The sequence below is a fragment of the Lichenibacterium dinghuense genome, from assembly GCF_021730615.1.
Taxonomy (GTDB): Bacteria; Pseudomonadota; Alphaproteobacteria; order Rhizobiales; family Beijerinckiaceae; genus Lichenihabitans; species Lichenihabitans dinghuensis.
In genome coordinates this window covers 671,554-728,025 of sequence record NZ_JAJLMN010000001.1, presented here as the reverse complement: position 1 = coordinate 728,025, position 56,472 = coordinate 671,554, and the positions used below count along the sequence as shown (strand labels likewise).

At 72.1% G+C, this 56,472-nt stretch carries 51 protein-coding genes (2 of these 51 cut by a window edge); 26 read left to right on the top strand and 25 right to left on the bottom strand.

Annotated elements, in window-relative coordinates; translation table 11 throughout:
- Together L7N97_RS03430 and L7N97_RS03425 are read right to left on the bottom strand one after the other, a co-directional pair.
- Positions 1–756, bottom strand: partial view of a glycosyltransferase gene (locus L7N97_RS03430; protein ID WP_237482023.1) — the 5' portion only. It extends 2,943 nt beyond the left edge of the window; 756 of the gene's 3,699 nt are visible here — the first part of the coding sequence; the start codon lies at positions 754–756; its stop codon lies beyond the left edge, outside the window.
- 177 nt (positions 757–933) lie between these two features.
- The gene (locus L7N97_RS03425; protein WP_237476969.1) at positions 934–1,455 is read right to left on the bottom strand and encodes a GNAT family N-acetyltransferase; all 522 of its coding nucleotides are present in this window, start codon (positions 1,453–1,455) and stop codon (positions 934–936) included.
- Positions 1,456–1,510: 55 nt separating this feature from the next.
- On the opposite strand from L7N97_RS03425, the gene L7N97_RS03420 reads away from it, so the two are divergent.
- Positions 1,511–1,813 carry a DUF6916 family protein gene (locus tag L7N97_RS03420; RefSeq protein WP_237476968.1) on the top strand — a complete coding sequence of 101 codons (303 nt, stop codon included), beginning with the start codon at positions 1,511–1,513 and terminating at the stop codon, positions 1,811–1,813.
- A 19-nt stretch (positions 1,814–1,832) separates the two neighbouring features.
- Here the strand turns inward: L7N97_RS03420 and L7N97_RS03415 are convergent, their stop codons facing one another.
- Entirely contained in the window at positions 1,833–2,387 is a 555-nt protein-coding gene (locus tag L7N97_RS03415; RefSeq protein WP_237476967.1) for a phage tail protein, read from the bottom strand.
- 357 nt (positions 2,388–2,744) lie between these two features.
- Between L7N97_RS03415 and L7N97_RS03410 the strand changes: the two genes are divergently transcribed.
- The 7 genes from L7N97_RS03410 to lon all read left to right on the top strand — a co-directional run bounded on the left by L7N97_RS03410 (position 2,745) and on the right by lon (position 11,416).
- The gene (locus L7N97_RS03410; RefSeq protein ID WP_237476966.1) at positions 2,745–4,310 is read left to right on the top strand and encodes a collagen-like triple helix repeat-containing protein; all 1,566 of its coding nucleotides are present in this window, start codon (positions 2,745–2,747) and stop codon (positions 4,308–4,310) included.
- A 180-nt stretch (positions 4,311–4,490) separates the two neighbouring features.
- On the top strand, positions 4,491–5,183 hold the full coding sequence (locus L7N97_RS03405; protein ID WP_237476965.1) for a glutathione S-transferase family protein: 693 nt from the start codon (positions 4,491–4,493) through the stop codon (positions 5,181–5,183).
- A 189-nt stretch (positions 5,184–5,372) separates the two neighbouring features.
- A complete protein-coding gene (queG, locus tag L7N97_RS03400) occupies positions 5,373–6,491 on the top strand; it encodes a tRNA epoxyqueuosine(34) reductase QueG (RefSeq protein ID WP_237476964.1) in 1,119 nt (372 codons plus the stop codon).
- On the top strand, positions 6,488–7,354 hold the full coding sequence (locus L7N97_RS03395; RefSeq protein ID WP_237476963.1) for an SDR family oxidoreductase: 867 nt from the start codon (positions 6,488–6,490) through the stop codon (positions 7,352–7,354). Before queG ends, L7N97_RS03395 begins: the two co-directional genes overlap by 4 nt.
- 168 nt (positions 7,355–7,522) lie before the next feature.
- On the top strand, positions 7,523–8,446 hold the full coding sequence (locus tag L7N97_RS03390; protein ID WP_237476962.1) for a Tim44 domain-containing protein: 924 nt from the start codon (positions 7,523–7,525) through the stop codon (positions 8,444–8,446).
- Between the two features lie 85 nt (positions 8,447–8,531).
- Positions 8,532–8,948 (top strand): Hsp20/alpha crystallin family protein, encoded by a 417-nt coding sequence (locus L7N97_RS03385; protein ID WP_237476961.1) that lies wholly within the window; start codon positions 8,532–8,534, stop codon positions 8,946–8,948.
- Between the two features lie 5 nt (positions 8,949–8,953).
- Positions 8,954–11,416: an endopeptidase La gene (gene lon / locus L7N97_RS03380; protein WP_237476960.1), complete on the top strand. Its 2,463-nt coding sequence runs from the start codon at positions 8,954–8,956 to the stop codon at positions 11,414–11,416.
- A gap of 76 nt (positions 11,417–11,492) precedes the next feature.
- On the opposite strand, the gene L7N97_RS30480 is transcribed toward lon, so the two are convergent.
- From L7N97_RS30480 to L7N97_RS03365, 4 genes are all read right to left on the bottom strand, one after another.
- A complete protein-coding gene (locus L7N97_RS30480) occupies positions 11,493–11,843 on the bottom strand; it encodes a type II toxin-antitoxin system RelE/ParE family toxin (RefSeq protein ID WP_428981044.1) in 351 nt (116 codons plus the stop codon).
- A complete protein-coding gene (locus L7N97_RS03375; protein WP_237476959.1) occupies positions 11,840–12,115 on the bottom strand; it encodes a ribbon-helix-helix domain-containing protein in 276 nt (91 codons plus the stop codon). Before L7N97_RS03375 ends, L7N97_RS30480 begins: the two co-directional genes overlap by 4 nt.
- Positions 12,116–12,306: 191 nt before the next feature.
- A complete protein-coding gene (locus L7N97_RS03370; RefSeq protein WP_237476958.1) occupies positions 12,307–12,831 on the bottom strand; it encodes a hypothetical protein in 525 nt (174 codons plus the stop codon).
- Positions 12,832–12,920: 89 nt separating this feature from the next.
- The gene (locus L7N97_RS03365; RefSeq protein ID WP_237476957.1) at positions 12,921–13,478 is read right to left on the bottom strand and encodes a TetR/AcrR family transcriptional regulator; all 558 of its coding nucleotides are present in this window, start codon (positions 13,476–13,478) and stop codon (positions 12,921–12,923) included.
- A gap of 81 nt (positions 13,479–13,559) precedes the next feature.
- Here L7N97_RS03365 and L7N97_RS03360 point away from each other — a divergent pair, with 81 nt between their 5' ends.
- The 3 genes from L7N97_RS03360 to L7N97_RS03350 all read left to right on the top strand — a co-directional run bounded on the left by L7N97_RS03360 (position 13,560) and on the right by L7N97_RS03350 (position 19,053).
- The gene (locus tag L7N97_RS03360; protein ID WP_237476956.1) at positions 13,560–14,642 is read left to right on the top strand and encodes an efflux RND transporter periplasmic adaptor subunit; all 1,083 of its coding nucleotides are present in this window, start codon (positions 13,560–13,562) and stop codon (positions 14,640–14,642) included.
- Between the two features lie 209 nt (positions 14,643–14,851).
- Positions 14,852–15,892 carry an efflux RND transporter periplasmic adaptor subunit gene (locus tag L7N97_RS03355; RefSeq protein ID WP_237476955.1) on the top strand — a complete coding sequence of 347 codons (1,041 nt, stop codon included), beginning with the start codon at positions 14,852–14,854 and terminating at the stop codon, positions 15,890–15,892.
- Positions 15,893–15,903: 11 nt separating this feature from the next.
- Positions 15,904–19,053, top strand: a complete 3,150-nt coding sequence (locus tag L7N97_RS03350; protein WP_237476954.1) for an efflux RND transporter permease subunit — start codon at positions 15,904–15,906, stop codon at positions 19,051–19,053.
- Between the two features lie 177 nt (positions 19,054–19,230).
- Here L7N97_RS03350 and L7N97_RS03345 read toward each other — a convergent pair whose 3' ends face one another.
- The 3 genes from L7N97_RS03345 to L7N97_RS03335 form a co-directional block, all read right to left on the bottom strand.
- On the bottom strand, positions 19,231–19,566 hold the full coding sequence (locus L7N97_RS03345; protein WP_237476953.1) for a DMT family transporter: 336 nt from the start codon (positions 19,564–19,566) through the stop codon (positions 19,231–19,233).
- Positions 19,563–20,576 (bottom strand): glycosyltransferase family 4 protein, encoded by a 1,014-nt coding sequence (locus L7N97_RS03340; RefSeq protein WP_237476952.1) that lies wholly within the window; start codon positions 20,574–20,576, stop codon positions 19,563–19,565. The genes L7N97_RS03345 and L7N97_RS03340 overlap by 4 nt, the downstream gene beginning before the upstream one ends.
- 89 nt (positions 20,577–20,665) lie before the next feature.
- Positions 20,666–21,490 carry a UDP-2,3-diacylglucosamine diphosphatase gene (locus tag L7N97_RS03335; RefSeq protein ID WP_237476951.1) on the bottom strand — a complete coding sequence of 275 codons (825 nt, stop codon included), beginning with the start codon at positions 21,488–21,490 and terminating at the stop codon, positions 20,666–20,668.
- A 308-nt stretch (positions 21,491–21,798) separates the two neighbouring features.
- Here L7N97_RS03335 and L7N97_RS03330 point away from each other — a divergent pair, with 308 nt between their 5' ends.
- On the top strand, positions 21,799–22,416 hold the full coding sequence (locus L7N97_RS03330) for a helix-turn-helix domain-containing protein (RefSeq protein ID WP_237476950.1): 618 nt from the start codon (positions 21,799–21,801) through the stop codon (positions 22,414–22,416).
- Positions 22,417–22,457: 41 nt separating this feature from the next.
- Here the strand turns inward: L7N97_RS03330 and L7N97_RS03325 are convergent, their stop codons facing one another.
- The 3 genes from L7N97_RS03325 to L7N97_RS03315 all read right to left on the bottom strand — a co-directional run bounded on the left by L7N97_RS03325 (position 22,458) and on the right by L7N97_RS03315 (position 25,725).
- Positions 22,458–23,669 (bottom strand): patatin-like phospholipase family protein, encoded by a 1,212-nt coding sequence (locus L7N97_RS03325; protein ID WP_237476949.1) that lies wholly within the window; start codon positions 23,667–23,669, stop codon positions 22,458–22,460.
- Positions 23,670–23,820: 151 nt separating this feature from the next.
- Positions 23,821–25,140 (bottom strand): M23 family metallopeptidase, encoded by a 1,320-nt coding sequence (locus tag L7N97_RS03320; protein WP_237476948.1) that lies wholly within the window; start codon positions 25,138–25,140, stop codon positions 23,821–23,823.
- Between the two features lie 111 nt (positions 25,141–25,251).
- Entirely contained in the window at positions 25,252–25,725 is a 474-nt protein-coding gene (locus tag L7N97_RS03315) for a peroxiredoxin (RefSeq protein ID WP_237476947.1), read from the bottom strand.
- A 119-nt stretch (positions 25,726–25,844) separates the two neighbouring features.
- Here L7N97_RS03315 and L7N97_RS03310 point away from each other — a divergent pair, with 119 nt between their 5' ends.
- Positions 25,845–29,480: a DUF3971 domain-containing protein gene (locus L7N97_RS03310; RefSeq protein ID WP_237476946.1), complete on the top strand. Its 3,636-nt coding sequence runs from the start codon at positions 25,845–25,847 to the stop codon at positions 29,478–29,480.
- Between the two features lie 94 nt (positions 29,481–29,574).
- Here the strand turns inward: L7N97_RS03310 and tyrS are convergent, their stop codons facing one another.
- On the bottom strand, positions 29,575–30,846 hold the full coding sequence (gene tyrS / locus L7N97_RS03305; RefSeq protein WP_237476945.1) for a tyrosine--tRNA ligase: 1,272 nt from the start codon (positions 30,844–30,846) through the stop codon (positions 29,575–29,577).
- A gap of 155 nt (positions 30,847–31,001) precedes the next feature.
- On the opposite strand from tyrS, the gene L7N97_RS03300 reads away from it, so the two are divergent.
- Positions 31,002–32,102, top strand: coding sequence for an anhydro-N-acetylmuramic acid kinase (locus L7N97_RS03300; protein ID WP_237476944.1), 1,101 nt, complete (start codon positions 31,002–31,004; stop codon positions 32,100–32,102).
- Here L7N97_RS03300 and L7N97_RS03295 read toward each other — a convergent pair.
- Positions 32,086–32,574 (bottom strand): hypothetical protein, encoded by a 489-nt coding sequence (locus L7N97_RS03295; protein ID WP_237476943.1) that lies wholly within the window; start codon positions 32,572–32,574, stop codon positions 32,086–32,088. The genes L7N97_RS03300 and L7N97_RS03295 overlap by 17 nt on opposite strands.
- 29 nt (positions 32,575–32,603) lie before the next feature.
- Positions 32,604–33,284: an alpha/beta hydrolase gene (locus tag L7N97_RS03290; protein ID WP_237476942.1), complete on the bottom strand. Its 681-nt coding sequence runs from the start codon at positions 33,282–33,284 to the stop codon at positions 32,604–32,606.
- A gap of 231 nt (positions 33,285–33,515) precedes the next feature.
- On the opposite strand from L7N97_RS03290, the gene L7N97_RS03285 reads away from it, so the two are divergent.
- The 7 genes from L7N97_RS03285 to L7N97_RS03255 all read left to right on the top strand — a co-directional run bounded on the left by L7N97_RS03285 (position 33,516) and on the right by L7N97_RS03255 (position 40,902).
- Positions 33,516–34,742: a cysteine desulfurase family protein gene (locus tag L7N97_RS03285; protein WP_237476941.1), complete on the top strand. Its 1,227-nt coding sequence runs from the start codon at positions 33,516–33,518 to the stop codon at positions 34,740–34,742.
- Positions 34,743–34,819: 77 nt separating this feature from the next.
- Positions 34,820–36,292 (top strand): Fe-S cluster assembly protein SufB, encoded by a 1,473-nt coding sequence (sufB, locus tag L7N97_RS03280; RefSeq protein WP_237476940.1) that lies wholly within the window; start codon positions 34,820–34,822, stop codon positions 36,290–36,292.
- Positions 36,293–36,483: 191 nt separating this feature from the next.
- Positions 36,484–37,242 carry a Fe-S cluster assembly ATPase SufC gene (sufC, locus tag L7N97_RS03275; RefSeq protein WP_237476939.1) on the top strand — a complete coding sequence of 253 codons (759 nt, stop codon included), beginning with the start codon at positions 36,484–36,486 and terminating at the stop codon, positions 37,240–37,242.
- A gap of 10 nt (positions 37,243–37,252) precedes the next feature.
- Positions 37,253–38,572: a Fe-S cluster assembly protein SufD gene (gene sufD / locus L7N97_RS03270; RefSeq protein WP_237476938.1), complete on the top strand. Its 1,320-nt coding sequence runs from the start codon at positions 37,253–37,255 to the stop codon at positions 38,570–38,572.
- 4 nt (positions 38,573–38,576) lie between these two features.
- A complete protein-coding gene (locus L7N97_RS03265) occupies positions 38,577–39,839 on the top strand; it encodes a cysteine desulfurase (RefSeq protein ID WP_237476937.1) in 1,263 nt (420 codons plus the stop codon).
- Positions 39,840–39,850: 11 nt separating this feature from the next.
- Positions 39,851–40,228 (top strand): SUF system Fe-S cluster assembly protein, encoded by a 378-nt coding sequence (locus L7N97_RS03260; RefSeq protein ID WP_237476936.1) that lies wholly within the window; start codon positions 39,851–39,853, stop codon positions 40,226–40,228.
- 74 nt (positions 40,229–40,302) lie between these two features.
- Positions 40,303–40,902 carry a hypothetical protein gene (locus L7N97_RS03255; protein ID WP_237476935.1) on the top strand — a complete coding sequence of 200 codons (600 nt, stop codon included), beginning with the start codon at positions 40,303–40,305 and terminating at the stop codon, positions 40,900–40,902.
- An 18-nt stretch (positions 40,903–40,920) separates the two neighbouring features.
- Here the strand turns inward: L7N97_RS03255 and trmFO are convergent, their stop codons facing one another.
- The 5 genes from trmFO to uvrA form a co-directional block, all read right to left on the bottom strand.
- Positions 40,921–42,348 carry a methylenetetrahydrofolate--tRNA-(uracil(54)-C(5))-methyltransferase (FADH(2)-oxidizing) TrmFO gene (gene trmFO, locus L7N97_RS03250; RefSeq protein ID WP_237476934.1) on the bottom strand — a complete coding sequence of 476 codons (1,428 nt, stop codon included), beginning with the start codon at positions 42,346–42,348 and terminating at the stop codon, positions 40,921–40,923.
- A 151-nt stretch (positions 42,349–42,499) separates the two neighbouring features.
- Positions 42,500–42,655 carry a DUF1127 domain-containing protein gene (locus L7N97_RS03245; protein WP_237476933.1) on the bottom strand — a complete coding sequence of 52 codons (156 nt, stop codon included), beginning with the start codon at positions 42,653–42,655 and terminating at the stop codon, positions 42,500–42,502.
- Between the two features lie 136 nt (positions 42,656–42,791).
- Entirely contained in the window at positions 42,792–43,031 is a 240-nt protein-coding gene (locus tag L7N97_RS30130; protein WP_309242755.1) for a DUF1127 domain-containing protein, read from the bottom strand.
- 146 nt (positions 43,032–43,177) lie between these two features.
- Positions 43,178–43,414 carry a DUF1127 domain-containing protein gene (locus tag L7N97_RS30125; protein WP_309242754.1) on the bottom strand — a complete coding sequence of 79 codons (237 nt, stop codon included), beginning with the start codon at positions 43,412–43,414 and terminating at the stop codon, positions 43,178–43,180.
- 515 nt (positions 43,415–43,929) lie between these two features.
- Positions 43,930–47,007 (bottom strand): excinuclease ABC subunit UvrA, encoded by a 3,078-nt coding sequence (uvrA, locus tag L7N97_RS03230; RefSeq protein WP_237476932.1) that lies wholly within the window; start codon positions 47,005–47,007, stop codon positions 43,930–43,932.
- 242 nt (positions 47,008–47,249) lie between these two features.
- Here uvrA and ssb point away from each other — a divergent pair, with 242 nt between their 5' ends.
- The 4 genes from ssb to coaD all read left to right on the top strand — a co-directional run bounded on the left by ssb (position 47,250) and on the right by coaD (position 52,485).
- Positions 47,250–47,783 carry a single-stranded DNA-binding protein gene (ssb, locus tag L7N97_RS03225; RefSeq protein WP_237476931.1) on the top strand — a complete coding sequence of 178 codons (534 nt, stop codon included), beginning with the start codon at positions 47,250–47,252 and terminating at the stop codon, positions 47,781–47,783.
- 68 nt (positions 47,784–47,851) lie between these two features.
- The gene (locus tag L7N97_RS03220; protein WP_237476930.1) at positions 47,852–49,120 is read left to right on the top strand and encodes an aspartate aminotransferase type Ic; all 1,269 of its coding nucleotides are present in this window, start codon (positions 47,852–47,854) and stop codon (positions 49,118–49,120) included.
- A 117-nt stretch (positions 49,121–49,237) separates the two neighbouring features.
- Positions 49,238–51,985, top strand: a complete 2,748-nt coding sequence (gene gyrA / locus L7N97_RS03215) for a DNA gyrase subunit A (RefSeq protein ID WP_237476929.1) — start codon at positions 49,238–49,240, stop codon at positions 51,983–51,985.
- 2 nt (positions 51,986–51,987) lie between these two features.
- Entirely contained in the window at positions 51,988–52,485 is a 498-nt protein-coding gene (gene coaD / locus L7N97_RS03210) for a pantetheine-phosphate adenylyltransferase (protein WP_237482021.1), read from the top strand.
- Between the two features lie 51 nt (positions 52,486–52,536).
- On the opposite strand, the gene L7N97_RS03205 is transcribed toward coaD, so the two are convergent.
- Both L7N97_RS03205 and L7N97_RS03200 read right to left on the bottom strand, forming a co-directional pair.
- Positions 52,537–53,655, bottom strand: a complete 1,119-nt coding sequence (locus L7N97_RS03205; RefSeq protein ID WP_237476928.1) for a family 43 glycosylhydrolase — start codon at positions 53,653–53,655, stop codon at positions 52,537–52,539.
- A gap of 427 nt (positions 53,656–54,082) precedes the next feature.
- Complete coding sequence (locus L7N97_RS03200; protein WP_237476927.1) at positions 54,083–55,204, bottom strand: DUF2336 domain-containing protein; 1,122 nt, start codon at positions 55,202–55,204, stop codon at positions 54,083–54,085.
- Positions 55,205–55,458: 254 nt separating this feature from the next.
- Here L7N97_RS03200 and L7N97_RS03195 point away from each other — a divergent pair, with 254 nt between their 5' ends.
- Entirely contained in the window at positions 55,459–55,662 is a 204-nt protein-coding gene (locus L7N97_RS03195) for a hypothetical protein (protein ID WP_237476926.1), read from the top strand.
- Here the strand turns inward: L7N97_RS03195 and L7N97_RS03190 are convergent.
- Both L7N97_RS03190 and L7N97_RS30120 read right to left on the bottom strand, forming a co-directional pair.
- On the bottom strand, positions 55,627–56,193 hold the full coding sequence (locus L7N97_RS03190) for a DUF1254 domain-containing protein (protein WP_237476925.1): 567 nt from the start codon (positions 56,191–56,193) through the stop codon (positions 55,627–55,629). The genes L7N97_RS03195 and L7N97_RS03190 overlap by 36 nt on opposite strands.
- Positions 56,190–56,472, bottom strand: the final stretch of a protein-coding gene (locus tag L7N97_RS30120; protein WP_237476924.1) for a DUF1214 domain-containing protein. 392 nt of this gene lie beyond the right edge of the window; 283 of the gene's 675 nt are visible here — the last part of the coding sequence; the start codon falls outside the window, past its right edge; it ends in the stop codon at positions 56,190–56,192. The genes L7N97_RS03190 and L7N97_RS30120 overlap by 4 nt, the downstream gene beginning before the upstream one ends.

Sequence of the window (56,472 nt, the reverse complement as noted above, 5' to 3'; positions counted from 1 at the left end):
CACGGCGTCGGTCGTCTCGCCCTCCTCGGCCATCATCTTGCCGGCGTTGAGGAGGCTCTCGAACACCTCCTGCTCCCAGTGGCCGAGCTCGGCGCGCCGCAGATAGGCCGCGATCGCGGGGCGCCGCTGCCCGGAGTCGCGGTAGCTCTGCGCGAGGTAGAAGGTGTAGCGGGCGCGCAGGAACGGGTCCGTCTCCGGTTCCAGCGCGCGCTCCAGCACGGCGGCGTCCTTGCGGTACTTGTCGGGGTCGCGCGAGCGCCCGCCGTCCGCGCCGTAGACGATGTGGAAGCCCGCGGCGGGGACGCGGCGGAGGTCGCCGGGCGGCCCTTCGAGGTATTCGTGGAGCACGGACCTGTAGCGGTAGCCGTCGGCGTTGCGGAACAGCTGCGGCCGGCGGTACACGGTCCCGCCGTGGTGGATCGCGACGTCGTACATGTCGGCGTCGAGGCCGGCCTTGAACCGCGCCGCGTCGAAGCCGGGTTCGAAGGCGAGGCTGTCGTCGGCGTCCATCACGAGCGCGTAGTCCAGCCCGGCGCGCCGCCGCAACGCGTCCAGGGCCGCGCTTCTGTTGTGGGCGAAGTCGCGCCAGGGCTGCTCGATCACGTCGCCGTCGATGCTGTGGCGTGCGAAGTAGTCGCGCACGATCGCCTGCGTGCCGTCGGTCGATCCCGTGTCGACGATCACGGCGCCGTCGATGAGGGGCCGCAGGCTGTCGAGGCAGCGCGCGATCACGTGCGCCTCGTCCTTCACGATCATGCTCAGTCCGATCGTCGGCAAGGGTTTCCTCCGTCGATCCTTCGCGTCGGCCGAGACGATTCGGGGCCGACGCCGGGCGTATCATGGCGTGAGGCGCCGTGCGGCGTCGAGTGCAGCAGCCTCACTCTCTGCTTCCGCCCTTGCGGGGTCTGCGGTCCGCATCCGCCGGGATGCCGCTCACGGCGTCCAGGTCATGGTCACCTGTGCGGCTCCGTCTTCGGCCTTCCCCGTGAAGCCCAGCCCGGCGAAGAGCGCCAGGGACGGGACGTTGTTCACGAAGACGTTGGCCCACCCGCCGCGGCCGGCCCCAGACCAGCGCGCCATGGCGTCCCGTAGCACCGCGGCCGCGATGCCGCTGCGGCGCCACGCAGGGGCGACCGCGATGTCGACCACGAGGGTGAATCCGTCCCCGTCCGCCTCGACCAGCCGCCCGACCGGCACGCCCTCCCGCTCGATCACGCTGAAGCGCGCCTCGGGATAACGCTCGCGGTAGGCGGCGTCGCGCGACCGGAGTTGCAGGGAGAGAAGGGAGGCGATGGCCTCCCCGGTCAGGCCCGTGCTGCGGAGAAGCTCGCCCGCGTCGGCCGCGAAGAGGTCGCGCAGGAAACCGGCGTCGGCCGGGGCCGCGGGCCTCAGCGTCGCCGTCGTGGCCGGGTCGGCCCCCGGCCGACCCCCTTTCGGACCTGTTGCATTCCGCACCGAGTTCGGGCTTCTGTGCACCTGAAGGTCACCAGGGAGCGATCCTTTGTACGGCATGCCCACGTTCGACAACCTCCTCACGATCGAGGATTTCGCGCCCTATCTCGGCAGCGCCTTCCAGGTCGACGCGACACCCAAGGCGGTGGACGTCCGGCTCGACCAGATCGAGCGCTACCCGCACAACCCCCTCAATCTGCGGGAGCCGTTCACCTTGTTCTTCTCGACGCCCTTCTCGGCCCTGCTCGTCGCCGGAACCTACCGCATGCGCGCGAGGGATGGGCGGGTGATCGAGATCGACCTGAACCCGACCCAGACCATGCCCGGCCCTCGCCGCACCTATCACGCCGTGTTCACCTGACGTCTGCGCGCCTTCGTGTTCACGAGCGGGTGGGGAAGAGGCCCTGGAGCGCGATGCAGGTGTTGATGACCTGGAACGGAGGCAGGATCCCGAACTTGGTGCCACTTCCGGTCTGGCCGATCGATGACGGATCGAGCGGCGTCGTGCTTCCGGCCGGACCATAGACCTGAACCGAAACCGGCTGACCCTGGCCGTCCGCGCCGTTGGCGGTTGCCAGGACGCTCCCGCCCGGGGCCGCTTGGCTGGCCTGCGCGGAGCTGCCGTTCAGCGCGTGAGTGTGGGGCGGCAGGTTCGTGGTCTGCAACGTCGCCGTCTCGGCGCCCCCGGTCTGGCCCATGACGTAGCTGCTGCCGCCCGGCTGCTGGCCTTGGCCCATCATGGTGCGGCCGCGCAGGTCGGGCAGGCCGAAGGTGGACGAGCCGTTTCCGCCATAGGCGAAGTTGAGCAGGGCGAAGAGGGCCTGGTTCTGTGAGACGTTGAGGATCTGACCCTGGCATTGCGCCCACCCAGACGGCGCGAAGCCGAAGGCGAAAGGCTGAATAGTTCCAATGAAGACTTCCATGTCGATCACCATTCCTTTGGGGCGCTGAAACAGGGAGCGCATACTACCCATATATCAACTTTGCATTGATAGATCGGCTTTGCAAGAGCGAGAAAGCAATTCAACGGTGTTTTTCGGCGATGTCGAGCGGGAGCCAACAGCCGACGCCGGGCGAGGAACGGGTGAGCGCGCATCCGGTTCAGGCCAACCCTCGACGGCGACGGTTTCGGCGGCGCGGGTCGATCATTTTTCAACCGCGATGTTGCCGTCGTAACACACCTTGGATAGCATTCAACGAATTTAACAGAATCTTCTCGCCACATGCGGGCGTGGCCTGCTAGATTCTGAGCTGGAAGTGGTCACGGCGGCAGCGCCGCAGGGGAGCGTGAGATGGCGTCGAGTCAGGGTGTGATCACGATCACCGGGCAGTATCAGGCCGGTTATATCACCACCAGTAAACTTGCCAACACGAACGTCATCCAGTTCTACGACTCGTCCTCCTCGACGAGCTTCGGAAACTATCTGGGCCAGACGTCGAGCGTGCTTCTGATCGGCGGCGATTCGTCCAACTCGACCAACGAGACTGTCAGCTTCACCTTCACCACGGAGGTGCCGGCCGGCGTCTACTCGGCCGCGAATGGGACGTCGATCACCGCCTACGTCGTGGTGGCCAACAACGCGTCGACCATCTCGCTCGCCAACTTCCAGGGCAATTACCCCAACACGGACTCAATCACGACCCAGACCGGCGCTCAGTCGATCGGTGCGACCCCTTCCGGTCCCGTCCCGACGGGCGTCGCCGGCGCGTCCGGCGCGACGGGCGAGTATTTCAAGCTGCAGTTCAACGACATCACGGTTGTCGCGGGCGGGGTCGGCGGCACCGGCGGAACCGGCGGCACGGGCGAGGCTGGCGGAACCGGCGGCACCGGACGCGCTGGCGGCACGGGCGGAACCGGCGGCACGGGCGGAACCGGTGGTGTAGGCGGAACCGGCGGCACGGGCGGCGTCGGCGGTACGGGCGGCACGGGTGATGCTGGCGGCACGGGCGGAACCGGTGGCACGGGCGGCGTCGGCGGCACGGGCGGCGTCGGCGGCACTGGCGGCACGGGCGGCGTCGGCGGCACGGGCGGCGTCGGCGGCACTGGCGGGACCGGCGGCACGGGCGGCGTGGGCGGCACGGGTGGTGCCGGCGGCACGGGCGGAACCGGCTTCGTCGGCGCCACCGGCGGCACGGGAGCCAACGGCGGCAATGGCGCGCCGGGTAGCGTCGGTCCCACCGGCGGCACAGGAGCCAACGGCGGCGATGGGGCGCCGGGCAGCGTCGGTCCCACCGGCGCGACCGGCGGGCAGGGCACCATCGGCGCCACCGGGCCTCAGGGTCCCACCGGTCCGCAGGGCCCGGTCGGAGCCACGGGCCGCGCCGCGGCGGCGGGCATCGCCTTCGTGGCCACCGTGCAGAACGCGGACGGCACGACCACCTTCCGGTTCTCGGGCGGGAGCTACTTCGATAACAAGTCCTACTCGGCCCTGACCGACACGCGGAACAGCGACAACCAGCTGCTGGTCGAGACGCGCGACAAGAACGACGGCTCGCACGGCGTGTCGATCTACCAGGGCGGGCAGACCGTGACGTCGAGCTTCTTCGACACGTTCCACAACAACGGGGCGCCGGACACGACCTTCGTGTTCAACCCCGGCTACGGCAGGGACGTGGTGGACCTGTTCCGGGTGGACGGGCCGGACCACGACGTGCTGAGCTTCAAGGGGTCGGACTACGGCAACTCGATCGCCGCGGTGCTCAACAACAGCCGGGACACGGCGGCGGGCCTCCTGCTCACGGACCCGACGGCGTCGAGCCCCGGGGGCGGGCCCGGCACGCACGACACGCTGCTGCTCAAGGGCATCACCAAGCAGCAGCTCGTGCAGAACCAGGCGGACATCGAGTTCCACAGCTGACCCTGCGGCGCGGCGGCTCCGGCCGCCGCCCTCTCCCCTCGGCCGACCGCGCCTTCCCGAAAGGCGCGGCCGGCCGAAACCGGTTGTCGCACCCCGCGGCCGGGCCTATAGCGGGGGACGCCCCCGATCCCGCGATCCGTCGGGGGCCTGGGCGCGGGCCACACTGCCAGCACGGGCGAGATGACGGACCTCTACCACCACCCTCTCTGCCCGCATTCGCGCTTCATCCGCCTGATCCTCGGCGAAATGGGGACAGAGCCCGACCTGATCGAGGAGCGCGTCTTCGACCGGCGCCGGGACTTCCTCGTGATGAACCCGGCCGGCACCACGCCGGTCCTGGTGGAGGCGCCCACCGGCCCCGTGCCGGGCGCGGGCCCCATCGCGGAATACCTCGACGAGACGCGCGGGCCCCAGCTCGGCGACCGGCGCCTGATGCCCGACACGGCGGCCGGCCGCGTCGAGACCCGCCGCCTGCTCGACTGGTGGAACGGGAAATTCTTCGCCGAGGTGTCGAGCCACCTCATCACCGAGAAGGTGTACAAGCGCTTCATGACCGCCGACCAGGGCGGCGGCGCGCCGGACATGGACGCCGTGCGGGTGGCGCGGGCCAACATCCGCTACCACATGCGCTACATCGGCTTCCTGATCCGGAGCCGCAACTGGCTGGCCGGCGACCGCCTCACCTACGCCGACCTCGCCGCGGCCGCCCACCTGTCGGCGATCGATTTCCTGGGCGACGTGCCATGGGCCGAGGACGAGACCGCGAAGACCTGGTACGCGCGGGTGAAGTCCCGCCCGTCCTTCCGCGCCCTCCTGGCCGACCGCGTGCCCGGCATCGTGCCGAGCCCGGTCTACGCCGACCTGGATTTCTGAGGGTCGAAGCGACCCGGCATCGTCCGCGTGCCCATCCCTCCCTCATCCCGAGCAGGAGCCAGAGGCTCCGTATCGGAGGACGCAGGAGCGGCCCGCCGCTGCGCCCGATCCGCCTGCGTCCTTCGACAAGGGCGCTCCGCGCCCTGCTCAGGATGAGGGAGGGGCGCGACATGGCGCGGTCCGCCTGACGTGGTCCCCGACCTGAAATCCCGCATCGCCGCCCGCGCGCTGGCGCTCGGCTTCGACGGCTGCCGCGTCGCCGCGCCGGACGCCGCGCCCGAGGCCGCCGGGCGGCTGCGCGCCTGGCTCGCCGCCGGCCGCCACGGCACCATGGGCTGGATGGCCGACACGGCCGAGCGGCGCGGCAGCCCCGCCGCGCTGTGGGCCGACGTGCGCTCCGTCATCATGCTGGGGCTGAACTACGGCCCCGAGGTCGACCCCCGCGCGGTGCTGGCGCGGCGCGGCGCCGGCGCCGTGTCGGTCTACGCGCGCCACCGCGACTACCACGACGTCGTCAAGGGCAAGCTGAAGGACCTCGCCGGCTTCGTGGCCCGGCAGGGCGGCGGCGCCGACGTCAAGGTCTTCGTCGACACCGCGCCCGTGATGGAGAAGCCGCTGGCCGAGGCCGCCGGACTCGGCTGGGCCGGCAAGCACACCAACCTCGTGTCGCGCGACTTCGGCTCCTGGCTGTTCCTGGGCTCGGTTTTCACGACGCTCCCGCTGGAGCCGGACCTGCCGGGAACGGACGCCTGCGGCTCGTGCCGGGCCTGCCTCGACGCCTGCCCGACGGGCGCCTTCCCGGCGCCCCGCCAGCTCGACGCGCGGCGCTGCATCTCCTACCTGACCATCGAGCACAAGGGCACGATCGACCGCGCGCTCCGCCCGCTGATGGGCAACCGCATCTACGGCTGCGACGACTGCCTCGCGGCCTGCCCGTGGAACAAGTTCGCTGTCGCGGGGCGCGACGCCAAGCTGCGCGCGCGGGACGACCTCGCCGCGCCCTCGCTCGACGCGCTGTCGCGGCTCGACGATGCGGGCTTCCGCGCGCTCTTCTCGGGCAGCCCGATCAAGCGCATCGGGGTCGACCGCTTCCTGCGCAACGTGCTGATCGCGATCGGCAATTCGGGCGACGCCGCCCTGGCGCCGCGCGCCGCGGCGCTGCTCGCCCACCCGTCGCCGCTCGTGCGCGCCATGGCGGTCTGGGCCGGGCGGCGCCTCGTCGGAACCGAAGGGCTCGCCCTCGCGTCACCCGGAAGCCGCGCCACCGAAAGGGACGCCGGCGTCCTGGCCGAATGGGAGCACCCGTGAATCTCTTCGTCTTCGGCATCGGCTACACGGCCGGCCACTATCTGCGCCACCACGCCGGGCACTTCGACCGCGTGGGGGGCACGGTTCGCTCGGCCGACAAGGTGGCGGCGCTCGCGGCCGACCGCATCCCCGCGCGGCGCTTCGACCCGCCCGAGGCCGACCCCGGCATCGAGGCGGCGCTCGGCGAGGCGGACGCCCTGCTGGTGTCGGTGCAGCCGGGGCCGGAGGGTGACCCGGTGCTGGTGCGGTTCGGCATGGCGATCGCGGAAGCGCCGCGGCTGAAGCGCATCGCCTACCTGTCGACCATCGGGGTCTACGGCGACCACGGCGGCGCCTGGATCGACGAGGACGTGCGCCCCGCGCCGGACACCGACCGCGGCCGCGTCCGCCTCGCGATCGAGGAGCGCTGGCTGGCGCTGGGCTCGCGCGCGAACAAGCAGGTGACGGTGCTGCGCCTCGCCGGCATCTACGGGCCGGGCCGCAACGCCATCCAGGACATCCGCGACGGCGACGCGCGCCGCATCGACAAGCCGGGCCAGGTGTTCAACCGCATCCACGTCGACGACATCGGCCGGGCGATCTCGGCGGCGCTGCTCCACGACGGGGTGGGCGGCGCCTGGAACATCGCCGACGACGAGCCCGCGCCCGCGCCCGACGTGGTGGCTTATGCGGCGAAGCTGCTCGGGGTGGTGGCGCCCCGGCTCGTGCCCTTCGCCGAGGCCGAGCTGTCGCCAATGGCGCGCAGCTTCTACGGCGCCAACCGCCGCGTCTCCAACGCCGGCATGAAGGAGGCGCTCGGGGTGCGGCTCGGCTACCCGACCTACCGCGACGGGCTGTCGGCGCTGATGGCCGGGGAGGGGTAGGGGCCACGCCCGGCGCCGGCCGCACGAGCAGGCCGGCCAGGTCGAGCCGCGCCCGACACAGCTTTCCAACGTGTAATGTGCGCCCGATCGGGGCGGCCTTGCGGCGCCGCGCCGCGCATCACCATATCGGAGCGCGACGGGGATCCGCCCCGCCCCCGCAGGTGAGACATGTCCCCCCCGCTCCGCCGATCCTTCCACGCCGTCGCGCTCGCCCTGTCGCTGGCCGCGCTGGCGCCGCTGGGCTCCACCGCGGTCGACGCCAAGGCGGGCTCCGGCTCCTCCTTCGGGTCGCGCGGCGCCCGCACCTTCTCGCAGCCGGGCTTCACCCGCACGGCGCCCGGCGGGGCCGCGCCGATCCAGCGCTCGGAAACGCCGCAGGGCGCCTTCGGCGGCGGTGCCGCCCCCGCGCCTTCGCGCGGCTTCGGCTTCGGCTCGGGGTTGGCCGCGGGCCTGCTCGGCGCCGGGCTGTTCGGCCTGCTCGGCGGCGGCCAGGGCTTCGGCCTGCTGCCGCTGCTCTTGATTGGCGCGCTGGCCTTCTTCGCCTTCCGGCTGTTTCGCGGCCGGTCCATGCCCGGCCTGGCCGGCGGCCCTTCCCTGCGCAGCGGGCTCGGCGGCGGCGGCGCGCCGGGCATGGGCTTCGGGTCCGGCCTCGGCGCCGGCGGCGGGCAGCGCCACAATGCGGCGCCGCTCGCGGTGACGCCGGCCGACTTCGACGCCTTCGAGAGCGCCCTGGTCGACATCCAGACCGCCTACGGCCGCGAGGACGCGCCGGCGCTCGGCCGCCTCACCACGCCCGAGGTGTTCCGCATCTTCGACACGGACCTGCGCGCCAACGCGGCCCGCGGCGTCCACAACGACGTGCGCGACCCGCGCCTGCTGCAGGGCGACCTCGCCGAGGCTTGGCGCGAGGGCCCGACCGACTACGCCACCGTGGCGATGCGCTTCGCGCTGCGCGACGTGACGGTGGAGCGCGCCTCCGGCCGCGTGGTCGGCGGCGACCCGTCCCGCCCGACCGAGAGCACGGAACTGTGGACGTTCCGGCGCGACCGCGGCGGCCCGTGGCTGCTGTCGGCGATCCAGCAGTCCCGCTGAGCGGGACCGAGCGGGCGCGCCGGCGCGCCGAAACCCGCCATGGCGTCGACGCATTGCCCCGTCGACCGAGGGGACGCGAAGACCGATGCCGAGACAGGACCCCCACGACTGGATGTGGGCCGAGGCGGTGGCCATGCTGGCCCGTGCGGAGCACGGGCAGCGCGCCGAGCGGCCGGACGGCGCCCCGCCGAGCCGCCGCGCCGCGCGCCCGGCCGCCTGGACCCCCGCCGTCGACGTGATCGAGACCGAGGCCGCGGTGCTGATCCTCGTGTCGCTGCCCGGCGTCGCCGCCGACGCCGTCGAGGCCGCGTTGGAGGGCGACAGCGTGGTCGTCTCCGGCCGCCGCACCCTGCCGCCGGAGCTGCAGACCGCCGTGATCCACCGGCTGGAGCTGCCCATGGGCCGCTTCGAGCGCCGCATCCCCATCCCGCCGGGCCGCTACGACGGCGTGCGCCGCGACACGCGCGACGGCTGCCTGCTGGTCAGCCTGCACAAGGCGTGAGAGCCATGACCGACACAGACCGCACCATCCCCGCCGCGGACGAGCGCTCCGCCGACGCGCGTCGCCCGGCCGTCTTCGAGGTGGCGGCGCCCGCCGAGGCGCCCGGCGGCGAGACCCGCGCCGCCGCCGCGGCCGCGCCGGAAACGCTGATCATCCTGCCCGTGCGCGACGCCGTGCTGTTCCCCGGCACCGTGTTCCCCATCGCGCTCGGCCGCCCCGGCTCCATCGCGGCGGCCCAGCAGGCCGTGCGCGAGGAGAAGCAGATCGGCATCCTGATGCAGCGGGACGCCGCGAAGGCCGAGCCGACGGCGGGCGACTTCCACCCGTTCGGCACCGTCGCCAACGTGCTGCGCTACATCTCGACGCCGGACGGCCAGCACCACGTCGTCGTGCAGGGCGAGTCGCGCTTCCAGGTCGAGGAGTTTCTGCACGAGCAGCCGTTCTTCCGGGCGCGCGTCCGCCTCGTCGTCGAGCCCGAGCAGCACTCGCCCGAGATCGAGGCGCGCTTCGCCAACCTGAAGCGCATGGCGCTCGAAGCCTTGGCGCTGCTGCCGCAGGCGCCCTCGGACCTCGTCGGCGCCGTGCAGAACGCGCCGAGCCCGTCGCAGCTCACCGACCTCGTCGCGGCCTACCTCGACTTCCCGGTCGAGCAGAAGCAGGAGCTGATCGAGACGATCGACCCCGTGGCGCGCATCGACAAGGTGGTGGCGCTGCTGGCGCACCGGCTCGAAGTGCTGCGCCTGACCGCCGAGATCGGCCGGCAGACCAAGGCCACCTTCGACGAGCGCCAGAAGGAGGCCGTGCTGCGCGAGCAGATGGCCGCCATCCAGCGCCAGCTCGGGGAAGGCGACGCCGGCCGCGCCCAGGAGGTGGCGGACCTGTCGGCCGCCATCGCCAAGGCGGGAATGCCGCCCGAGGCCGACGAGGCGGCCCGCAAGGAGCTGCGCCGCTACGAGCGCTCGTCCGACGCCTCGCCGGAGTCGGGCATGATCCGCAACCACCTCGACTGGATGGTGGAGCTGCCCTGGGCGCTGCCGGACGAGAAGCCGATCGACATCGCGGACGCCCGGCGCGTGCTCGACGCCGACCACTTCGGCCTGAAGAAGATCAAGGACCGCATCGTCGAATACCTCGCGGTGCGCAAGCTCGCCCCGAACGGCAAGGCCCCGATCCTGTGCTTCGCCGGGCCCCCCGGCGTCGGCAAGACCTCGCTCGGCCAGTCGATCGCCCGCGCCATGGGCCGGCCCTTCGTGCGCGTCAGCCTCGGTGGCGTCCACGACGAGGCCGAGATCCGCGGCCACCGCTCGACCTATATCGGCGCGCTGCCGGGCAACATCGTGCAGGGCCTGCGCAAGGCCGGCGCCCGCAACTGCGTGATGATGCTCGACGAGATCGACAAGATGGGCCGCGGCGTGCAGGGCGACCCTTCGGCCGCCATGCTGGAGGTGCTCGACCCCGAGCAGAACGGCACCTTCCGTGACAATTACATCGGCACGCCCTTCGACCTGTCGCGCGTGGTCTTCATCGCCACCGCCAACATGCTGGACACGATCCCGGGGCCCCTGCGCGACCGCATGGAGATCATCACGCTCGCCGGCTACACGCGGGCCGAGAAGGAGGAGATCGCGCGCCGCTACCTCGTGCCGCGGCAGGCGGAGGCCAACGGGCTGAAATCCGGCCAAGTCGAGCTCGGCGACGACGCTTTGCGCGCGGTCGTGGCGGACTACACGCGCGAATCCGGCGTGCGCAACCTCGAGCGCGAGGTGGGCTCGGTGATGCGCCACGCGGCGGTGAGGATCGCCAGCGGCGAGGCCGAGCGGGTGGTGGTGACGCCGGCCGACCTGCCCGCGATCCTCGGGCCGGCGCGCTTCGAGGGCGAGACGGGGATGCGCGCGGGGCTGCCCGGCGTCGCCACGGGCCTCGCCTGGACGCCGGTGGGGGGCGAGATCCTGTTCATCGAGGCCGCGCGCTCGCAGGGGCGCGGCGGCCTGATGCTGACGGGCCAGCTCGGCGACGTGATGAAGGAATCGGCGCAGATCGCGCTGTCCCTCGTCAAGGGTCGCGCGGCCTCGCTCGGCATCGACCCCAAGGCGCTCGACGGCGCCGACATCCACGTCCACGTGCCGGCGGGCGCGACCCCCAAGGACGGCCCGTCGGCCGGCGTCGCCATGACGCTGGCCCTGGTGTCGCTGCTGAGCGGGCGCCCCGTGCGGCCCGACACGGCCATGACCGGGGAAGTGTCGCTGCGCGGGCTTGTGATGCCGGTCGGCGGCATCAAGGAGAAGGTGCTGGCCGCGGCCGCGGCCGGCATCACGCGCGTGATGCTGCCCGCCCGCAACCGGCGCGACTACGACGACATCCCCGAGGACGTCCGCGCCGCGCTGGAGTTCGTGTGGCTGGAGCGGGTCGAGGACGCGGTGGCGGCGGGGCTGGAGCCGGGCGCGGCGGTGGCCGACCGGGCGGCGTGAGGCGTCGCAGATCATCGTCGTCCGGGAGACGATGGTCGCTCGGCGCCTCGAACGGAGGGCAGCGATCATTCAGGGGCTACTCTTCGTCCCCCGTCGGCCCGGCGGGACGGTCTGATCGGACCTGAGCGAAGCCTCCATCGCGTGCGATGTTCTCGACGTCTCGCGCGCCGTGCAAGACTCTGACGACGATGATGTCGTGCTCGTCGTGCGTGTAGTAGATGGCGTACCGGCCCTCGAAGGTCACGCGCAGGTTCGGTGCGAGCCTGTCACGTCCTGGGCCCAGCTTTGGAAAGCTTCGGAGCGGGAGGCACGCGCTCTCGATCCGCTGGATCAATCCCGTGGCGACCGCTTCGGAAGCCACGCCAGCGACGTGATTCCAGATTTCGGCGAGATCCGCTTCGGCCGCAGCGGTGAGCCGAAGGCTCAGCGGCGGGCCGACAACGCCCTCCCTCGCTCGACGATGCGGGCCGTGTCGAAATCCGTGACACGGCCCGCAGCCACGTCGGCCATGCCGATGGCGATGTCAGCTTCGAGCGTCGCGCCGGCCCGGGGCCGGTGCGAGCGCCGCAGGGTCCAGTCCTGCAGCGCTGAGCGGACGATGTCGTCCGCCGATGCGTAGTCTCCAGCCTCGACGGCCTCACGGATCGTGGTTGCAATCTCGCCGGAGAGTGAAACAGTCAGGCGCTCTGCATCGGTCATCGGTCCGCTCCGTCGATCGAGGTGAGCCTGCCATAACGGCTGCCCTGTGCAACAGCCTCGTTCCCACCTCGCCTTCTGTGACGACGTGAGGAGGTTTCATCCCCGATGAGGCGCGTCGATCATGACGATGCACCGAACTGACCGAGGACACGCCGACGCACGCGATCTGGATGTGACGTCTGGAGGGCGCCTCACTGCGGCTTCAGCACGTCCTCCACCCGGCCCAGCGTCACCGTCCGCGGCGTCTCCAGCGCGACGTGGTAGCCGAGCGCGCGAGCCTCGCCGGCGCGGTCGCGCAGGGCGGCGCGGCCCGCGTCGACGCCGTGGCAGAGCGCGAAATATAGGGCGGTGAAGTTGGCCGAGCCGCGCAGCACCCAGTCGGGCGAGCGGTCGTCCGGCGCGAGATAGACCGCGACGGGCGGGCGACCGGCGGGCGCGCTGAGGATCGCCGGCCGCGTCGCCGAGCAGAAGACGTAGCCCGCCTCATCGCCCCCCGCGGCCCGGCCGCCGGAACTCGCGTGAAAGGTGCGGACCTGCGTGCGGAACAGCTGTCCGTCCGCGCCCGTCGCGATCGGCGTCTTGCCGACGATCTGGAACTCGTCGCAGCCGTCCTTGCTGCACAGGCCGCGCACGATGTCGGGCCGGTCGGGCGCCTGGGCGGAGGCCGCGCCGGGCAGGGTGGCGAGGCAGGCGGCGAGGAGGAGGGCTTGGCGCATGGGATCCGGGCGATGGGCGGCGTGACCGCGCCCGTCTAGCCCGCGCGCGTGGACCGAAAGCGGCGGCGCGATGGAGGCGCGATGGCGGATCACCCCTCGTCGGTCCGCCCCGCCATCGCCTCCATCGCGTCGAGCAGGGCGCCCACCTCCGCCTCCCCGTATGCGAAGAAGCCGAGGCTCTTCGTCAGCAGCAGGCCGAGCGCGGCGAAGAACAGCACCGAGGGCGCGCCGGGCGCGCCCGGGCCGTCGATCTCGCCGAGCGTGCCGGTGATCTTGCCCCGGAAATCGTCCAGCGCCTTGGGGTTCTCGGCCGAGGCTACCAGCAGCGCCTTCGGGAACCCGTCCTCGCGGCCGTAATGCGCGCGGGCGTGGCGGATCATCGCCACGAGCGGCGCCACGCGCGAGGGCGGCAGGCCCGCCTCGATGGCGCGCATCTCGGCGTCCATCCGGCCGAACTGGTGGCGCACCATGGCGGCGATCAGCGCGTCGCGGCTGGCGAAATGGTGCATCACCCCGCCCTTGGAGAGCCCCGCCTCGGCCGCCACGGCGTCGATGGTCAGCCGCGCCGCGCCCTCCCGCCGGATCAGCGCCTCGGCGGCCTCCAGGATCACCTCCGGCGTCTGCGCCGACCTCCGCCTCACCGCCACGCGACACCCTCGAACAAACCGACTGGACGGTCGGTAAACTGCGTGCTAGGGCAGCCGTCGTCAACCCCGAGTGCGGCTTCCATGCCCGGCATCCTGCCCCGTCTCCTCCCGCTGTGCTTCGCCGCCCTGCTCGGCGTCGCGCCGGCCGCCGCCGACGGGGAGCCGTCGCCGAAGCCGCTGCTGCGCGTCAAGGTCGCGACCGCCGTGGCGAGCGACCTCGCGCCCGCGATCACGCTGACCGGCGACGTGCAGGCCCGCTACACCTCCGACCTGTCGTTCCGCGCCGCGGGCAAGATCGCGACCCGCACCGTGGAGGTGGGCCAGCACGTGACCGCCGACCAAGTGCTGGCGACGCTCGACCCCGCCGAGCAGACAGCGAACCTCCAGAACGCCCGCGCGGCGCTGGCCTCCGCCCAGGCCCTGCTCACCCAGGCGCAGCTCGGCTTCGCCCGGCAGAAGAGCCTCATGGCCTCGGGCTACACGACGCGCAGCGCCTTCGACAACGCCGAGCAGAGCCTGCGCACGACGCAGGCCGCGGTCGATTCCGCCCGGGCGGCGCTCGGCACCGCCGAGGAGCAGCTCGGCTTCACGGAGCTGCGCGCCGGCGTGGCCGGCATCGTCACGGCCCGCGACGCCGAGGTCGGGCAGGTGGTGAGCGCGGGCACGCGCGTCTTCACCCTGGCGCAGGACGGGCCGCGCGACGCCGTGTTCGAGGTCTACGAGGCGCTGCTGGTGAGCCCGCCGAACGGCGGCATCGCCGTGGCGCTGCAGTCCGACCCCTCCGTCACGGCGGCCGGCACCGTGCGCGAGATCGCCCCGACCGTGAACCCGACCTCCGGCACCGTGCGGGTCAAGATCGACCTCGGCGCGACGCCGCCCCGCATGTCGCTCGGCGCCACCGTGCTGGGCACGGGCCACTTCCGGGCGCAGCGCGGCATCGTGCTGCCGTGGAGCGCGCTGTTCCGCCAGGGCGACGGCCCGGCCGTGTGGGTGATGGGCCCGGACGGGACGGTGGCGCTGCGGCCCGTGACGGTGACGCGCTACCTCGACGACGCGATGGTGCTCTCGTCCGGCGTCGAGGCCGGGCAGCGCGTGGTCACGGCGGGCATCCAGTTCCTGCGGCCGGGGCAGAGGGTCGAGGCGGTCGAGGGAGGGGTGCCGTGACGCAGGCCCTGTCTTCTCAGGATGCGGGTCCTTCTCCCCTCGCGGGAGAAGGTGGCCTCGCGAAGCGAGGTCGGATGAGGGGGCATGGCGCTGCGCCCTCCGCCGCGGCGGTCATCGTCGGGCGCGGCGCCAGCCCCCCTCATCCGTCGCCGCTTCGCGTCGACACCTTCTCCCGCGAGGGGAGAAGGGGGACACGGAACGCGGTCGCCATGCTGCTCACCGCACTCGCCCTCGCGGGCTGCGAGCAGGAGGCCGAGCCGCCCGTCCCGGTCCGGCCCGTGCTCACCACGGTCGTCGCGCCCGTCACCTCCGAAACCTTCGGGCCCTTCGCCGGCACGGTCGAGCCGCGCTACTCCGCCAGGCTCGGCTTCCAGATCGCAGGGCGCGTGGTGGCGCGCGACGCCGAGGTGGGCGACCTCGTCAAGGCCGGCCAGCGCCTCGCGGCGCTCGACGCCAAGGTGCCGTCCTTCGCGCTGAACCAGGCCAAGGCCGACGTCGCCGACGCGGAAGCCCAGAACGCGAACGCCGCCGCCACGGCCGCGCGCCAGAAGACGCTGTTCGACGGAGGCTCGGTCACCAAGGCCCAGCTCGAGACCACCACGGCGGCCGCCGACACGGCCGCGGCGCGGCTCGTCCAGGCCCGCGCGAACCTGCAGCGCGCGCAGGACCAGTTCGGCTACACGGAGCTGCGCGCCGACACGGCCGGCGTCGTCACGGCCTGGACCGCCGAGGTGTCGCAGGTGGTGAGCGCCGGGCAGGCCGTCGTCACCGTGGCGCGGCCGGACGTGATCGAGGCCGTGGTCGACATCCCGGACGGGCTCATCGCCGCGGTCAGCCCCGGCGAAGCCTTCGCGGTGGCGCTGCAGTCCGCCCCCGCCGTCACGGCGCGCGGCATCGTGCGCGAGATCGCCCCGCAGTCGGACAGCGCCACCCGCACCCGCCGCGTGCGCCTGACGCTGGAGAGCCCGCCATCCGCCTTCCGGCTCGGCACCACCGTGGCGGTGGCGCTGCGCCGCCCGATCCCGCCCCGCATCGCGCTCCCCGCGACCGCGATCCGCAGCCAAGACGGCCGCGACGCGGTGTGGCTGGTCGCGGACGGGCGCGTCCTGTCCCGCGACGTCACGGTCACGGCCCGCGCGGCGGAGGCCGTCACGGTGGGGGCGGGCCTCGCCTCGGGCGACCGCGTGGTGACGGCCGGCGTGCACAGCCTCGCCGAGGGCCAGGCCGTGCGGCTCGGCCGGCCGCTCTGAGGAAGACCGCCATGACGCCCGAGATCCCCGCCGAGGACCTGCCGGAGAAGCCCGGCTTCAACCTGTCCGAATGGGCCCTCGAACACCGCTCCTTCGTGTGGTTCCTGATGCTGGTGTCGCTGCTCGCCGGCGTCATGGCCTATCGCGGCCTCGGCCGCGAGGAGGACCCGCCCTTCGCCATCAAGACCATGATCGTGGCGGCCAACTGGCCCGGCGCGACCGTCAGCGAGACGATGGACCAGGTCACCGACCGCATCGAGAAGGAGCTTCAGCAGATCGACGCGCTCGACTACACCAAGAGCTACACGACGCCGGGCAAGACCACCGTCTTCGTGCAGCTCAAGGACACGATCGACAAGAAGTCCATCGGCCAGGTGTTCTACCAGGTCCGCAAGCACATCGGCGACATCAAGGGCGACTTCCCCTCCGGCGTGCAGGGGCCCTTCTTCAACGACGAGTTCGGCGACGTCTTCGGCAACGTCTATGCCTTCACGGCCGACGGGCTGAGCTTCCGCCAGCTGCGCGACTACGTCGAGCGCGTCCGCACCGACATCCTGAAGGTGCCCAGCATCGGCAAGATGCAGCTCCTCGGCACGCAGGACGAGGAGATCCGCCTCGACTTCTCGGTGCGCAAGATGGCGGGCCTCGGCGTCGACGCGCAGTCGGTCATCAAGACCCTGCAGGCGCAGAACGCCATCTCGCCCTCCGGCACCGTCCAGGCCGGCCCGGAGACGGTCAGCCTGCGGGTCGGCGGCCAGTTCGCCTCCGAGGACAGCCTGCGCTCGATCGACCTGCGCATCAACGACCGCTTCTTCCGATTGAGCGACATCGCCGACATCTCGCGCGGCACGGTGGACCCGCCGCAGCCGATGTTCCGCTTCGACGGCAAGCCCGCGATCGGCCTCGCCATCGCGATGCAGCCCTCCGGCAACCTGCTCCGGTTCGGCGAGGCCCTGAAGGCGCGCATGCGGCAGGTCGAGGCGGAGCTGCCGGTCGGCGTCGGCGTCCACCTCGTGTCGGACCAGCCCAAGGTCGTCGAGGAAGCGGTCGGCGGCTTCACGGAGGCGCTGGTCGAGGCCGTCGGCATCGTGCTCCTCGTCAGCTTCGTCAGCCTCGGCTTCCGCGCCGGGCTCGTGGTGGCCTGCTCGATCCCGCTGGTGCTCGCCATCGTGTTCGTGGTGATGGGGCAGATGGGCGTGTCGCTGCAGCGCATCTCGCTCGGCGCCCTCATCATCGCGCTCGGCCTCCTGGTCGACGACGCCATGATCACGGTCGAGACCATGGTGGCGCGCCTCGAGCGCGGCGAAAGCCTGCGCCGCGCCGCCACCTTCGCCTATTCGTCGACCGCCTTCCCCATGCTCACCGGCACGCTGGTGACGGTGGCGGGCTTCATCCCCATCGGCTTCAACGGCTCCTCGGCGGGCGAGTACACCTACTCGCTCTTCGTGGTGATCGCGGCCTCGCTGATCGTGTCCTGGATCGTGGCGGTGCTGTTCGCGCCGCTGATCGGCGTGACCCTGCTGCCGAAGACGATGAAGCACCACGCGGAGCGCAAGGGGATCGTGGCGCGGCTGTTCTCGGCCACGCTGTCGGTCGCCATGCGGGGTCGCTGGCTCACGGTGGGCGTGTGCGGCGCGCTGCTGGCGGCCTCGATCGTCGGCATGGGCTTCGTGCAGCAGCAGTTCTTCCCCTCGGCCGACCGGCCCGACCTCCTGGTCGACATGACGCTGCCGCAGAACAGCTCGATCGCGGAAACTCGGAAGCAGATGGACCGCTTCGAGGCCGCGCTCGCCGGCGACCCCGACATCCGTTCTTGGAGCTCCTACGTCGGGCAGGGCGCCGTGCGCTTCTACCTGCCGCTCGACCAGCAGCTCGCCAACAGCTTCTTCGGCCAGATCGTGCTGGAGCCGGTCGACCTCGCGGCCCGCGAGCGCGTGCAGGCGCGGCTGCGGCGCTTCGCGGAGGAGAACTTCGTCGGCATCGACGTCTTCGTCCACCCGCTCGACCTCGGGCCGCCGGTGGGCCGCCCGATCCAGTACCGCCTGTCCGGGCCCGACCTGCAGACGGTGCGGGACCGCGCGCTGGACCTCGCCAACATCGTGGCGGCCAACGGCCACGTCGGCCAGCCGACCTTCGACTGGAACGAGCCCGGCAAGGTGGTGCGGGTCGACATCCTCCAGGACAAGGCGCGCCAGCTCGGCGTCACCTCGCAGGACGTGGCGGCGCTGCTCAACTCCATCGTGGGGGGCACGACCATCACGGACGTGCGCGACAGCATCTACCTCGTGCCGATCGTCGGCCGCGCGCAGCGCGACGAGCGCGACGCGGTGAACACGCTGCAGGACCTGCAGGTGCCGCTCGGCAACGGATCGGTCGTGCCGCTGCTGTCCTTCGCCACGATCCGAGACGGGCTGGAGCAGCCCATCGTGTGGCGCCGCGACCGCGAGCCCACCATCACGGTCAAGGCCAACATCGCCGACAACGTCCAGCCCGCCACCGTGGCGGCGGAACTGGCGCCGGCGATCGCCGCCTTCGCGGCGAAGCTGCCGGCCGAATACGGCCTCGCCACCGGGGGCGCGGTGGAGGAGAGCGCCAAGGGGCAGGGCCCCATCGCGGCCGTGGCGCCCCTGATGCTGCTCGCCATGGCGACGCTGCTGATGGCGCAGCTCCAAAGCTTCGGCAAGCTGTTCCTGGTGGCGAGCGTGGCGCCGCTCGGGCTGATCGGCGTCGTGGTGGCCTTGCTCGGGACGGGCAAGCCGATGGGCTTCGTGGCGATCCTGGGCATCCTCGCCCTGATCGGCATCATCATCCGCAACTCGGTGATCCTGGTCACGCAGATCGACGAATACGAGGCGGCCGGCACCGACCGCTGGCACGCCGTGGTGGAGGCCACCGAACACCGCATGCGGCCGATCCTGCTCACCGCCGCGGCGGCGAGCCTGGGGCTCATCCCCATCGCCGGCCAGGTCTTCTGGGGGCCGATGGCGGTCGCGATGATCGGCGGCATCCTGGTCGCGACGGCGCTGACGCTGCTGTTCCTGCCCGCCCTCTACGTCGGCTTCTACCGCATCAAGGCGCCCCCGCGCGGGCGGGCGGCGCCGGCCGCCGGGAGCGGGCGAGGCGAGGGCGGGCAGGACGGAAGCGTCGCGTCGGCGGCGTGAGGCTCCTCCCCGCCGTCATCGCGAGGGGAGCGACGCGATCCGGTCCTCTACGACGTGTCCCGGGGGGGAGGTCCCCCGCCGGGAGGGCCATCTCCGGACGGCGCGGGCTGGATCGCTTCGCTCCGCTCGCGATGACGGGCGGAATGGGATTGCCGTGCTCGTGGAGCGCGCTGGCCCTCACTCTCCCGACGACAGCTTCAGCCCCACGATCCCGAGAAGGATCAGCAACACGCTGCCAACCCGCAGCGCCGAGGCCGGCTCGCCCAGCACCGCCACGCCGAGCGCGAAGGCGCCGAGCGCGCCGATGCCGGTCCAGGCCGCGTAGGCGGTGCCGAGCGGCAGCGCGCGCAGGGCGTAGGACAGCAGCGCGAAGCTCAGGCCCGCCGCGAGCAGCGTCGCCACGCTGGGCCAGAGCCGGGTGAAGCCGTCCGACCGCTTCATCGCGTAGGACCAGGCGACCTCCAGCAGCCCCGCCACGGCGAGCACGGTCCAGGCGAGGGCGTTCGAGGTCATGCGCGGGCTCCGGCGCGGGCCGAGGCCACGTTGGCGAGGAACTGCCGCGCGCTGGCCGACCACGTGTAGCGGAGCGAGAAGGCGCGCGCCCGCTCGCGCGGCACCGCGAGCGCGGCGCGGCAGGCCTCGCCGAGGTCGTCGCGCATCACCCCGGCGTCGCCGTCGGCCAGCACGTCGCGCGGGCCCGGCACCGGGTAGGCCGCCACCGGGGTCCCGCTGGCCAGCGCTTCCAGCATGACGTTGCCGAACGTGTCGGTGCGGCTCGGGAACACGAACACGTCGGCGCTGGCGTAGATCTCCGCCAGGGACTCCCCGGTGCGCGTGCCGAGGAAACGCGCCGCGGGATAGCGCGCTTCGAGGTCGGCCCGCGCCGGCCCGTCGCCGACCACCACCTTGGTGCCGGGCAGGTCGAGCCGCAGGAAGGCCTCGACGTTCTTCTCCACCGCGACGCGGCCGACCGACAGGAAGATCGGCCGCGGCAGGTCCAGGCCCACGCGCTCGCGCGGCCGGAACAGGGCGTGGTCGACCCCGCGCGACCAGCGCATCAGGCGCGAGAAGCCCCGGGCCGCGAGGTCGTCGGCGAGGCTCGCCGTGGCCACCATCGTGCCCCGCCCCGCGTTGTGGAAGCGCCGCAGCCAGGCGTAGGACAGCGCGCGCGGCACGGGCAGGCGCGCCGCGAGGTAGTCCGGGAACTGCGTGTGGTAGCTCGTGGTGAAGGGGCGGCCCACCCTGAGGCAGTGGCGCCGCGCGGCGAGCCCCACGGGCCCCTCGGTGGCGACGTGGACGTGGTCCGCCGCCGAGGCCTCGATCCGCGGCCCGAGCCGCGCGGCCGTGACGAGCGCGAGGCGGATGTCGGGGTAGGTCGGCAGGCCGACCGTCCGCCAGCCCTCGGGCGTGAGCGGCAGGATCTCGGCGCCGAGCGCCGGCGCCTCGCGCCGCAGCGCCTCGATGGACCTGACCACGCCGTTGACCTGGGGATGCCAGGCGTCCGTCGCGATCAGGACCCTCATCGGGCTTCCCACGGGGATGGGCTCCCCATCCGGGACAGGTCGGCCCGCCGGCGTCCCGGGACCCGGGGGCCCATCCTCACGGGAGCCCGTCACGCCGCGGCCTTGGCGGCCTCCTCGCCGAGGTCGATGTCGAGGTCCCGGTCGGTCGCGCCGACGGCATTCGGCGCCTTGACGGCGAGCCAGTGCAGCACTTCGAGGCGGCCGTCGTGGTGCTCGGCCACGAAGGAGCAGGACTCCACGAAGTCGCCGGTGTTGACGTAGGTGACGCCGGCGATGTCGCGCAGGGCGGCGTGGTGGATGTGGCCGCAGATCACGCCGTCGGCGCCGTGGCGAGCCGCCTCCTGGGCCAGCGCGTCCTCGAAGTCGCCGATCAGGTTGACGATGTTCTTGACCTTGAACTTGGCCCAGGCCGAGAAGGACCAGTAGGGGAAGCCCAGGCGGCGGCGCACGGCGTTGAACCAGGTGTTGGTCACCAGCGCGGTCCGGTAGGCCCAGTCGCCCAGGTAGGCGAGCCACACCGCGTAGCGTACCACGATGTCGAAGTCGTCGCCGTGGGTGACCAGGAAGCGGCGCCCGTCCGCCGTGGTGTGCACGGCGTCGCGCATCACCTCCACCCCGCCGAAGGTCATGCCGACGTATTCGCGGGCGAACTCGTCGTGGTTGCCGGGGATGTAGACCATGCGGGCGCCCTTGCGGGCCTTGCGCAGCAGCTTCTGCGCGACGTCGTTGTGGCCCTGCGGCCAGTACCAGCCGGATTTGAGCTTCCAGCCGTCGATGATGTCGCCGACGAGGTAGATGGTGTCGGCGTCGTTGTGCTTGAGGAAGTCGAGGATCAGGGCGTGCTGGCAGCCGCGGGTGCCGAGGTGCAGATCGGAGATGAACAGGGTCCGGTAATGGGCGGTCTTCTGCGTCATCGCGATACTCGGCGCTCCTTCGACGACGCGGACGGCTCGACGGGGCCGGCCGCGCGACGGATGACAGCTCGGGACGCGGGGGCGATTTCGAGGGACTGCCCGCGTCGACCCGTGTCTAGTCCCGGCGGCGTGGCGCCCGTGTGACGGCCGGCCGATAATGGCGCCCGCCCGGCGGCGCCGCAATCCCGCCACGGCGAAAGCCGGGGAAGGGTGGCTTTGCGGCAACGGCGCCGCGCCACGGGCCGCGATAGCGTTCGATATCCCGAACGGAATCGTCTATCACCACGGACGGGATCGAGGAGCGTGCCGTGGGCGTCGAGGGTCGGGACAAGGCGAAGGCGCTGGAAGCGGGGGCGAGCGCCCTGTCCGGCCAGCTCGGCCGCACGGTGCAGCGGCTGCGCAAGGCCTACAACCTGTCCCTGTCCGACCTGTCCGAACAGTCCGGCGTCGCGAAATCGATCATCAGCCAGATCGAGCGCAACGAGACCAACCCGACGCTGGCCACGATCTGGCGCCTCGCCCAGGCGCTCGACGTGTCGATCGACAAGGTGCTGCAGGGCGCCGAGGACGAGCCCTTCGTCGAGAAGACCGCGCGCGCGGAGATGCCGATGCTCGTGTCCGACGACGGCCGCTGCCGGCTCGCCATCATCGGCTGGATCAAGACCGTCGATTGGCTGCAATGGTACGACATGCACGCCGAGCCCGGCGGCGTGCTGGAATCCGACGCGCACCAGCGCGGCTCGATTGAGTGCCTGTCGGTGCTGGACGGGGAGCTCGAAGTCTCGGTCGGCGGCCGGCTGGAGCGCGCCCGCGCCGGCGACACGCTGCGCTACCGCTGCGACCGCCCCCACGTGATCCGCAACACGGGGACGGCGCCGGCCCACGCCACGATGGTGTGCATCCTGAAGGCGGCCGTGATGGACTGACCGGCCAACGGCCGGATGGCACGCGGGCGCGGCCGCCGCCCTCACTGCGCCGCGGTGAGGGCGTGCCCGGCCGGGTCGGTCGAGAGCGGCGGATGCGTCAGCCAGGGCGAGGGCTGCCGGCCGCGGGCCTCGCCGCGCGCGAACAACGTGGTCATGTATTCGGTGCTGAACTGTTCGGCCGCGTCGCTCGACGGCGGCTCCGGGACGTCGGCGTCGATGAAGGCGATGTGGTATCCGATGCCATGCGACTGCGCATAGGCAAATGAGCTCAGCACGTTGTTGCGGCCCTCGCGCCGCAGCACCGTGGCGAGGCTCCGCGCGGCCACCGAGACGGTGTCGTCGTCGACCACCTTGAAGGTCGGGTCGATCTTGTTGTTGACCAGGATGTAGAGGTCCTTGATCGGGTTCGGTGTGCCCGCGCGGCCGCCGTAGATCACCTCGTCGGGAGCGACGTAGAGCTGACGCAGGGCGACGCCGTCGACGTGCATCTCCTGGAAGCTGCGGCCGCCGCTCTCCACGTCGATCAGCCGCGGCGGGAACAGGGCCGGGATCGAGGCCGAGGCCGCCAGCACCTGCCGGAACAGCTTCAGGGCGTTCGGCGAGCCGGAGGCGGCGATGGCGCCCATGTTCCACACGACCGAGCGCTGCTGGTCGAGGTTGGTCGAGACGACGAGCAGCCGGCGCCCGCGGCGGTGCTCGGCCGCGACCGCGTCGAGGATGCCCTGGTCGATGTATTGCGCGATGAACTTGCCGAGCTTGTCGCTGTCGACGAAGGCGTTGCCCACCACGGCGTTGAGGATGTTCACGTTCTTGACCAGCGCCGAGGCGTAGCCGTCCGTATACAGCTTCTGCAGGGTGCCGTCGTACTTGGATCCGAGGAACACGAAGGGCGCCATCAGCGCGCCGGTGCTGATGCCCGACACCATGGTGAACTGCGGACGCTGATGGGACTGCGTGAGGCCCTTCATGAAGCCGGCCCCGAAAGCGCCGTCGGCGCCGCCGCTCGACAGAGCCAGAAAGGTCACCGGCTCGTGGCGAGCCTGCGCCTGGGTGGCCACGGTCTGGCGGAAGCGCTCGAACACGAAGGCGGGCGCGTCGGCGTAGAAGCGCACGTCGGCCGGCATGCCGGGCACGTCGGCCGAGAGGGCCTCGGCTTCGGTGTAGGGGATGCGCGGCGCGGTGGTCGAGCAGCCGCCGATCGACAGACCGAGGGCGAGGAGACCGAGCAGCGACGCGCGCTTCGTGGTGGACATGGACACGGAACCCCGATGACGCTTCGGCGGCCCGCGACGACGGGATCCGAACGGGCGCGATTATGCCCGCGAAGGCAAGTCTCGCGAAGATGTGATGTTCCGGGCCCACCCCCGATTCATCGGCGGTGTTGCATCCGGGTGCCGCCGGGCTTCAGCGGACGTCGAGGCTCGCCAGCCGGTCGGCGCTGCCGAGGAACCGCGTGGGGTCGACCGGCTCGCCGTCGATCCTGACCTCGTAGTGGAGATGCGGGCCCGTGGCCCGGCCGGTCGCCCCGACGGCGCCCAGCACGGCGCCGCGCGCCACCGTCTGGCCCTCCGTCACCGCGATGCTGCCCATGTGGGCGTAGCGGGTCGCGAGGCCGTTGCCGTGGTCGATCTCGACCATGTTGCCGTAGCCGCCCGCCGTGCCGGCGAAGGCCACGCGGCCGGCCCCCGTGGCTCGGATGTCGGTGCCGTAGCCTTCCCGCAGGTCGACGCCGGTGTGGAGCGCCGGCCGCCCGAGGAACGGGTCGGTGCGTGCCCCGAAGGGCGAGGTCACCTCCATGCGTCCGAGCAGCGGCGCCGCGAGCGGGAGCCGTGGCAGCGCGGCTTCGAGCTGGCCGGCGGAGGTCACGGCGCCGCGCAGCTCCGCCACCGCGCGGTCGAAGGCGCCGTCCGGCCCGTCGGGCAGCGGCACGAAGGGGCCGCCGACGCCGCCGCCGGCCGCGGTCTTCGGCAGGAAGCGGTCGGGCGAAAGGCCGGCCGTCTCGATGAGGCCGCGGATGCGGGTGGCCCGGCCGCGGGCGGCGGCGCCGATGCGCGACAGGGCGTCGAGCTGCCGCCGCCCCACGCGGTCGAGCGACAGGTCGACGGCGCCGAGGCGGTCGCCGAGCGGCACGGCCGCGTCGTCGAGCAGGGACGCGTGGTCTTCGAGCCGCGCGCGGTCGCCGGGGCCGCGCGCCGGGGACTCGATCACGGGGCGGGGCTTGTCGGGGGCGGCATAGCCCAGCGCGGCGGCGGGCGGCGGCGCGACGCGGCCGGTGATCTCGGGCGGCAGGGCGGGACGGGCGGCCGGGTTGGGGGCGCCAGGTGCGCCGGCCTCGGCGGCGAGGCCCGCCACGGCGGTGGCGCGGGCTTCGAGCCGGGCTTCGCGGGCGAACAGGTCGTGCACGCGGGCGTCGAGCTTGGCGGCCTCGGCGCGGGCCCGCTCGGTCTGACGGTCGAGGTCCTGGCGCAGCGCCTCGATGCGGTCCTCGTAGGCGTACTGCATGGCGCTCTGGCGGCGCATCATCCCGGCCATGAGGTCGTCGTGCAGGGCCAGGTAGGCGATGCTGCACAGGCCCGCCAGGAGCAGCGACGGCAGCACCACGGCGGCGAGCTGCACCATCGGCGCCCGGAGCGCCACGGTGCGCATGGTCGAGCCGCGCGACAGCGTGATGAAGTAGTGGGACCGCGGCAGGGCTTCGGACGGGGGGACTCTGTGCGCCGGCATGCTCGGATCCACCCTTCGCGCCGCGCCACCCCCGAGGGTCGGCGCCACGCGTCGAGGTAATCCGGGCAGGGTTAACGTTCCCTCACCGGCGTCTCAGTCCGGGACACTCCGTCAGCGCGCCAGCGCCTTGGCGGCGGCCAGCACGGCCTCGGCGTGGCCCTTCACCGACACCTTGGGCCAGATCTCGGCGATGCGGCCGTCCGGCCCGATCAGGAAGGTCGTGCGCTCCACGCCCATATACTTGCGGCCGTACATGCTCTTCTCCTGCCACACGCCGTAGGCCTCGCATATGGCCTTGCTCTCGTCGGAGCCGAGCTCGATCTCCAGCCCGTGCTTCTTGCGGAAGGCGTCGTGGCTGCGCTCGGAGTCGGGCGACACGCCGAGGATCTCCGCGCCAGCATCGCGAAAGGCCGGCATGAGAGCGTTGAAGTCGGTCGCCTCGCGCGTGCAGCCGCTCGTGTCGTCCTTCGGGTAGAAATACAGCACCAGCGCGCGGCCGGCGTAGCGGGCCAGCGTCACCTCGCCGTCGCCGCGTGGCAAACGGAAATCCGGGGCGGGCGCGCCGGTCTGCAGGGGTTCGGCCATGGCGTCTTCCTTTCGTCCCATTGGGGGCCGATGGCTTCCGGCGGCGGCCGGCCGCATCGGCATGCCCGCGCAACGGTGGTCGGTCGCGTCCGGTCCGTCAATCCGAGGAGCCTGACGGCTTGGCCGTATCGCACGACCCACGGCGAGGTGAACCCGACCCGGACGAGCACGCGGCGCCGGACGACGCGCCCGCGGTGTGCATGCGGCACCTGCTCCGGCAGGGCCCGCGCCGTCGCGCCGGCCGGCCCCGCACGGGCCTGCGCCGCATCCGCCTCCGCCGCACCGCCCTGGCGCTCACGGGCTTCGCGGCCAGCATCGGCTTCATCGCGGCGGTCCTGGTCGGGGGGCTGTTCCTGAGGCTGCGCCAGGGGCCGATCACCTTCGACCTCAAGCCGCAGATCGTGGCGGCGCTGAACGCCCGCGTCGGCCACGGCTTCCGCTTCGACCTCGCCGGCACCTCGATCGAGGCGACCGACCACGGCCCGGCGCTGACGATCCGCGACCTGTCGGTCGCCGACGCCGGCGCGCGCCCGGTCGTGTCGGCGCCGAGCGCCTCGGTGGCGGTGGACCCGATGGCGCTGATGGTCGGCCGCGTCGCCCCGACCCGCCTCGACATGCACGACGTCGACCTGCGGCTGGTGATCCGGCCGGACGGGCAGGTGGCGGTGTCGGCGGGCGCGCAGGCGGCGGCCGTGCCGCTGGCCCGCGCCTTCGCGAGCGAGCCCCTGGCCGACGTGCCCGCGGACGCCGCGGCGCCCGCCGACCCGGCCCCGGCCGGCAACGCGCCGCTCCGCCCCGCCAACGGAGCCGTGCGGGCGCTGTCGGCGGCGCTCCGCTCGCTGGCCGACGCCGCCACCGCGCCCGACAGCGCCATCACGGCCCTGCAGAGCGTCAACGTCACGGGCCGGCTGGTGCTCGATGACCGCGTGCACGGCACCACGACGGTGTTCTCCGGCGCCGTGCTGGGCTTCGCGCGCGACGCCGACGGCGCGCCTCGGCTGTCCGTCGCGGCCGACGGCCCGGCCGGCCGCTGGACGCTGACGGCCCGCGCCGCGGCGGAGCCGGACGGCACGCGTCTCCTCGCCGTGTCGGCCGACAACCTGTCGCTCGACGAGATCACGCTGGCGGGCGGCCTGAAGAGCCTCGGCTTCGACTTCGACATGCCGGTCTCGGCCCGGGTCGACGTGAGGATCGGCGCCGCCGGCGAGCTGCAGGCCGTCAAGGGCACCTTCGCGCTGGGGTCGGGCTACTTCAAGCTCGACGACCCCGACCACGAGCCCATGCTGATCGACGCCGTCAAGGGCGGCTTCCACTTCGAGCCGGCGTCCTCGGCCGTGCTGATCGATCGGACCGAGCTGCACGGCGCGACGTCGGACTTTGCCCTGACGGGCCGGGTCGCCCTGCCGCGGGCCGCCGACGACCCGTGGACGGCGGCGCTCGACGCTTCGGGCACCTTCGCGCCCGAGCGGCCGAACGAGAAGCCGATCCGCGTGGCCCGCGCCGCGATCGGCTTCCGCGTGTTCCCGGCCGACCACCGTTTCGTGCTCGACCACGCCGACATTTCCGGCCCGGAGATCGACTTCAGCGGCTCGGCCGACATCCGCTCCGGCCCCGGCGGCCTCCACGTCCACGACGTGTCGACGGTGCGGCGCATGCCGGCGCAGACGCTGGTGCGCCTGTGGCCGAGCTTCGTGGCGGCGCCCGTGCGGGCTTGGCTGCTCGCCAACCTCAAGGGCGGGACGGTCGACGGCGGCACCGCCGTGGCCGACCTCGACGACGCCGACTTCGCGCTGATGAAGGCGGAGAAGTCCGTCGCCGACGGCCACCTGCGCGTCGACTTCGGCGTGTCGGGCGTGTCGCTGGCCTTCATGAACGGCGTGCCGCCGCTGATCGACCTCGCGGCGACCGGCACCGTGACGGGCCGCACCTTCGGCATGAGCGTCGGCCACGGCGCCATGGAGGTCGCGGCCGGGCGCCGCCTGCAGCTCGCCGAGGGCTCGACCTTCCGCATCCCCGACAACGACCCGAAGCCGATGCCGGCCTTCGTCGACGCCCACGTGGTCGGCGCCGTCGAGACGGTGGCGGAGCTGCTGCAGCGCGACGCCCTGAAGCCCTACGCCGAGCTGCCCGCCGACCCCGCCACGCTGCACGGCCAGATCGACGGGCGCCTCAACGTCTCGTTCCCGATCGGCAAGGACGTGCCGCCGAACAGCGCGGTCTTCTCGGTCTCGGCTTCGACCGCGAACCTCGGCGTCGACCGGCTCGTCGGCAAGGAGGGCCTGACGGACGCGGCGGTGAAGATCGACGTCGACCCCAAGACCGGACTCCACGCCAGGGGCGAGGGGTGGCTCTACGGCGCGCCGACCGCGATCGAGCTGCGCCGGCCGCCGTCCGGCGCCGGCGAGGCCGTGGTGGCGCTGACCCTCGACGAGGCGGCGCGCGCGCGCGCCGGCGTCACGCTGGCGGGGCTCAAAGGGCCCGTGGCGGCCAAGGTCACGGCCGCGCTCGTTTCGGGCGAGAAGACGCGGGCCGCGGTCGACCTCGACTTCACCCGCGCCGGCATCGAGGGGCTGGTCCCCGGCTTCAGCAAGCCGGCCGGCCGCCCCGCGCGGGCGACCCTGGCCGTGGTGCAGCGCGACAACGGCGTCGAGCTCGACAACCTGTCGTTCGAGGGCGGCGGCGCGACCGTGAAGGGCAGCGTCGACCTCGACCGCGACGGCGACTTCGCGTCCGCCAAGCTGTCCCAGGTGAAGCTGTCGCCGGGCGACGACATGAGGGTCGACGCGCAGCGGGCCGGCGACGGGCTGAAGGTGTCGGCCCAGGCCGCCAACCTCGACGCCCGGCCGTTCCTGAAGTGGCTGTCGGCGCCGAGCGCGCCCAGGGAGGCGCCCGCCAAGGGCGCTCTCGACCTCGACCTGCGCGCCACCATCCTCACGGGCCAGAACAGCCAAGCCGTGACCGGGGCCGAGTTGCACCTCACGCGCCGCGGCAGGGAGCTGAAGCGGCTCACGCTGGCCGGGCACCTCGGCCGCCAGCCGCTCACGGTCGCTACGGCGCCGATCGACGGCGCGCCGCACTTCCTGATCCACGCCGGGGACGCCGGCGCGGCGCTGCTCTTCATGGACCTCTACAAGCGCATGGGGGGCGGCAAGCTCGACGCCAACCTCGTGATGCTCGGGCAGCGGCTCGACGGCTACGCCACGGTGCACGACTTCATGCTGCGCGACGACCCCGCGGTGCGCAAGCTCGCCGTCCAGGGCCTCGCCAGCCAGCACCGGGACAGCCCGGACGCGGTCGCGGAAGCGCAACCCGTCGACCCGTCCTCCATGACGTTCCGCAAGCTCGAAGCCTCGTTCTCCAAGACGGGCAGCATCGTCGAGGTGCGGGACGGATCGATGTTCGGGCCGGCGCTCGGCGCCACCGTGGCGGGCACGATCGACTTCAGCCGCGACCAGGTGAACCTCGGCGGCACCTTCGTGCCGCTGTTCGGGGTCAACAACCTGTTTTCGCAGCTCCCGGTGCTGGGGCCGCTGCTCGGGGGCGGCCGGCACGAGGGCCTGCTCGGGCTGAACTACAAGATCACCGGCTCGGCGGCGAACCCGACGCTCAACGTCAACCCGCTGTCGGTGCTGGCGCCGGGCTTCCTGCGCCAGATCTTCGGCGCCATCGACGGCTCCGCGCATCGCGCGCCCGGCAGCGCCTCGACGGGCGCCCCGATGGGCCTCGACGACGCGCTGCGGCTCGGGGGGGAGTGACCCCGAGGGTCAGAGCTCCTGACCCTCGGCCAGCGCGGACGCGCGCCGCCGCCCGTCCCCGCCCTCGCGGGGAAGGACCGGGCAGGGGCCCGGCTCACTCCGGCTTCAGCAGGACGTGCTTCTTGCGGCCGAGCGACAGCTTCACGGCGCCCGCCACCACGTCGCGCATCGAGAGCACGGCCGCGTCGCTGGCGACCGTGTCGCCGTTGACCTTGAGGCCGCCGCCCTTGATCTGGCGCCGCGCTTCCCCGTTCGACGACACGAGGCCCGACCGCGTGAAGGCGGAAAGCACGCCGAGCCCGGCCTCGAACTCCGCCGCGGGGATCGACACGCTCGGCAGGTCGTCGGCCAGCGCACCCTGCTCGAAGGTGAGCCGCGCCGTCTCGGCCGCGGCCTCGGCCGCCTCGCGCCCGTGCATCAGCGCGGTCGCCTCGGTGGCGAGGCGCTTCTTGGCCTCGTTGATCTCGGCGCCCCCGAGCGCCTCGAGCCGCGCCACCTCGTCCAGCGGCAGCAGCGTGAACAGGCGCAGGAAGCGGCCGACGTCGGCGTCCTCGGTGTTGCGCCAGAACTGCCAGTAGCCGTAGGGGCTCAGCATGTCGGCCTTGAGCCACACGGCGCCCGACGCCGTCTTGCCCATCTTGACGCCGGACGCGGTGGTCATCAGCGGGCAGGTGAGCGCGTAGAGCTGCGGCGAGCCCATGCGCCGGCCGAGGTCGAGGCCGGTGATGATGTTGCCCCACTGGTCTGAGCCGCCCATCTGCATCCGCACGCCGAGGCGCCGGTTCAGCTCCACGAAGTCGTAGGACTGGAGGCACATGTAGTTGAACTCCAGGAACGACAGCTCCTGGTCGCGCTCCAGCCGCAGCCGGACGCTGTCCATCGACAGCATGCGGTTGACGGAGAAGTGGCGCCCGACGTCGCGCAGGAAGTCGATGTAGTTCAGCTTCGTCAGCCACTCGGCGTTGTCGACCATCACGGCGTCGGTCGGCCCGTCGCCGAAGCGGATCAGCCGCTCGAAGTTGGTGCGGATACCGGCCTTGTTCTCCTCGATCTTCTCGACCGACAGGATCTGGCGCGACTCGTCGCGGCCCGACGGGTCGCCGACGCGCGTGGTGCCGCCGCCCATCAGCACGACGGGCCGGCCCGCGCCGGTCGCCTGCAGCCAGTGCAGCATCATGATCGACACGAGGCTGCCGATGTGGAGCGAGCCGGCCGTGCAGTCGTAGCCCACGTAGGTGTTGAGCGATCCCTCGCGCGCCAGCGCGTCGATGCCGGCCTCGTCGGACATCTGGTGGACGTAGCCGCGCTCGCGCATCACCCGGAGGAAGTCGGACGCGGGCGCGGCCTGCTCGGCGCTGGCGGACATGGCAAGACTCGGTGTTCGGGGAGGGCGGGCCCGGCGGCGCCGCGTGCCGGCCCGTCTATGGCGTCTTGCCGGCCCGCGCAACTTCGGCGACGCTTTCGCGGATCGGCAAGGTTCCCGCGCCACGGTGGGGCGGCATCTGCGAGGAGGGGGCAGCCATGCTGGCGCTGGGCCTGATGAGCGGCACGTCGATGGACGGGATCGACCTGGCGCTGCTCGACACGGACGGGCGGGACCGCCTGCGCTTCGGCCCGACCGGCTTCGCGCCCTACGCCGCGGCCGACCGCGCGCTGCTGCGCCGCGCCCTCGCCGACGCGGTCAGCCTCACCGACCGCGACGCCCGGCCCGGCGCGCTGGGCGAGGCGGAAGCGCGGGTCACGGCGCTGCACGCCGCGGCCGTGCGGGACTTCCTCGCCGCGCATGCCGCGGAGGCGCGCGGCCTGGAACTCGTCGGCTTCCACGGCCAGACGGTGCTGCACCGGCCGGAGCGGCGCCTCACCGTGCAGATCGGCGACGGCGCCGCGCTGGCGCGGGCGGCGGGGGTCGACGTCGTGGCCGACCTCCGCGCCGCCGACGTCGCGGCGGGCGGGCAGGGGGCGCCGCTGGTGCCGGCCTTCCACCGCGCGCTCGCCGGCGCCTCCGGCCTCGCCCTGCCGGCGGCAGTGCTGAACCTCGGCGGGGTGGGCAACGTCACCTACCTGCCGGAGAGCGGCGACCCCGTCGCCTTCGACACCGGCCCCGCCAACGCGCTGCTCGACGACCTCATGCTGGAGCGCAGCGGCGCGGCCTTCGACCGGGACGGCGCCGCCGCGGCCGCGGGCACGGTGCGCGGCGACATCGTCGACGCGCTGATGAGCCATCCGTATTTCGCGGCGCCCCCGCCGAAGTCGCTCGACCGCGACGCCTGGTCCCGCGCCACCGTGGCGCCGCTGTCGACGGCCGACGCCGCCGCGACGCTGACGGAATTCACCGCAGCCTCGGTCGAGCGCGCCCTGCGGCACCTGCCGGCCGCGCCGGGCGTGCTGGTGGCCTGCGGCGGCGGCGCGCGCAACCCGACGCTGATGGGCCGGCTCCGGGCGCGGCTTCCCTGCCGCGTGCTGGCGGCAGCCGACCTCGGCTGGGACGGCGACGCCGTGGAGGCGCAGGCCTTCGCCTATCTCGCGGTGCGCTCGCGGCTCGGCCTGCCGATCACCTTTCCAGGGACGACGGGGGTGCCGGCGCCGCTGACGGGCGGCGTCGCCTTCAGCGGTCGGGCTTGAAGCGGCAGGTCGCGCCTGACCCGTCCCGCGCCGCCACGGCCTTCGGGTCGACCCGGCAGGACAGGTCGCTGATCGCGGCGTAGACCGAGCCCGCGGCGCCGTCCGGCGAGACGCCGTTCTCCAGCAGCGTGGCGTCGAGCGCCTGGGCGCCGCGGCCCGTCAGCCTGCGCTTGCCGCCGGCCGCGACGATCTCGCAGGCGTGGAGCGCGAGGTCCACGTCGCTGCTGCGGCACCGGACGGAGCTCGCCGCGACCGTGATGGGCGGGGCCGAGGCGGCCGCCTGCGCGTCGCCGTCGAGCAGGGCGGCGAGGGTCCTGCGGTCGGAGGCGGGCAGGGCCGCGTCCTCGATCCCGACCCGGGCCGCCAGCGCCAGGGCGCCGGAGCCCGAGCGGGCGCCGTCCTCCGCCGCGGCCGCGCCGCCGCCGAGGGCGCAGGCGGCGAGCAGGGCGAGCGCGGCGCGGCGGAGGGGCATGGCGGGCGGTCCCCCGGTCGGGCGGGCGATCAGCCGCCCGCGCTGCGCGCGGGGATCGCGATGCGGGCCGGGTTGTCGAGGCGCTTGTCGAGGTAGGCGCTGACCTCGCCGATGAGGTTGTCGACGCAGTTCTCGAAGAAGTGGTTGGCTTCCGGGATCACGGCGTGCTCGATCAGGATGCCCTTCTGCGTCTTCAGCTTCTCGATCAGCGTCTGCACCTCCTTCAGCGGCGCCACGCGGTCCTTGTCGCCGTGGACGAACAGGCCCGACGAGGGGCAGGGCGCCAGGAACGAGAAGTCGTAGAGCGTCGCCGGCGGGGCGATGGAGATGAAGCCCTCGATCTCGGGACGGCGCATCAGGAGCTGCATGCCGATCCAGGCGCCGAAGGAGAAGCCGGCGATCCAGCAGGCGCGGGCGTCGGGGCTCACCGCCTGGGCCCAGTCGAGCGCCGCGGCCGCGTCCGACAGCTCGCCGGCGCCGTGGTCGAAGTGGCCCTGGGAGCGGCCGACGCCGCGGAAGTTGAAGCGCAGCACCGAGAACCCGCGCTCGGCGAAAGCGTAGTACAGGTTGTAGACGATCTGGTTGTTCATCGTGCCGCCGAACTGCGGGTGCGGGTGCAGCACGATCGCGATCGGGGCGCCGCGCGTCTTGGCCGGGTGGAACCGGCCTTCGAGGCGGCCGGCGGGGCCGGCGAAGATGACTTCAGGCATGGGGTCTCCAGGCATTCCGGGGCCGCGCCGGCTCGGCGCGGCGCGCGAGGGGCGGCAGGCGGGGCTCGCTTGACTCGGGTTGCCGGAGGCCGTAACCCCGTTAGAACGATTCTAACAGGGTAGAACCATTCCAAGTTGGCGCCGGCCGCCGCTCGCAGGACCGAGCGAGGGGCAGACGGCCTCTTAGCACGCCCGCCCCTCGCGACTGCAAGACTTTTGAGTGGATCATCCGTGACCGGCCAGCCCGTCCGCCCGCGCGTCTACCTCGACCACAACGCGACGGCTCCGCTGCGCCCCGAGGCCCGCGCCGCGGCCCTGGCCGTTCTGGAGGCCGCGGCCAACCCGTCCTCCGTGCACGCCGAGGGGCGCCGCGCCCGCGCGACCCTGGACGGGGCGCGGGCCGCCGTGGCGGCCCTGGTCGGCGCGGAGCCCGAGGGCGTCGTCTTCACCTCCGGCGCGACCGAGGCCGCCAACCTCGCCCTGTCGCCGGACGCCGCCTGCGACGGCCGGCCCGGCTTCGACCGGCTCCTCGTGTCCGCCACCGAGCACGCCGCCGTGCTGCGCGGCCACCGGTTCCCCGCCGAGGCCGTGACGGTGCTGCCGGTAGACGGAGACGGCCTGCTCGACCTCTCCATGCTGGGAGAGGCCCTCGACGCGGTGCGGGCCGCCGGCGGCCGGGCCATGGTGGCCGTTCAGGCCGCCAACAACGAGACGGGCGTGCTCCAGCCCGTCCGCGCCATCGCGGGCTTCGTCGGGGATCGCGGCGGCGCGCTGGTCTGCGACGCCGTGCAGGCGGCGGGGCGGATCGACTGCGGCGCGCTCGGCGCCGACCTCGTCGTCCTGTCGGCCCACAAGCTCGGCGGGCTCGCCGGCGCTGGCGCGCTGGTGGCGGCCTCCGGCCGCGTCGCGCCCGGCCCGGCCGTGCTGCGCGGCGGCGGCCAGGAGCGCGGGCTGCGCTCGGGCACCGAGAACGTGCCCGCCATCGCGGGCTTCGGGGCGGCCGCCGCGGCCGGCCTCGTGCCCGGCCTCGCGGCGCTGCGCGACCGCTTCGAGGCGGCGCTGCTCGACGCGGCGCCGGACGCGGTGATCTTCGGGCGCGAAGCTCGGCGCCTGCCCAACACCTGCGCGTTCGCGGTGCCGGGCGTCGCAGCCGAGCGCCTGCTCATGGCCTTCGACCTCGGCGGCGTGGCGGTGTCGTCCGGCTCCGCCTGCGCGTCCGGGATGGTCGGAAGGTCGCACGTCCTGGAAGCCATGAAAGTGAAAGCCAGTTTCACTTCTGGCGCGATCAGGGTAAGTCTCGGGTGGAGTTCGGTCGCGGCCGACGCCGACCGTGCCGCATCGGTGCTCCGCGGGGCGCTGGCGCGCATGCGGGCCGGCGGCCGGTCGCGCATGGATGGCATGCCGCCGGCGCGACTCGACGCACTGGGGGCGGCGCTGCACCGCGGCGCGACTATATAGGTTTCAGCGGGGCCCGCAGGGGCCGACGGACGGAAGAGAGACCGGGGCGTTCGCGCGGCCGGTCCGGGAGTGTTGAGATGCCGGCAGTTCAGGACACCGTCGATCAGGTCAAGGCCATCGACGTCAGCGAATACAAGTACGGCTTTGTGACGGAGATCGACGCCGAGCGCGCGCCGAAGGGCCTGAACGAGGACATCGTCCGCTTCATCTCCGCCAAGAAGGACGAGCCGGCCTGGTTGACCGAATGGCGCCTGGACGCCTACCGCCGCTGGACCACGATGGAGTCGCCCGACTGGTCGCGCGTCAAGCACCCGCCGATCGACTACCAGGACCTGCACTACTTCTCGGCCCCGAAGGGCACGGCCGGCCCGAAGTCGCTGGACGAGGTCGACCCCGAGCTGCTGCGCACCTACGAGAAGCTCGGCATCCCGCTGCGCGAGCAGGAGATCCTGGCCGGCGTCGAGCCGTCCTCGCGCGTCGCCGTCGACGCGGTGTTCGACTCGGTCTCGGTCGCCACGACCTTCAAGGCCGAGCTCGCCAAGGCGGGCGTGATCTTCTGCCCGATCTCGGAAGCGGTGCACACCCACCCCGAGCTGGTGAAGAAGTACCTCGGCACCGTCGTGCCGGTGACCGACAACTACTTCGCCACGCTGAACTCCGCCGTCTTCTCCGACGGGTCTTTCGTCTACATCCCGCCGGGCGTGCGCTGCCCGATGGAACTGTCGACCTATTTCCGCATCAACGACACCAAGACCGGCCAGTTCGAGCGCACGCTGATCATCGCCGACAAGGGCTCCTACGTCAGCTACCTCGAAGGCTGCACGGCCCCGATGCGCGACGAGAACCAGCTCCACGCCGCGGTCGTCGAGCTCGTCGCCCTGGAGGACGCCGAGATCAAGTATTCCACCGTCCAGAACTGGTATCCCGGCGACGCCGAGGGCAAGGGCGGCATCTACAACTTCGTGACCAAGCGCGGCGACTGCCGCGAGGCGCGCGCCAAGATCTCCTGGACGCAGGTCGAGACGGGCTCCGCCATCACCTGGAAGTACCCGTCCTGCGTGCTGCGCGGCGACGACTCGCGCGGCGAGTTCTACTCGATCGCCATCTCGAACGGCATGCAGCAGGTCGACAGCGGCACCAAGATGGTCCACCTCGGCAAGAACACCACGAGCCGGATCATCTCCAAGGGCATCGCGGCGGGCAAGTCCGACAACACCTACCGCGGCCTCGTCTCGGCGCACCGCAAGGCCACCAACGCCCGCAACTTCACCAACTGCGACTCGCTGCTGATCGGCGAGCTGTGCGGCGCCCACACGGTGCCCTACATCGAGGCCAAGACCTCGACCGCGGTGTTCGAACACGAGGCTACCACCTCGAAGATCTCCGAGGACCAGCTGTTCTACTGCCGCCAGCGCGGCCTGTCCGGCGAGGAGGCGACCGCCCTCATCGTCAACGGCTTCGTGCGCGACGTGCTCCAGCAGCTCCCCATGGAGTTCGCCGTGGAGGCGCAGAAGCTCATCGCCATCTCGCTCGAAGGCAGCGTGGGCTGACCTGATTCCCCGCCGCCCATCCCCGCGACGCTCGGCCTCGCCGAGCCGGCGGGGATCCGGCGCAAAGGTGATCGGCCGCAGGCCGCCCATCATTCACCGTCCTGCCTCGGCCCCTGGATCCCCGCCTTCGCGGAGATGAACGGTGGAAAGGTATGCGACTTCAAAGAACGACGAAGCCAAGGTCCAGAAGCATGCTCGAAGTCAGGAATCTCCACGTCGAGGTGGAAGGCCAGAAGATCCTCCGCGGTCTTGACCTCACCGTCCGCCCCGGCGAGGTCGCCGCCATCATGGGGCCGAACGGCTCCGGCAAGTCCACGCTCTCCTACGTCATCGCGGGCCGCGAGGACTACGAGGTGACGGACGGCGAAGTCCTGCTCGACGGCGAGAACGTGCTGGAAATGGATCCCGAGGAGCGCGCCGCGAAGGGCCTGTTCCTGGCCTTCCAGTACCCGGTCGAGATCCCCGGCGTCGCCACCATGACGTTCCTCAAGGCTTCGGTGAACGCCCAGCGCAAGTCGCGCGGCGAGCCCGAGCTTTCCACCCCCGACTTCATGCGCCACGTGAAGCAGGGTGCTGAGAAGCTGGAGGTCAACCCCGACATGCTGAAGCGCCCCCTCAACGTCGGCTTCTCTGGCGGCGAGAAGAAGCGCATGGAGATCCTGCAGATGGCGCTGCTGGAGCCCCGCTACGGCCTGCTCGACGAGACCGATTCCGGCCTCGACATCGACGCGTTGCGCATCGTGTCGAACGGCGTCAACGCCCTGCGCGCGTCGAACCGCGGCTTCCTGGTCATCACGCACTACCAGCGCCTGCTCGACTACATCAAGCCGGACGTCGTCCACATCATGAGCCGCGGCCGCATCATCAAGAGCGGCGACGCCGCCCTGGCCCTGGAGCTCGAGAAGAACGGCTACCGCGACTACGTGGCGGCCGAAGCCGACGCCGCCTGAGGCCCGCCCCATGCCGATGATCAAGAGCGGGCACGAGGCCGAACGCATGTTCGGCGAGCAGTTCGAGGCCATGGTCCACGCCGAGCATTCGGTGGCGCACCGCGGCGACGCCTACAAGCTTTTCACCGAGGCGGGCCTCCCCGGACGCCGCATCGAGAGCTGGCACTACACCGACCTGCGCGGCCTCGTGCGGGAAGCGCTGCCGCCGGCCGCCGAGCCGGACGCCGCGGCGGTCGCGGTGGCGAAGGAGCGCCTGAAGGCCCACGAGGTGCCGGGCGCGGCGCGGTTCGTGCTGCTCGACGGCACGTATCGCCCCGACCTGTCCGACCTCGCGGCGCTGCCGGCCGGCGTGACCGTGCGTCCCGTGCTCGACGCGCTCTACACCGAGGAGCTCGATCCCGGACTCGCCGGGGCGCAGAAGCTCGGCCAGCCCGAGTCCATGCTGGCGCTGAACTCCGCCTTCCTGCAGGGCGGCGTGATGATCGACGTCGCGCCGGGCACGAAGGTCGAGGGGCCGATCGAGCTCGTGCTGATGCTGTCCGGCCGGGCGCCGGCCGCGACCTACGACCGCAGCTACATCCGCGTGGGCGACGGCGCCTCCGTCACGCTGATCGAGCGCCACGCCGCCTTCGGTGAGGCCAAGTCGCTGGCCGCCACCGTGCTGGTGGCGTCGGTGGGCGACGGCGCGAGCTTCGAGCACCTCGCCCGCGTCGACGGGCTCGGGCCGCAGGCGCTGCACCTCGGCACGGCGCTGGTGCGTATCGGCGCGGACGCCCAGTATCGGGCGACCACGCTGGTCGCGACCCCCGGCGTGACGCGGCGCCAGGCCTACGTCGAGTTCGTGGGCGAGCGCTCGTCCTCGCACCTCTACGGCGTGTCGCTGCTCGACGGGCGCAGCCACGCCGACACGACGCTGATCGTCACGCACACGGCGCCGCATTGCGAGAGCCGCGAGCTGTTCAAGCACATCCTCGCCGGCGAGGCGACGGGCATCTACCAGGGCCGCGTCGTGGTGGCCCCGGGCGCGCAGAAGACCGACGGCAAGATGCTCTCCAAGTGCATCTTCCTCGGCGACGGCGCCAACATGTACAACAAGCCGGAGCTGGAGATCTTCGCCGACGACGTGGTCTGCGGCCACGGCGCCACGGTCGGCGCGCTCGACGACGACCAGCTCTTCTACCTGCGCGCCCGCGGCATCCCGCTGCGCGAGGCTCAGGCCATGCTGCTGGAAGCCTTCGCGGACGAGGCCGTCGAGGCCGTCACCGTCGACTCCGTCAAGGACGAGATGGTGGCGCGCGTCGGCGACTGGCTGCGCCAGCACGGACGGTGACCCCATGACCGATCACGGTGTTGCGGCTTCGGCCGCCCAGCCTTCGTCCGCGTACGACGTCGAGGCGATCCGCCGGGACTTCCCGGCGCTGTCGCTGACGCCCTACGGCAAGCCGCTCGTCTACCTCGACAACGCGGCCTCGGCGCAGAAGCCGCAGGCCGTGATCGACCGCATCTCCACCGCCTACGCGACCGAATACGCCAACGTCCACCGCGGGCTGCACTACCTCGCCAACGCCGCCACCGAGGCCTTCGAGGCGGCGCGCGACACGGTGCGCGGCTTCCTCAACGCCGGGTCGGTCGACGAGATCGTCTTCACCCGGTCGGCCACGGAGGCGATCAACCTCGTCGCCTCCTCGTTCGGCCTCGCCCACATCGGCGAGGGCGACGAGATCGTGCTCTCCATCATGGAGCACCATTCCAACATCGTGCCCTGGCACTTCCTGCGCGAGCGCAAGGGCGCGGTGCTGAAGTGGGTCGGCGTCGACGAGGACGGCAACTTCGACATGGCGTCCTTCGAGGCCGCCCTGTCGCCGCGCACCAAGATCGTCGCCATGACCCACATGTCCAACATGCTGGGCACGGTGACGCCGATCGCCGAGGTGATCCGCATCGCCCACGCGCGCGGCATCCCCGTGATGGTGGACGGCTCGCAGGGCGCCGTGCACCTCGACGTCGACGTGCGGGCGCTCGACGCGGATTTCTACGTCTTCACCGGCCACAAGGTCTACGGGCCGACCGGCATCGGCGTGCTCTACGGCAAGAAGGACCTGCTCGCGTCCCTGCCGCCCTTCAACGGGGGCGGCGAGATGATCGACACGGTCACGACCGAGGACATCACCTACAACACGCCCCCGCACCGCTTCGAGGCCGGCACGCCGCCGATCGTCCAGGCGATCGGGCTCGGCGCCGCGCTCGACTACATGATGGGCATCGGCCGCGACCGCATCCGCGCCCACGAGCGCGACCTCACGGCCTACGCCCACGAGCGGCTCGGCCGCGTGAACTCGCTGCGCATCTACGGCCACGCGCCGGACAAGGGCGGCATCGTCAGCTTCACGATGGAGAACGCCCACGCGCACGACGTCGCCACCGTGATCGACCGCTACGGCGTGGCGGTGCGGGCCGGCACGCATTGCACCATGCCGCTGCTCCAGCGCTTCGGCGTGACGGCGACCTGCCGCGCGTCGTTCGGGCTTTACAACACGCGCGGAGAGGTCGATGCCCTCGCGGACGCGCTTCTGCGCGCCGAAGCGCTCTTCGCCTGAGGGTCAAGAAGATGTCCGACACCGCCGCCCCCGCCGCGCCGAACCTGCCGGAGGTCGAGGCCTCGGCGATCCCGCCGGCCGAGCTCGACACCATCACGGAAGGGCTCGTCGCGGCCCTGAAGACCGTCTACGACCCCGAGATCCCCGTCGACATCTACGAGCTCGGCCTCATCTACAAGATCGAGATCGACGATTCGAAGTTCGTCGCCATCGACATGACCCTGACGGCGCCGGGCTGCCCGGTGGCCGGCGAGATGCCGGGCTGGGTCGAGACGGCGGCCTCGGCCGTGCCGGGCGTCGCCGGCGCTCGGGTCAACATGGTCTTCGATCCGCCGTGGGACCAGAGCCGCATGTCGGACGAGGCTCGCGTCGCCCTCGACATGTGGTGAGGCCGCAGATCGCTTGAAATCGTGCCCGTCCCGTCCTTCCCTGTGGAGATCGCAGCGAAAGGGCGGGACCAGACATGGCGGGATACGAGGACGACGCCTACGGATCGTACGGCTATGGCGGGTACGGGTCGTATTACGCTTATCGATATCCGAACAACTACCTCGATGCCAGCGCCGGCCTGGATGGGCCGGGAAGCCACTACTATCTGTCCGTCTCGGCCAACGGCGCCGTCTACACGAGTTCGGCCTACGAGAGCTATGACGGCGGCGTGTTCCAGCAGAACACGATATCGAACTCCCGGTTCACCGACGTCGAGACGACGTACAAGTACAGCAACGGAGGTTACAGCTATTTCCATAGTTCGAGCGCGTCATCGCCGACGAACCCCGCGGCCGCGAGCTATGGGTATGGCTACGCTCCGAGCATACCGGGCCACTACGAGGCCTATCGCTACTCGTCCATGACGTCGACGAGCTATCGATCCGGCGCCATCACGGCGCTCGACGACCGCTTCTTCACCTACACGTCCTTCACCGACGGGAGCGCGGTCGGCTCCTACAGCGAAACGACCCAGGACCAGAGCGGCGGACGGACCGTGCCCGGATCGGTGATGACCTATCAGGTCGCGGGCTACGACTACGGGGGCGGCTACACGGTCTATCTCCACCGCTGAGGCCGGGGAGCCCGGCCCTCAGCAGGCTTCGGCGAGGTCCGCGGCATCGGCCGCGGCCAGCCACCCCTCCAGGTCCCGCTCGGCCCGCAGGCTCATCGCCCGCTTGTTGGCCTTGGCCTTCTCCGGCCCGCGCAGCTTCTTGCCCGTCTCCGAGCGCGGGGCCTCGCCGAGCGGCGGGAACAGGCCGAAGTTGACGTTCATGGGCTGGAACGACGAGGGGCCGGCGTCGATCGTCTCGATGTGGCCGCCGGTGATGTGGTTGATCAGCGCGCCGATCGCGGTCGTGGCCGGCGGCATCGCAGGCTCCTCGCCGCGCCGCTCGGCCGCCGCCATGCGGCCCGCCATCAGGCCAACCGCGGCGCTCTCGACGTAGCCCTCGCATCCGGTGATCTGCCCGGCGAAGCGCAGCCGCGGCATGGCTTTGAGCCGAAGCCGGCCGTCGAGCAGCCGCGGCGAGTTGATGAATGTGTTGCGGTGCAGCCCGCCGAGCCGCGCGAACTCGGCCTTCTCCAGGCCGGGGATGGTGCGGAACACCTCGACCTGCGCGCCGTGCTTCAGCTTCGTCTGGAAGCCGACCATGTTGTAGAGCGTGCCGAGCGCGTTGTCCTGGCGGAGCTGGACGATGCCGTAGGGCTTCACGGTCGGGTCGCGCGGGTTGGTGAGCCCCACGGGCTTCATCGGCCCGTGGCGCAGCGTTTCGCGCCCGCGCTCGGCCATGACCTCGATGGGCAGACAGCCGTTGAAGTAGGGCGTGCCCTCCCATTCCTTGAAGGACGTCGTCTCGCGGCTCAGCAGCGCGTCGACGAAGGCCTGATACTGGTCGCGGTCGAGCGGGCAGTTGATGTAGTCGAGCCCGTTGCCGCCCGGCCCGACCTTGTCGTAGCGCGACTGGTACCAGGCCTTGTCGAAGTCGATCGAGTCCTTGTGGACGATGGGCGCGATGGCGTCGAAGAAGGCGAGGTGCTCCTCGCCGCCGACGCCGGCGATGGCCTGGGCGAGCCCCGGCGAGGTGAGCGGGCCGGTCGCCACGATCACGCTGCTCCAGTCCTCGGGCGGCAGGCCGTCCACCGCCTCGCGGCGGACCTCGATCAGCGGCTCCTCCTGGATCGCGCGCGTAACCGCGGCCGAGAAGCCGTCGCGGTCGACCGCCAGCGCGCCCCCGGCCGGCACCTGATGCCGGTCCGCGCAGTGCATGATGAGCGAGCCGAGCCGCCGCATCTCGCGGTGGATCACGCCCACCGCGTTGCCGAGCGCGTCGTCCGAGCGGAAGGAGTTGGAGCAGACGAGCTCGGCGAGGTCGGTGGTCTTGTGCGCGTCGGTGGGCCGGACGGGGCGCATCTCGTGCAGCACGACGGGGAGGCCGGCGCGGGCGATCTGCCACGCCGCCTCGGAGCCGGCGAGGCCGCCGCCGATGACGTGGATGGGTTCGGGCTGTGTGGTCGACATGCCGAAACCTACGGGACCGGCGCGGCACGGGCAAGGCGGACGGTCCCGCCGCTCCATCCCAGCGCGGGCGGGGATGAGCGGACCGGAACGAAGACGCCCGCCGGAGCGGGGGCTCGCGGCGGGCGGGAACGATGGGCGTCGGGTGCGAGGCTCAGGCCTCGTCGGTGCTCTGGCGGACCAGGGCGGCGATGTCGGCCCGGCCGATGCCGAGGTCGTTCAGCTCGCGGTCGGACAGGCGGGACAGCTCGCGCACGGAGTCGCGGTAGCGGCGCCAGGCGGCGATCTTCAGGGTCAGGGACTTCAGCATGGAGTTTCTCCGTTCTTGGTGAGCCTCCGGCGGCCGCGGAAGCGCGGCGCGGGGGCGTCGGGGTCATGCCCACCCACACACAACGGCGGGCATGTCGCGTCCCCGAGCCGGGACGGCTCGGGACGGGATCTCGGGCTCAGGCCGCCAGCGAGGTCGGCGCGTGGGCGGCCCAGGCCGGGCCGATGTGGGCGTCGTCGTTGGCCGCGGGCACGAAGGCCGGCTCGATCTCGTGGAACGTGCCGTCGGCCACGAAGGGGATGTCGCCGCGGCCGATGCCGAGGTCGGCCAGCTCGCGGTCGTTCAGCAGGGACAGCTCGCGGATCGTCTCGCGGCGCAGGCGCCAGGCGGCGTAGCGGGTCATGATGGATGCGATCATGGGGGGCTCCATTCGTTGTCGCCCCGAGGGCCGGCGGATCCGGCGATGGAGCGATGGTCCGCGTGCCCGCCCACACACAATGGCGGCCACGGTGTTCGCCGGCTCCGGGCCGGCACCTCCGCCACGGCGTCGTGGCGGCGGAGGGGTCAGGCCGCGACCGACCGGCGGGCGTGAGTGCCCCAGGACGGGGCCATGGTGCCGACCGGCTCGCGGGCGGAACGCGCGACGGTGCCCTCGGGGGCCGGCGCCCGCGACATCTCCTCGACGACGCCGCGGATGTCGGAGCGGCACAGGCCGAGGTCGGCCAGCTCGCGATCGGACAGGCGGGACAGCTCGCGGATGGCCTCGCGCTCGCGGCGCCAGGAAGCGATGAAGTTCAGCATCGAAAGGTTCCTTGTTGTTCGCGGCACGAGGCGCGTCGCCCCGTCCCGCTCGACCTTTGATGCAGTGCAATATACGCAGATTCGCCGATGCGAGAAGCCAGACTCGCAACCGTCTGATATGCGCAAGATGCGGGGCTTCGTTCACGTCCAGGTAGGGATTGAGGCGAAAATCGCGTCACACAAGCGACAAAGACGGCATTTAGCCCTCCTGCAGCGCTCCGCTCATGTGAAATTTGCATGACAGGATGGGGGCGACCGGCGGGGTGGAACCGCTTGCGACCGGGATCGTCCGGCGGCGGCGGAGCGCGTGGCGGCCGACCGGGACATCCATATGGTGCGTTGCAAAAACGCGATGGGCCGGAGCAAGCTCCTGGCCAGCCATCGCGGCCGCGGCGAGGCGGCCTTGATCGCGGCTCCTCGGCCGACGCTCCGCTTCCCGGCGCAGTCTGACGGCTTCGGTCGCTCGGCCGTGCTCGCGACGGCGGGCGGGGGGCTCGCGATCCGGGCCGCCCCCGCTATTCCGCGGCGGCCTGCAGCGGGCGGCGCGCCAGCACGTCGCGCAGGAAGCGCCCGGTGTGGCTGGCCGGGTTGCGGGCGACCTCCTCGGGCGAGCCTGTCGCCACGATGCGGCCGCCGCCGTCGCCGCCCTCGGGGCCGAGGTCGACGATGTGGTCGGCCGTCTTGATGACCTCGAGGTTGTGCTCGATCACTACCACCGTGTTGCCCTGGTCGACCAGCTCCTGCAGCACCTCGAGGAGCTTGCGCACGTCCTCGAAGTGCAGGCCCGTGGTGGGCTCGTCGAGGATGTAGAGCGTGCGGCCCGTGGAGCGGCGCGACAGCTCCTTGGACAGCTTCACGCGCTGCGCCTCGCCGCCCGACAGGGTGTTGGCCTGCTGCCCGACCTTGACGTAGCCGAGGCCGACGCGCGCCAGCGTCTTCATCTTGTCGCGGATCGAGGGCACGGCCTTGAACAGGTCGGCCGCCTCCTCGACCGTCATGTCGAGCACGTCGGCGATGGAGTGGTCGCGGTACTTCACGTCGAGCGTCTCGCGACCGTAGCGCTTGCCCTTGCACACGTCGCAGGTGACGTAGACGTCGGGCAGGAAGTGCATCTCGATCTTGATGACGCCGTCGCCCTGGCAGGCCTCGCAGCGCCCGCCCTTGACGTTGAACGAGAAGCGCCCCGGCCCGTAGCCGCGCGCCTTCGATTCCGGCAGGCCGGCGAACCAGTCGCGGATGGGCGTGAAGGCGCCCGTGTAGGTGGCGGGGTTCGAGCGCGGCGTGCGGCCGATCGGCGACTGGTCGATGTCGATGACCTTGTCGAGGAATTCCAGGCCCTCCACGGCGTCGTGCGGCGCGGGGTGCTCGGCGCCGCCGCCGAGTCTGCGCGCCGCCGCCGCGAAGAGGGTGTCGATCACCAGGGTCGACTTGCCGCCGCCCGACACGCCCGTGATGCACGAGAAGGTGCCGAGCGGCACCTCCATGGTGACGTTCTTGAGGTTGTTGCCCCGCGCGTTGACGACCTTGAGGGACTGGCCCTCCTTGGCGGCGCGGCGCCGGCGCGGCACGCCGACGGTCTTGCGGCCGGCGAGGTAGTCGCCGGTCAGCGAGGCGGGGTTGGACATGATCTCGCGCGGCGTGCCGGCTGCCACGATGTGGCCGCCGTGCACGCCCGCACCGGGGCCCACGTCGACCACGTAGTCGGCGCTGAGGATCGCGTCCTCGTCGTGCTCGACCACGATCACGCTGTTGCCGAGGCTTTTCAGGCGCTGCAGCGTGCCGAGCAGCCGCTCGTTGTCGCGCTGGTGGAGGCCGATCGAGGGCTCGTCGAGCACGTAGAGCACGCCGGTGAGGCCCGAGCCGATCTGGCTGGCTAGGCGGATGCGCTGGCTTTCGCCGCCCGACAGCGTGCCGGCGCCGCGGCCGAGCGTGAGGTAGTCGAGCCCGACGTCGATCAGGAAGCGCAGCCGGTCGCGGATCTCTTTGAGGATCCGCACCGCGATCTCGTTGCGCTTGTCGTCGAGCTGCGCCGGCAGGGCGTCGAACCAGGCGATCGCCTTGCGGATCGAAAGCTCAGCGGCCGACGAGATCGTCCTGTCCGCGATCCGCACCGCCAGCGCCTCGGGCTTGAGGCGCGCGCCCGCGCAGGTGGGGCAGGGCACCGCGCCCATGTAGCGGCCGATCTCCTCGCGGATGAACTCCGAGTCGGTCTCCTTGAAGCGCCGGTCGAGGCTGCGCACCACGCCCTCGAAGGGCTTCGACACCCCGTAGGCGCGCGAGCCGTCGTCGTACTGGAAGCGGATCACCTCCTCGCCCGAGCCGAACAGCACGGCGTCGCGGAAGCTCTGGGGCAGGGCGTTCCACTTGGTGTCGAGCTTGACCTTGTAGTGGCGTGCCAGCGCGTCGAGCGTCTGCGCGTAATAGGGCGAGGACGACTTCGACCAGGGCGAAATGGCGCCGCGCTTCAGGCTCAGCGTCGGGTCCGGCACGACCCGCTCGGCGGCGACCTGCATCTGCGAGCCGAGCCCGGCGCAGACCGGGCAGGCGCCGAACGGGTTGTTGAAGGAGAACAGCCGCGGCTCGATCTCGGGGATGGTGAAGCCCGACACCGGGCAGGCGAACTTCGACGAGAAGACCACCTCCTTCGGCGAGCCCTCCGGCGGCTCGTCGGCGAACTCGACGACCGAGATGCCGTCGGCCAGCTCCAGCGCGGTCTCGAAGGACTCGGCGAGGCGCGTCGCCATGTCGGGGCGCACCGCGATGCGGTCCACCACGACGCCGATGTCGTGCTTGAACTTCTTGTCGAGCGTCGGCGCCTCGTCGAGCGGGTAGAACTCGCCGTCGACCTTCAGGCGCTGGAATCCCTTGCGCTGGAATTCGGCGATCTCCTTGCGGTACTCGCCCTTGCGGCCGCGCACCACGGGCGCGATCAGGTAGAGGCGCGTGTTCGGCGGCAGGGCCAGCACGCGGTCCACCATCTGGCTGACAGTCTGGCTCTCGATCGGCAGGCCCGTCGCGGGCGAATAGGGGATGCCGATGCGCGCCCACAGGAGGCGCATGTAGTCGTAGATCTCGGTGACGGTGCCGACCGTGGAGCGCGGGTTCTTCGAGGTCGTCTTCTGCTCGATCGAGATGGCGGGCGACAGGCCGTCGATCTGGTCGACGTCGGGCTTGCCCATCATCTCCAGGAACTGGCGCGCGTAGGCGGACAGCGATTCCACGTAGCGGCGCTGTCCTTCCGCGTAGATGGTGTCGAAGGCCAAAGATGATTTGCCCGAGCCCGACAGGCCGGTGAAGACCACCAGCTTGTCGCGCGGGATGGTGAGGTCGACGTTCTTGAGGTTGTGCTCGCGCGCGCCCCGCACCACGATGCTGTCGCGGTCGGGCAGGCGGGGCGGCTCGGCGTCGAACAGCTTCTCCAGCGCGGCGTCGCTCATCTCCGCGGGCGCGGCCGGCCCGGGGGCCGCCTCCGCGGCCGCGCCCTTGATGGCCCTGACCTTGCGGACGATGCGCGGGGCAGGGGTTTCGGCGGCTTCGGGCGCCTCTGCGGCCGCTTCGGCCTTGCGGGTGCGGGAGCGGGGCTGTTGCGCCATGGAGGGACGGGTTCCAGGATGAGGACGGCCGGCCGCGGAACCGGTTTCGCCTCCATATAGGGGTGCCATGCCGTATCGGCACCGCCGCCGTTTCGCGCTTACCACGGATGTGCTAGGGAACATAGAGGGAACGGGTCGGCGGAGTTTGGTAACCGCCGCCTTGTAGGAACGGGTCAAGGTCGGGTCCGGCGCCGCGTCGCGCGCCGAGGGCCCACACTCATCGAGGTCCCGAGGAGGGCACCATGTCGGGCAGCGTCAACAAGGTCATTCTGGTCGGAAACCTGGGCAAGGATCCCGAGGTGCGCCGCATGCAGTCGGGCGACGCGGTGGTGAACCTGCGCCTCGCCACCACGGAATCCTGGCGCGACAAGGCGTCCGGCGAGCGCAAGGAGAAGACGGAGTGGCACTCCGTCGTGATCTTCAACGAGAACCTCGCCAAGGTGGCCGAGCAGTACCTGAAGAAGGGCTCGAAGGTCTACGTCGAGGGCCAGCTCCAGACCCGCAAGTACAACGACAAGGACGGCAACGAGCGCTACAGCACCGAGGTGGTGCTGCAGCGCTTCCGCGGCGAGCTGACCATGCTGGAAGGCCGCAACAGCGGCGGCGGCGGCTTCGCGGGCGACGACGACCGCGGCTCCTTCGACCGCGGCGGCGACCGGGGCGGCGACCGCCCGTCCTTCGGCCGCTCCTCGCCGATGGACCGCGGCGGCAACTCCGGCGGCGGCGGCCGCGGCGGCTCCATGTCGGACGCGATCGACGACGACATCCCGTTCTGATGACGGGTTTCCTTCTCCCGTGGAACGGGAGAAGGATCGCGCACGCCGTCCTGAGCTAGACTGTCCTGATGACCGACCTTTCCGCCGACCTCGCCCGCACCCGCGCCGACTACGAGAGCTTCAAGGCCCGCGGCCTCAAGCTCGACATGACGCGGGGCAAACCCTCGCCCGAACAGCTGTCGCTGTCGGACGCCATGCTGCTGCCGCAGGGCAACCGCGACACCACCACGGCGGCCGGCGAGGACGCGCGCAACTACGGCGGGGACCTGCGCGGCCTGCCAGAGGTCCGCGCCCTGTTCGGCGAGGCGCTCGGCCTGACGGCGGACGCCATCGTGCTCGGCAACAACTCGTCCCTCGCCCTGATGCACGACTGCATCGTGTGGGCGCTGCTCAAGGGCGTGCCGGGCGGTGAGCGGCCCTGGTCCAGGGAGGCCTCGCCGGCCTTCATCTGCCCCGTGCCGGGCTACGACCGCCACTTCGGCCTGACCGAGGAGTTCGGCTTCCGCCTGCTGCCGGTGCCGCTCACGGGGCAGGGCCCCGACATGGACGCGGTCGAGGCGCTCGCCGCCGACCCGTCCGTGAAGGGCATGTGGTGCGTGCCGCGCTACTCGAACCCGACCGGCGAAACCTACGCCGACGAGACCGTGCGCCGCCTCGCCGCGATGAAGACGGGCGCGCCGGACTTCCGCCTGTTCTGGGACGACGCCTACGCGGTCCACCACCTGACCGAGCGCCGCACGCCGCTGGCCTCGATCCTCGACCTCGCCCGCGAGGCCGGCCACCCGGACCGCGCCTTCTGCTTCGCCTCGACCTCCAAGGTCACGCTGGCCGGCGCCGGCGTCGCGCTCTTCGCCTCATCGCCCGCCAACGTGTCCTGGTTCCTGGCGCGGGCCGGGCGCCGCACCATCGGCTCCGACAAGCTGAACCAGCTCCGCCACCTGCGCTTCCTGCGCGACGCCGAAGGGCTGCACGCCCACATGGTCCGGCACCGCGATCTGATCGGCCCGAAGTTCGACGCCGTGCTCCGCGCGCTGGAGCGGCGGCTCGGCGGCACCGGTCTCGCGCGCTGGTCGCGGCCCGAGGGCGGCTACTTCATCAGCGTCGACGCCGTGCCGGGCACAGCCTCCCGCGTCGTGGCGCTCGCCAAGGCGGCCGGCCTGGCGCTGACCCCCGCGGGCGCGACCTGGCCCGGCGGGCGCGACCCGGAGGACGCCAACCTGCGCCTCGCCCCCACCTTCCCCAAGCTCGGCGACGTCGAGGCCGCGGCCGAGGGCATCGCCATCTGCATCGCGCTCGCGGGGCTCGAGAAGCGCGCCGAGGACACCGCCGCGGCCTGAGGCGGACAGCGTCCTTCCGCCTGTAAAACCTCGCGGATCGTCCTCTCGACACCCATATAGAACCGAGATCAGAACCGCCGGCGCGCCAGCGCCGGGCCGTCCGCGAAGGGATGCCACTTGGCCGACACCGACGACAGAATCGAAGATCCGAACGGCATCCGGCCCGTCTCCATCGCGGACGAGATGAAGCGCTCCTACCTCGATTACGCCATGAGCGTGATCGTGTCGCGCGCGCTGCCCGACGTGCGCGACGGCTTCAAGCCGGTGCACCGGCGCATCCTGTTCTCCATGCAGGAGAACAACCACCTGCCGGACCGCGCCTACGTCAAGTCGGCCCGCATCGTCGGCGACGTGATGGGCAAGTACCATCCGCACGGCGACACCGCGATCTACGACGCGCTGGTCCGCATGGCGCAGTCCTTCTCGATGCGCCTGCCGTTGATCGACGGCCAGGGCAACTTCGGCTCGGTCGACGGCGACCCGCCGGCGGCCATGCGCTACACCGAGTCGCGCCTCGCGCCGCCCTCGCTGGCCCTGATCCAGGACATCGACGAGAACACCGTCGACTTCCAGGACAACTACGACGGCAAGGAGAAGGAGCCGGTCGTGTTGCCGGCCCGCTACCCGAACCTGCTCGTCAACGGCGCGGGCGGCATCGCGGTCGGCATGGCGACCAACATCCCGCCCCACAACCTCGGCGAGGTGATCGACGCGACCCTGGCCCTGATGGACCGGCCCGAGATCGAGCTTGAGGAGCTGATGGGGATCGTGCCGGGGCCGGACTTCCCCACCGGCGGCACGATCCTCGGCCGCGCCGGCGTCCGCCAGGCCTACACCACGGGCCGCGGCTCCATCGTCATGCGGGCCCGCATCACGACCGAGGAGATCCGCCGCGACCGCACGGCGCTGATCGTCCAGGAGATCCCCTACCAGGTCAACAAGACGACCCTGCAGGAGAAGATCGCCGAGGCGGTGCGCGACAAGCGCATCGAGGGCATCTCCGAGATGCGCGACGAGTCCGACCGCGACGGCATGCGGATCGTGATCGAGCTGAAGCGCGACGCCGTGCCGGACGTGGTGCTGAACCAGCTCTACCGCTTCAGCCAGCTCCAGTCCTCCTTCGGCGCCAACATGATCGCGCTGAACGGCGGCCGGCCGGAGATGCTGAACCTCAAGGACTTCCTCGTCGCCTTCGTGGACTTCCGCGAGGAGGTGGTGACGCGGCGCACGAAGTTCAGGCTCGCCAAGGCCCGCGCGGCGGCGCACGTGCAGGTCGGCCTCGCCATCGCGGTCGCCAACATCGACGAGGTGATCCGCCTGATCCGCACCTCGCCCGACACCGGCACGGCACGCGAGGCCCTGATGGGCCGCGACTGGCCGGCGCTCGACATGGCGCCGCTGATCGCCCTCATCGCCGACCCGCACCACACGCTGAAGGAGGACGGCACCTACCGCCTCTCCGAGGCGCAGGCCCGCGCCATCCTGGAGCTCAGGCTCGCCCGCCTCACCGCCCTCGGCCGCGACGAGATCGCGGAAGCCCTGAACAAGCTCGCCGCCGAGATCGCCGACCTGCTCGACATCCTGGGCTCGCGCACGCGCATCTTCGACATCGTCCGCGGCGAGCTCGAGGCCATCAAGCTCGCCCACGCGACGCCGCGCATGACCGAGATCCTCGACAGCGCCGCCGACATGGAGGACGAGGACCTCATCGCCCGCGAGGACATGGCGATCACGGTCAGCCACGCCGGCTACGTGAAGCGGGTGCCGCTCTCGACCTACCGGGCGCAGCGCCGCGGCGGCAAGGGCCGCTCGGCCATGCAGACGCGCGACGAGGACTTCGTCGCCCGCATCTTCGTGGCCAACACGCACCAGCCCGTGCTGTTCTTCTCGTCGCTCGGCCAGGCCTACAAGATGAAGGTGTGGCGCCTGCCGCTCGCCGCCCCGCAGGCGCGCGGCAAGGCCTTCGTCAACCTGCTGCCGCTGGAGCAGGGGGAGCGCATCACCACCATCATGCCGCTGCCCGAGGACGAGGGCGACTGGGCCAAGCTCGACGTGGTCTTCGCGACCACGCGCGGCACGGTCCGGCGCAACAAGCTGTCGGACTTCGCCCAGGTGAACCGCTCGGGCAAGATCGCCATGAAGCTCGACGAGGGCGAGTCCATCGTCGACGTGCAGATCTGCTCGGAGGACGACGACATTCTGCTCACCACGGCGGGCGGGCAGTGCATCCGCTTCGCGGTCAACGACGTGCGCGTGTTCAAGGGCCGCGACTCGATGGGTGTGCGCGGCATCACGCTCGCCAAGGACGACGGCGTGATCTCGCTCGCCGTGCTGCGCCACACCGACGCCGATTCCGGCGAGCGCATCGCTTTCCTCAAGATGCGCCGCGCCGTCGAGGGCGAGACGGGCGAGGACGACATCGAGAAGGAGGTCGTGGGCGCGGAGGGCGCCGTGCCGGACGCGCCCGCCACGCTGTCGCAGGAGCGCTACGCCGAGCTGTCGGCACGCGAGCAGGTGATCCTCACCATCTCCGAGCGGGGCTTCGGCAAGCGGACCTCGTCCTACGAGTACCGGCTCACCGGGCGCGGCGGCAAGGGCATCGGCGCCATGGCGGTGAACGCCCGCAACGGCAAGCTCGTGGCCTCCTTCCCGGTCGAGCACAGCGACGGGATCATGCTGGTCACGGACGGCGGCCAGCTCATCCGCTGCCCGGTCGAGGGCATCCGCGTCGCGGGCCGCAACACGCAGGGCGTGATCGTGTTCAACACGGCGGCGGGCGAGAGGGTGGTGTCCGTGGACCGCATCGCCGAGGTGGGGGCGGAGAACGGCGAGGCCGGCCTGCCGGACGCGGACGGCGAGGCGTGACGATGCGGACGGCCCTCTACACGGGGTCGTTCGACCCGTTGACCAACGGCCACCTCGACGTGATCCGGGCCGCGGCCCGGATCTGCGACGTGCTGGTGGTGGCGGTCGGCCGCCACGCCACCAAGCAGCCGATGCTGAGCCACGACGCCCGCGTCGCCCTGATCCGCGACGAGGCCGGGCCCGTCGTGGCCGCGGCCGGGGCCGTGCTGCGCGTCGAGAGCTTCTCGGGCCTCGCCGTCGTGGCGGCGCGCGACGTCGGCGCCACGGTCATCGTGCGCGGCCTGCGCGGCGCGACCGACCTCGACGACGAGATGAGCATGGCGGGCATGAACGCCGCCATGGCGCCCGACCTGCAGACCGTGTTCGTGCCGGCGGCGCCGGGCTCGCGCGCCGTCACCGCCACCCTGGTCCGGCAGATCGCCGCCATGGGCGGCGACGTGTCGGTTTTCGTGCCGCCGGGCGTGGCGGCGGCGCTGAGGGCGGCGCGGGAGCGGGGGTAGGGCCTGGTGCCCTCGCGTCGTCCGGTCTGCCGCGAGGGTCGCCCCTGGACGTCACGGGATGGCGGGCGAGATCCATGTGGCCAGTTCGGCGTCGGAGGCTTTCGACACGGGGCGACCGGCCGGGACGGACACCCTCAGCCCGAGATAGAAGGGACGCCGATGATCCGCTTCGGCCACGCCGGGCGCGACCATAGGCCGGTCGGCGGGGTCGAAACCGGCGAAGAACAGCCGCCAAGCCCCATGCGGGCCACGCGTCATGGAAGCGACGCCGGGGCTCACCACGCGCTCGCCCGTGTATCCGGGCCAGGTCGGGAATTGCGACTGCACCAGGTAGCGGACCTCCCGCGCGCCCGCCTGCCCCCACACACCTTGGACGTCCGCCTCGAGCACCTTGCGATAGCGCCCGCCCGAGGGCGGGAGGAGCGCGTCGGACCAGGCTACCCCGGCCTTGTAGCCGACCTGCTGACAGGCACCGGTCGAATAAAGCAATGCGTATTTGTCGGCGATCCTGACGAGGTAAGGAGCCTCGACCAGCTTCGCCGCTGTGGTCCCGTAATCCTCGGACAGCAGGGGGCCGAAGCGGTCCCCCGTGGTCAGCAGCGTCGTGGGTTCGACCGCCGCCGATCGCGTCGGTGTCAGCATCGGCTGGATCACGATGCCGTTGCGCAGGGCAGGCTTGGGAGCGAAGTTCCTGACATAGAGCAGGTAGAGCTGCCCGCCGTCGAGAAAGTATTTGCCGTCGTAATTGCCCTCGGCCGGATCGGAGAACGACCCCGACAGCACCGCGTCAGCCGCCCAGGCGATGGGCGTCGCGCCCGGCGCCGGAGCGCTCGCCGCATGCGCGTGCACCAGCACGGTCCAATGGTCGGGATGGGCGGCATTCTTGACGCCGATCGCCAGCACGGCGTGCCAAGTGCCGGCGTCGTCCTGGAAGGCGTCGACGTTCTGGAAGTTGGTCACCGTCGCCATGGCGGCCGTGATCTGGGCGCCGAGGCTCCCGACGCCGACCGTGAGCGGCGTCGAGGTGAAGCACCCTGGAGACAGCGGATAGGTGCAGGCCAGCACCGCTTTGGTGGTCCCCGTGAACACCTGCCGCCCGTCGCCGGCCGCGAAGCGGACGGGATAGGGGTCGGAGAAATATCCGGAGCCGTCGGCGCCGACCGTCGTCATCGGCCTGATCGGTAGGCCGCGAGGCTCGCTCGGTCCGTCCGCGGCCTCGCCCCCGTCGGCCGCTCTCGCGATCGTCAGGCCTGCCGACATCAAGCCCGCGGCGACGACGATGGGGCACCAGGCCGCCATCCCCACTCGGACGATCGACGATCCACGCATGAAGCTCCTCCGGACGACAGCCGTCGATGGGAGGACATCCGGCGAAGGCATCGATACCGTCGATCGGCGTCGTCCCCGCGCTCCCGTCGGGCGCGCGGGGAAAAGCTCGGCGTTTCCCGTCCGCGGCCCCCGGCCTGAAGATCCCATCTTCGACCCAGGGGCGCAAGAGACCGTCTGTCGCGGCTTCCGCTCACTTCCCGCGCGAGCTTCGAGCGGGGTCCCGCCGATGATCGGAGCCCGACGGCGCCCGGAGGGTCGAAGGTCGGCATCACACGCCTCTCAGCCGGCGCTGCGCGTCGGCCACGACCTCCTCGGCGCGCTTCCGCGGCCGCGCGAGCGAGCGCCCGTCCTCCAGGCGCCCGCGCGTCTCCGCCTCCGGACGCCGCGCCACTCGCGCCGCCGCATGCGTCATGGCGGCGACGAGGCGGGCCGCCGTGCGGCGCGGCATGCCCTCGACCAGCGCCGTGAGGGTCCGCACCGCCATCACCGAATGGCCGATCGCCGGCCCGCTCAGGATGAACACCCGCGCGGCCAGCTCCGGTGAGGCCCCCACGGCGGCCAGCGCCAGCGCCAGCGGCTCGCCCTTGGGGTCGTCAATCAGGCGCCACACGTCGTCGAGCCGGATGTTCAGCGCGGTCGCCAGCGCCGTGTCGAACCCGTCCCGGTCCGGCGCCATCACGGCCCGCTCGATCCGCTCCAGCGCGGCCGTCTCCTCGGGCGTGAGCCGCGTTCGGCCCATGTCGGGCCCGAGGTCGTCGCGCCGCGCCGCCAGGATGATGGCGGCGCGGTCCGCGCTGTCGGCGAACAGGAACAGCGGCGCGCGCTCGGAGGCCGGCGCGTCCCGCTTCAGCAGCGCGCTGCCGAGGGCCGCGTCGTCGCGGGCCCGGCGCACGAGATAGCGGAACACGTCGATCCCCACCGGCGCGGCCATGTTCTCCGCCACGGCGAGCAGCACCTCGCGCTCGGGACGCTCGACGAGGCTCGACACCACGTCCGGCGACAGGTCCGGCCGCGAGGCCACGGCCAGGGCCAGGGCGGGCCTGCCCCAGCCGGCGGCGTGCAGCATCGCGCCTCCGCCGACCGCCGCCCGCGCCAGCATGGGGGCCGCGGTCGCGTCGTCCCCGCCGAGGAAGCGGTCGACGAGGCTGCGCGGCGTCGCGGGATGGCCGGCGAGCTTGTCGGCCACGGCGGACCGGACCTCGGCGTCCGCGTCGTCGAGCAGGCGGCCGATCATGTCCTCGAACTGGGCGAGGTCGCCGGGCGCGTGATGGAGGCGACGGACGAACATGTCCACGAGCACCCGCAGCAGGACGGGGCGGATGTCGACGTTCGGCGTGCGGCCGAGCCGGACCAGGCGCTCCAGCGATCCCCGAAGGTCGTCGTGGTCCATACGCGATGTCCCTGAATCGAATATTGATGCGCTGTTCCGGTTTTACGGCCCGATCGTTGATGCCGTGTTAACCTTCGGCCGTCCTTATCGGCGGTAGAGGCAGGGCACGCCGGGCCCGTCCCAGTCGCGCGGATTCGCGGACGGGAGACCGGCGTTCTCGACGTTTCACGCTGGAGCCCATCGCCTTTTGTCGGCGCGGCTCCAGGGCGCGCCTCGGCCATCGTGACCGAATCGACCTCGTCGAGGACAGCCGCATGCAGAACGTCGTCAGCCTCCTGCCAGACCGTCCCCGGCCCCAGCGCGCCCTCGGCGTGCCGCGCGACGGCGCCCGCATCCTGTTCTTCACCGGCGTGCGCTACTGCCGCGAGGACGCCGATGAGCCGGCGCGGCTCGAAGCGCCGGACCACCGCCGCGCGGTCCCGTCAGGACGGTCGTTCGACGCGGCAGCTCACGGCTGACAGGGCGCGCCGCGCCTCGGCGTCGCCGCCGACGCGCGGGAGCACGTCGACCCTGACGAAGCCCCGCGGCTCCGGCGCGACCACGCGGACGTCCCGCACCGGCGCGTCAGCGGCGTCCCGGTCCTTCGCGGCCTCGAGCTGGCGCGCGGTCATCACGACGATGTCGAGCCTGTCGTCGATCCGGGACCGGTCGTTGAGGCCGTAGAAGGCCACGCCGGAGCGCGAATGCAGCGTCATCGCCGTGAAGGCCTCGCCGTCGACCGGGGCCACGACCCGCAGCGGGCCGCGGTCGAGGTCGTAGCGGCACACCGCGCTCGCCACGGACGGATCGCCGCCCGGCAGGACCGCGCCCGGCGAGCCGGCGCGCGGCAGCACCGACACGCCGTTCTCGGGCGTGGCGGCCGCGAGCCGGGCGAAGGCGTCGTCCGGCGCGACCCGCGGCAGGATCAGCAGCGACGCCACGTGGACGATGCCCGCGGCGAACACGATGGCCAGGAGCGTGAGGGCGGCGACGATCCCGCGCTGGCTCACGATTTCGTCCCCCCGCAGCCCTGGCGGACGATGCTGGGGAGGGCCGCGTCCGCCACCTCCCCCGCATTGCCGGCCAGGGACGTGTCGTAGAGGCGCAGCGTCAGGGTCAGCGGGCCCTCGCCCGACAGCATCAGCCAGTTCCCCGGCCGCGCCTCGGGGCCGACCTCGACGGCGACCCGGCCCGCCTCGTCGCGGACGACGCCCGAAGACGTGAAGGCCGTGCGCCGCGCCGGGTCGCCCAGCGCGCGTCCGGCCGGGTCGGTCGCCGTCAGCGTCCAG

Coding starts and splice junctions, on each gene's coding strand:
- trmFO (WP_237476934.1), bottom strand. CDS start 42,348: ATGTCGACCACACAGCCCGAACCCATCCACGTCATCGGCGGCGGCCTC.
- coaD (WP_237482021.1), top strand. CDS start 51,988: ATGCGGACGGCCCTCTACACGGGGTCGTTCGACCCGTTGACCAACGGC.
- tyrS (WP_237476945.1), bottom strand. CDS start 30,846: ATGTCCGCCAGCGCCGAGCAGGCCGCGCCCGCGTCCGACTTCCTCCGG.
- L7N97_RS03385 (WP_237476961.1), top strand. CDS start 8,532: ATGCCGAGACAGGACCCCCACGACTGGATGTGGGCCGAGGCGGTGGCC.
- L7N97_RS03265 (WP_237476937.1), top strand. CDS start 38,577: ATGACCGATCACGGTGTTGCGGCTTCGGCCGCCCAGCCTTCGTCCGCG.
- L7N97_RS03375 (WP_237476959.1), bottom strand. CDS start 12,115: ATGACCGATGCAGAGCGCCTGACTGTTTCACTCTCCGGCGAGATTGCA.
- L7N97_RS03390 (WP_237476962.1), top strand. CDS start 7,523: ATGTCCCCCCCGCTCCGCCGATCCTTCCACGCCGTCGCGCTCGCCCTG.
- L7N97_RS03345 (WP_237476953.1), bottom strand. CDS start 19,566: ATGACCTCGAACGCCCTCGCCTGGACCGTGCTCGCCGTGGCGGGGCTG.
- L7N97_RS03200 (WP_237476927.1), bottom strand. CDS start 55,204: ATGGACCACGACGACCTTCGGGGATCGCTGGAGCGCCTGGTCCGGCTC.
- L7N97_RS03335 (WP_237476951.1), bottom strand. CDS start 21,490: ATGACGCAGAAGACCGCCCATTACCGGACCCTGTTCATCTCCGATCTG.
- L7N97_RS03360 (WP_237476956.1), top strand. CDS start 13,560: ATGCCCGGCATCCTGCCCCGTCTCCTCCCGCTGTGCTTCGCCGCCCTG.
- L7N97_RS03325 (WP_237476949.1), bottom strand. CDS start 23,669: ATGTCCACCACGAAGCGCGCGTCGCTGCTCGGTCTCCTCGCCCTCGGT.
- L7N97_RS03370 (WP_237476958.1), bottom strand. CDS start 12,831: ATGCGCCAAGCCCTCCTCCTCGCCGCCTGCCTCGCCACCCTGCCCGGC.
- L7N97_RS30130 (WP_309242755.1), bottom strand. CDS start 43,031: ATGATCGCATCCATCATGACCCGCTACGCCGCCTGGCGCCTGCGCCGC.
- L7N97_RS03290 (WP_237476942.1), bottom strand. CDS start 33,284: ATGCCTGAAGTCATCTTCGCCGGCCCCGCCGGCCGCCTCGAAGGCCGG.
- L7N97_RS03340 (WP_237476952.1), bottom strand. CDS start 20,576: ATGAGGGTCCTGATCGCGACGGACGCCTGGCATCCCCAGGTCAACGGC.
- sufB (WP_237476940.1), top strand. CDS start 34,820: ATGCCGGCAGTTCAGGACACCGTCGATCAGGTCAAGGCCATCGACGTC.
- L7N97_RS03295 (WP_237476943.1), bottom strand. CDS start 32,574: ATGCCCCTCCGCCGCGCCGCGCTCGCCCTGCTCGCCGCCTGCGCCCTC.
- L7N97_RS03315 (WP_237476947.1), bottom strand. CDS start 25,725: ATGGCCGAACCCCTGCAGACCGGCGCGCCCGCCCCGGATTTCCGTTTG.
- L7N97_RS03220 (WP_237476930.1), top strand. CDS start 47,852: ATGACCGACCTTTCCGCCGACCTCGCCCGCACCCGCGCCGACTACGAG.
- L7N97_RS03415 (WP_237476967.1), bottom strand. CDS start 2,387: ATGGTGATCGACATGGAAGTCTTCATTGGAACTATTCAGCCTTTCGCC.
- L7N97_RS03260 (WP_237476936.1), top strand. CDS start 39,851: ATGTCCGACACCGCCGCCCCCGCCGCGCCGAACCTGCCGGAGGTCGAG.
- L7N97_RS03255 (WP_237476935.1), top strand. CDS start 40,303: ATGGCGGGATACGAGGACGACGCCTACGGATCGTACGGCTATGGCGGG.
- L7N97_RS03355 (WP_237476955.1), top strand. CDS start 14,852: ATGCTGCTCACCGCACTCGCCCTCGCGGGCTGCGAGCAGGAGGCCGAG.
- L7N97_RS03300 (WP_237476944.1), top strand. CDS start 31,002: ATGCTGGCGCTGGGCCTGATGAGCGGCACGTCGATGGACGGGATCGAC.
- lon (WP_237476960.1), top strand. CDS start 8,954: ATGACCGACACAGACCGCACCATCCCCGCCGCGGACGAGCGCTCCGCC.
- L7N97_RS30125 (WP_309242754.1), bottom strand. CDS start 43,414: ATGCTGAACTTCATCGCTTCCTGGCGCCGCGAGCGCGAGGCCATCCGC.
- L7N97_RS03195 (WP_237476926.1), top strand. CDS start 55,459: ATGCAGAACGTCGTCAGCCTCCTGCCAGACCGTCCCCGGCCCCAGCGC.
- sufD (WP_237476938.1), top strand. CDS start 37,253: ATGCCGATGATCAAGAGCGGGCACGAGGCCGAACGCATGTTCGGCGAG.
- L7N97_RS03320 (WP_237476948.1), bottom strand. CDS start 25,140: ATGCCGGCGCACAGAGTCCCCCCGTCCGAAGCCCTGCCGCGGTCCCAC.
- uvrA (WP_237476932.1), bottom strand. CDS start 47,007: ATGGCGCAACAGCCCCGCTCCCGCACCCGCAAGGCCGAAGCGGCCGCA.
- L7N97_RS03245 (WP_237476933.1), bottom strand. CDS start 42,655: ATGCTGAAGTCCCTGACCCTGAAGATCGCCGCCTGGCGCCGCTACCGC.
- L7N97_RS03205 (WP_237476928.1), bottom strand. CDS start 53,655: ATGACGACGGTCGGCGCCGACGGCTCCGGATATTTCTCCGACCCCTAT.
- L7N97_RS03410 (WP_237476966.1), top strand. CDS start 2,745: ATGGCGTCGAGTCAGGGTGTGATCACGATCACCGGGCAGTATCAGGCC.
- ssb (WP_237476931.1), top strand. CDS start 47,250: ATGTCGGGCAGCGTCAACAAGGTCATTCTGGTCGGAAACCTGGGCAAG.
- L7N97_RS03420 (WP_237476968.1), top strand. CDS start 1,511: ATGCCCACGTTCGACAACCTCCTCACGATCGAGGATTTCGCGCCCTAT.
- L7N97_RS03350 (WP_237476954.1), top strand. CDS start 15,904: ATGACGCCCGAGATCCCCGCCGAGGACCTGCCGGAGAAGCCCGGCTTC.
- sufC (WP_237476939.1), top strand. CDS start 36,484: ATGCTCGAAGTCAGGAATCTCCACGTCGAGGTGGAAGGCCAGAAGATC.
- L7N97_RS03405 (WP_237476965.1), top strand. CDS start 4,491: ATGACGGACCTCTACCACCACCCTCTCTGCCCGCATTCGCGCTTCATC.